Origin of the sequence: Roseobacter weihaiensis (assembly GCF_020622345.1) — a bacterium.
GTDB lineage: Bacteria > Pseudomonadota > Alphaproteobacteria > Rhodobacterales > Rhodobacteraceae > Roseobacter > Roseobacter weihaiensis.
Map to the genome: position 1 here is coordinate 1 of NZ_JACNMO010000026.1, position 54,667 is coordinate 54,667.

62 protein-coding genes and 1 pseudogene (1 of these 63 cut by a window edge) are annotated in these 54,667 nt (G+C 59.4%); 26 read left to right on the top strand and 37 right to left on the bottom strand.

The annotated features are described in order from the left end of the window. The 6 genes from H7847_RS21240 to H7847_RS21265 all read right to left on the bottom strand — a co-directional run. The coding region (locus H7847_RS21240; protein WP_227271499.1) for a DUF2840 domain-containing protein at positions 1 to 374 on the bottom strand (374 nt) is incomplete at its 3' end. Then, positions 371 to 655 (bottom strand): helix-turn-helix transcriptional regulator, encoded by a 285-nt coding sequence (locus tag H7847_RS21245; protein WP_227271500.1) that lies wholly within the window; start codon positions 653 to 655, stop codon positions 371 to 373. The genes H7847_RS21245 and H7847_RS21240, both read right to left, overlap by 4 nt. Before the next feature lie 319 nt (positions 656 to 974). After that, positions 975 to 1,385, bottom strand: a complete 411-nt coding sequence (locus H7847_RS21250) for a nuclear transport factor 2 family protein (RefSeq protein ID WP_227271501.1) — start codon at positions 1,383 to 1,385, stop codon at positions 975 to 977. 50 nt (positions 1,386 to 1,435) lie between these two features. Continuing rightward, a complete protein-coding gene (locus tag H7847_RS21255) occupies positions 1,436 to 2,191 on the bottom strand; it encodes an SDR family NAD(P)-dependent oxidoreductase (protein WP_227271502.1) in 756 nt (251 codons plus the stop codon). A gap of 15 nt (positions 2,192 to 2,206) precedes the next feature. Beyond that, positions 2,207 to 3,100 (bottom strand): NmrA family NAD(P)-binding protein, encoded by an 894-nt coding sequence (locus H7847_RS21260; protein ID WP_319799789.1) that lies wholly within the window; start codon positions 3,098 to 3,100, stop codon positions 2,207 to 2,209. Positions 3,101 to 3,527: 427 nt separating this feature from the next. Then, positions 3,528 to 3,761: an LLM class flavin-dependent oxidoreductase gene (locus H7847_RS21265; protein WP_227271503.1), complete on the bottom strand. Its 234-nt coding sequence runs from the start codon at positions 3,759 to 3,761 to the stop codon at positions 3,528 to 3,530. A gap of 97 nt (positions 3,762 to 3,858) precedes the next feature. Between H7847_RS21265 and H7847_RS21270 the strand changes: the two genes are divergently transcribed. After that, a complete protein-coding gene (locus tag H7847_RS21270; RefSeq protein WP_227271504.1) occupies positions 3,859 to 4,017 on the top strand; it encodes a hypothetical protein in 159 nt (52 codons plus the stop codon). A 489-nt stretch (positions 4,018 to 4,506) separates the two neighbouring features. On the opposite strand, the gene H7847_RS21275 is transcribed toward H7847_RS21270, so the two are convergent. The 5 genes from H7847_RS21275 to H7847_RS21295 all read right to left on the bottom strand — a co-directional run bounded on the left by H7847_RS21275 (position 4,507) and on the right by H7847_RS21295 (position 7,110). After that, positions 4,507 to 5,034 carry a hypothetical protein gene (locus tag H7847_RS21275; protein ID WP_227271505.1) on the bottom strand — a complete coding sequence of 176 codons (528 nt, stop codon included), beginning with the start codon at positions 5,032 to 5,034 and terminating at the stop codon, positions 4,507 to 4,509. Positions 5,035 to 5,564: 530 nt separating this feature from the next. Continuing rightward, entirely contained in the window at positions 5,565 to 5,927 is a 363-nt protein-coding gene (locus H7847_RS21280) for a hypothetical protein (protein ID WP_227271506.1), read from the bottom strand. Beyond that, positions 5,914 to 6,135 (bottom strand): hypothetical protein, encoded by a 222-nt coding sequence (locus tag H7847_RS21285; RefSeq protein ID WP_227271507.1) that lies wholly within the window; start codon positions 6,133 to 6,135, stop codon positions 5,914 to 5,916. The genes H7847_RS21280 and H7847_RS21285 overlap by 14 nt, the downstream gene beginning before the upstream one ends. A 342-nt stretch (positions 6,136 to 6,477) precedes the next feature. Next, complete coding sequence (locus tag H7847_RS21290) at positions 6,478 to 6,741, bottom strand: hypothetical protein (RefSeq protein ID WP_227271508.1); 264 nt, start codon at positions 6,739 to 6,741, stop codon at positions 6,478 to 6,480. Between the two features lie 3 nt (positions 6,742 to 6,744). Beyond that, positions 6,745 to 7,110: a S26 family signal peptidase gene (locus tag H7847_RS21295; RefSeq protein ID WP_227271509.1), complete on the bottom strand. Its 366-nt coding sequence runs from the start codon at positions 7,108 to 7,110 to the stop codon at positions 6,745 to 6,747. 251 nt (positions 7,111 to 7,361) lie between these two features. Here H7847_RS21295 and H7847_RS21300 point away from each other — a divergent pair, with 251 nt between their 5' ends. From H7847_RS21300 to H7847_RS21315, 4 genes are all read left to right on the top strand, one after another. Beyond that, positions 7,362 to 7,790 carry a hypothetical protein gene (locus H7847_RS21300; RefSeq protein ID WP_227271510.1) on the top strand — a complete coding sequence of 143 codons (429 nt, stop codon included), beginning with the start codon at positions 7,362 to 7,364 and terminating at the stop codon, positions 7,788 to 7,790. Between the two features lie 915 nt (positions 7,791 to 8,705). Next, positions 8,706 to 10,148, top strand: a complete 1,443-nt coding sequence (locus H7847_RS21305; protein WP_227271511.1) for a TadE/TadG family type IV pilus assembly protein — start codon at positions 8,706 to 8,708, stop codon at positions 10,146 to 10,148. Next, positions 10,145 to 10,690: a TadE/TadG family type IV pilus assembly protein gene (locus tag H7847_RS21310; protein WP_227271512.1), complete on the top strand. Its 546-nt coding sequence runs from the start codon at positions 10,145 to 10,147 to the stop codon at positions 10,688 to 10,690. The genes H7847_RS21305 and H7847_RS21310 overlap by 4 nt, the downstream gene beginning before the upstream one ends. 62 nt (positions 10,691 to 10,752) lie before the next feature. Further along, positions 10,753 to 11,313, top strand: coding sequence for a TadE/TadG family type IV pilus assembly protein (locus tag H7847_RS21315; RefSeq protein WP_227271513.1), 561 nt, complete (start codon positions 10,753 to 10,755; stop codon positions 11,311 to 11,313). A 30-nt stretch (positions 11,314 to 11,343) separates the two neighbouring features. Here H7847_RS21315 and H7847_RS21320 read toward each other — a convergent pair whose 3' ends face one another. Beyond that, positions 11,344 to 11,913, bottom strand: coding sequence for a YcbK family protein (locus H7847_RS21320; protein ID WP_227271514.1), 570 nt, complete (start codon positions 11,911 to 11,913; stop codon positions 11,344 to 11,346). A gap of 344 nt (positions 11,914 to 12,257) precedes the next feature. Between H7847_RS21320 and H7847_RS21325 the strand changes: the two genes are divergently transcribed. Genes H7847_RS21325 through H7847_RS21340 form a run of 4 tightly spaced genes read left to right on the top strand, consistent with a single transcriptional unit; the run spans position 12,258 to position 16,483 of the window. Continuing rightward, positions 12,258 to 13,838 (top strand): L,D-transpeptidase family protein, encoded by a 1,581-nt coding sequence (locus H7847_RS21325; RefSeq protein ID WP_227271515.1) that lies wholly within the window; start codon positions 12,258 to 12,260, stop codon positions 13,836 to 13,838. Between the two features lie 32 nt (positions 13,839 to 13,870). Further along, a complete protein-coding gene (locus tag H7847_RS21330; protein WP_227271516.1) occupies positions 13,871 to 14,971 on the top strand; it encodes a UDP-3-O-(3-hydroxymyristoyl)glucosamine N-acyltransferase in 1,101 nt (366 codons plus the stop codon). A gap of 37 nt (positions 14,972 to 15,008) precedes the next feature. After that, positions 15,009 to 15,266 carry an acyl carrier protein gene (locus tag H7847_RS21335; protein ID WP_227271517.1) on the top strand — a complete coding sequence of 86 codons (258 nt, stop codon included), beginning with the start codon at positions 15,009 to 15,011 and terminating at the stop codon, positions 15,264 to 15,266. 8 nt (positions 15,267 to 15,274) lie between these two features. Then, positions 15,275 to 16,483 (top strand): beta-ketoacyl-[acyl-carrier-protein] synthase family protein, encoded by a 1,209-nt coding sequence (locus H7847_RS21340; protein ID WP_227271518.1) that lies wholly within the window; start codon positions 15,275 to 15,277, stop codon positions 16,481 to 16,483. A gap of 59 nt (positions 16,484 to 16,542) precedes the next feature. On the opposite strand, the gene H7847_RS21345 is transcribed toward H7847_RS21340, so the two are convergent. Next, the gene (locus tag H7847_RS21345) at positions 16,543 to 17,151 is read right to left on the bottom strand and encodes an invasion associated locus B family protein (protein WP_227271519.1); all 609 of its coding nucleotides are present in this window, start codon (positions 17,149 to 17,151) and stop codon (positions 16,543 to 16,545) included. A gap of 409 nt (positions 17,152 to 17,560) precedes the next feature. On the opposite strand from H7847_RS21345, the gene H7847_RS21350 reads away from it, so the two are divergent. Then, positions 17,561 to 19,108 carry a helicase HerA-like domain-containing protein gene (locus H7847_RS21350; RefSeq protein WP_227271520.1) on the top strand — a complete coding sequence of 516 codons (1,548 nt, stop codon included), beginning with the start codon at positions 17,561 to 17,563 and terminating at the stop codon, positions 19,106 to 19,108. A 79-nt stretch (positions 19,109 to 19,187) separates the two neighbouring features. Here H7847_RS21350 and H7847_RS21355 read toward each other — a convergent pair whose 3' ends face one another. The 6 genes from H7847_RS21355 to H7847_RS21380 form a co-directional block, all read right to left on the bottom strand. Further along, positions 19,188 to 20,504 carry a branched-chain amino acid ABC transporter permease gene (locus H7847_RS21355; RefSeq protein ID WP_227271521.1) on the bottom strand — a complete coding sequence of 439 codons (1,317 nt, stop codon included), beginning with the start codon at positions 20,502 to 20,504 and terminating at the stop codon, positions 19,188 to 19,190. Then, complete coding sequence (locus tag H7847_RS21360; RefSeq protein ID WP_227271522.1) at positions 20,501 to 21,511, bottom strand: branched-chain amino acid ABC transporter permease; 1,011 nt, start codon at positions 21,509 to 21,511, stop codon at positions 20,501 to 20,503. The genes H7847_RS21355 and H7847_RS21360 overlap by 4 nt, the downstream gene beginning before the upstream one ends. Beyond that, positions 21,511 to 21,963, bottom strand: coding sequence for a hypothetical protein (locus tag H7847_RS21365; RefSeq protein WP_227271523.1), 453 nt, complete (start codon positions 21,961 to 21,963; stop codon positions 21,511 to 21,513). Before H7847_RS21365 ends, H7847_RS21360 begins: the two co-directional genes overlap by 1 nt. A gap of 2 nt (positions 21,964 to 21,965) precedes the next feature. Next, positions 21,966 to 22,790 (bottom strand): ABC transporter ATP-binding protein, encoded by an 825-nt coding sequence (locus tag H7847_RS21370; protein ID WP_227271524.1) that lies wholly within the window; start codon positions 22,788 to 22,790, stop codon positions 21,966 to 21,968. Further along, positions 22,787 to 23,569, bottom strand: coding sequence for an ABC transporter ATP-binding protein (locus H7847_RS21375; RefSeq protein WP_227271525.1), 783 nt, complete (start codon positions 23,567 to 23,569; stop codon positions 22,787 to 22,789). Before H7847_RS21375 ends, H7847_RS21370 begins: the two co-directional genes overlap by 4 nt. 107 nt (positions 23,570 to 23,676) lie before the next feature. Then, positions 23,677 to 24,876, bottom strand: coding sequence for an ABC transporter substrate-binding protein (locus H7847_RS21380; protein WP_227271526.1), 1,200 nt, complete (start codon positions 24,874 to 24,876; stop codon positions 23,677 to 23,679). Between the two features lie 235 nt (positions 24,877 to 25,111). Here H7847_RS21380 and H7847_RS21385 point away from each other — a divergent pair, with 235 nt between their 5' ends. Continuing rightward, a complete protein-coding gene (locus H7847_RS21385; RefSeq protein WP_227271580.1) occupies positions 25,112 to 26,134 on the top strand; it encodes a PQQ-dependent sugar dehydrogenase in 1,023 nt (340 codons plus the stop codon). Between the two features lies 1 nt (position 26,135). Here the strand turns inward: H7847_RS21385 and H7847_RS21390 are convergent, their stop codons facing one another. Next, the gene (locus H7847_RS21390) at positions 26,136 to 27,140 is read right to left on the bottom strand and encodes a GlxA family transcriptional regulator (RefSeq protein ID WP_227271527.1); all 1,005 of its coding nucleotides are present in this window, start codon (positions 27,138 to 27,140) and stop codon (positions 26,136 to 26,138) included. A gap of 193 nt (positions 27,141 to 27,333) precedes the next feature. On the opposite strand from H7847_RS21390, the gene H7847_RS21395 reads away from it, so the two are divergent. Continuing rightward, the gene (locus H7847_RS21395; RefSeq protein ID WP_227271528.1) at positions 27,334 to 28,704 is read left to right on the top strand and encodes a class II 3-deoxy-7-phosphoheptulonate synthase; all 1,371 of its coding nucleotides are present in this window, start codon (positions 27,334 to 27,336) and stop codon (positions 28,702 to 28,704) included. A gap of 235 nt (positions 28,705 to 28,939) precedes the next feature. Here H7847_RS21395 and H7847_RS21400 read toward each other — a convergent pair whose 3' ends face one another. Beyond that, positions 28,940 to 29,605, bottom strand: a complete 666-nt coding sequence (locus tag H7847_RS21400) for a PAS domain-containing protein (protein ID WP_227271529.1) — start codon at positions 29,603 to 29,605, stop codon at positions 28,940 to 28,942. Positions 29,606 to 29,902: 297 nt separating this feature from the next. Between H7847_RS21400 and H7847_RS21405 the strand changes: the two genes are divergently transcribed. The 11 genes from H7847_RS21405 (at position 29,903) to phoB (ending at position 40,666) form a co-directional block, all read left to right on the top strand. Next, positions 29,903 to 30,793: a YicC/YloC family endoribonuclease gene (locus H7847_RS21405; protein WP_227271530.1), complete on the top strand. Its 891-nt coding sequence runs from the start codon at positions 29,903 to 29,905 to the stop codon at positions 30,791 to 30,793. Positions 30,794 to 30,796: 3 nt separating this feature from the next. Next, positions 30,797 to 31,441, top strand: a complete 645-nt coding sequence (gene gmk, locus H7847_RS21410; protein WP_227271531.1) for a guanylate kinase — start codon at positions 30,797 to 30,799, stop codon at positions 31,439 to 31,441. After that, positions 31,438 to 31,965 carry a gamma carbonic anhydrase family protein gene (locus H7847_RS21415; protein ID WP_227271532.1) on the top strand — a complete coding sequence of 176 codons (528 nt, stop codon included), beginning with the start codon at positions 31,438 to 31,440 and terminating at the stop codon, positions 31,963 to 31,965. The genes gmk and H7847_RS21415 overlap by 4 nt, the downstream gene beginning before the upstream one ends. A 1-nt stretch (position 31,966) precedes the next feature. Further along, on the top strand, positions 31,967 to 33,154 hold the full coding sequence (locus tag H7847_RS21420) for a trans-sulfuration enzyme family protein (RefSeq protein ID WP_227271533.1): 1,188 nt from the start codon (positions 31,967 to 31,969) through the stop codon (positions 33,152 to 33,154). Positions 33,155 to 33,184: 30 nt separating this feature from the next. After that, entirely contained in the window at positions 33,185 to 34,216 is a 1,032-nt protein-coding gene (locus tag H7847_RS21425; protein WP_227271581.1) for a sensor histidine kinase, read from the top strand. Positions 34,217 to 34,464: 248 nt separating this feature from the next. Continuing rightward, positions 34,465 to 35,505 (top strand): substrate-binding domain-containing protein, encoded by a 1,041-nt coding sequence (locus H7847_RS21430; RefSeq protein ID WP_227271534.1) that lies wholly within the window; start codon positions 34,465 to 34,467, stop codon positions 35,503 to 35,505. 90 nt (positions 35,506 to 35,595) lie between these two features. Then, positions 35,596 to 37,083 (top strand): phosphate ABC transporter permease subunit PstC, encoded by a 1,488-nt coding sequence (gene pstC / locus H7847_RS21435; RefSeq protein ID WP_227271535.1) that lies wholly within the window; start codon positions 35,596 to 35,598, stop codon positions 37,081 to 37,083. After that, positions 37,080 to 38,444 (top strand): phosphate ABC transporter permease PstA, encoded by a 1,365-nt coding sequence (gene pstA / locus H7847_RS21440; RefSeq protein WP_227271536.1) that lies wholly within the window; start codon positions 37,080 to 37,082, stop codon positions 38,442 to 38,444. Before pstC ends, pstA begins: the two co-directional genes overlap by 4 nt. Before the next feature lie 13 nt (positions 38,445 to 38,457). Further along, positions 38,458 to 39,255 carry a phosphate ABC transporter ATP-binding protein PstB gene (gene pstB, locus H7847_RS21445; RefSeq protein WP_227271537.1) on the top strand — a complete coding sequence of 266 codons (798 nt, stop codon included), beginning with the start codon at positions 38,458 to 38,460 and terminating at the stop codon, positions 39,253 to 39,255. A gap of 7 nt (positions 39,256 to 39,262) precedes the next feature. Continuing rightward, a complete protein-coding gene (phoU, locus tag H7847_RS21450) occupies positions 39,263 to 39,970 on the top strand; it encodes a phosphate signaling complex protein PhoU (protein ID WP_406676030.1) in 708 nt (235 codons plus the stop codon). Between the two features lie 6 nt (positions 39,971 to 39,976). Continuing rightward, on the top strand, positions 39,977 to 40,666 hold the full coding sequence (gene phoB / locus H7847_RS21455; RefSeq protein WP_227271539.1) for a phosphate regulon transcriptional regulator PhoB: 690 nt from the start codon (positions 39,977 to 39,979) through the stop codon (positions 40,664 to 40,666). On the opposite strand, the pseudogene H7847_RS21460 reads toward phoB, so the two are convergent. Continuing rightward, positions 40,652 to 41,001: pseudogene (locus tag H7847_RS21460) on the bottom strand (3-keto-5-aminohexanoate cleavage protein); the annotation flags it as partial. The gene phoB and the pseudogene H7847_RS21460 overlap by 15 nt on opposite strands. A 264-nt stretch (positions 41,002 to 41,265) precedes the next feature. On the opposite strand from H7847_RS21460, the gene aroQ reads away from it, so the two are divergent. Continuing rightward, a complete protein-coding gene (aroQ, locus tag H7847_RS21465) occupies positions 41,266 to 41,709 on the top strand; it encodes a type II 3-dehydroquinate dehydratase (protein WP_227271540.1) in 444 nt (147 codons plus the stop codon). A 66-nt stretch (positions 41,710 to 41,775) separates the two neighbouring features. Here aroQ and H7847_RS21470 read toward each other — a convergent pair whose 3' ends face one another. From H7847_RS21470 to rpsB, 3 genes are all read right to left on the bottom strand, one after another. Next, positions 41,776 to 42,618 (bottom strand): hypothetical protein, encoded by an 843-nt coding sequence (locus H7847_RS21470; protein WP_227271541.1) that lies wholly within the window; start codon positions 42,616 to 42,618, stop codon positions 41,776 to 41,778. 208 nt (positions 42,619 to 42,826) lie between these two features. Further along, complete coding sequence (gene tsf / locus H7847_RS21475; RefSeq protein ID WP_227271542.1) at positions 42,827 to 43,702, bottom strand: translation elongation factor Ts; 876 nt, start codon at positions 43,700 to 43,702, stop codon at positions 42,827 to 42,829. 79 nt (positions 43,703 to 43,781) lie between these two features. Beyond that, entirely contained in the window at positions 43,782 to 44,576 is a 795-nt protein-coding gene (rpsB, locus tag H7847_RS21480; protein WP_227271543.1) for a 30S ribosomal protein S2, read from the bottom strand. Between the two features lie 291 nt (positions 44,577 to 44,867). On the opposite strand from rpsB, the gene H7847_RS21485 reads away from it, so the two are divergent. Further along, a complete protein-coding gene (locus H7847_RS21485) occupies positions 44,868 to 45,455 on the top strand; it encodes a PA14 domain-containing protein (protein ID WP_227271544.1) in 588 nt (195 codons plus the stop codon). Between the two features lie 18 nt (positions 45,456 to 45,473). Here H7847_RS21485 and H7847_RS21490 read toward each other — a convergent pair whose 3' ends face one another. From H7847_RS21490 to H7847_RS21500, 3 genes are all read right to left on the bottom strand, one after another. Continuing rightward, entirely contained in the window at positions 45,474 to 46,286 is an 813-nt protein-coding gene (locus H7847_RS21490; protein ID WP_227271545.1) for a lysophospholipid acyltransferase family protein, read from the bottom strand. Further along, complete coding sequence (locus H7847_RS21495) at positions 46,283 to 47,047, bottom strand: GNAT family N-acetyltransferase (RefSeq protein WP_227271546.1); 765 nt, start codon at positions 47,045 to 47,047, stop codon at positions 46,283 to 46,285. Before H7847_RS21495 ends, H7847_RS21490 begins: the two co-directional genes overlap by 4 nt. Positions 47,048 to 47,172: 125 nt before the next feature. Then, positions 47,173 to 47,355, bottom strand: a complete 183-nt coding sequence (locus H7847_RS21500; RefSeq protein WP_227271547.1) for a DUF3553 domain-containing protein — start codon at positions 47,353 to 47,355, stop codon at positions 47,173 to 47,175. Between the two features lie 28 nt (positions 47,356 to 47,383). On the opposite strand from H7847_RS21500, the gene H7847_RS21505 reads away from it, so the two are divergent. Next, entirely contained in the window at positions 47,384 to 47,980 is a 597-nt protein-coding gene (locus tag H7847_RS21505) for a histidine phosphotransferase family protein (protein WP_227271548.1), read from the top strand. On the opposite strand, the gene H7847_RS21510 is transcribed toward H7847_RS21505, so the two are convergent. The 9 genes from H7847_RS21510 to H7847_RS21550 all read right to left on the bottom strand — a co-directional run. Next, positions 47,977 to 49,233, bottom strand: a complete 1,257-nt coding sequence (locus H7847_RS21510; RefSeq protein WP_227271582.1) for a glutamate-5-semialdehyde dehydrogenase — start codon at positions 49,231 to 49,233, stop codon at positions 47,977 to 47,979. The genes H7847_RS21505 and H7847_RS21510 overlap by 4 nt on opposite strands. 51 nt (positions 49,234 to 49,284) lie before the next feature. Next, positions 49,285 to 50,391: a glutamate 5-kinase gene (gene proB, locus H7847_RS21515; protein ID WP_227271549.1), complete on the bottom strand. Its 1,107-nt coding sequence runs from the start codon at positions 50,389 to 50,391 to the stop codon at positions 49,285 to 49,287. Further along, positions 50,379 to 51,413: a GTPase ObgE gene (gene obgE, locus H7847_RS21520; RefSeq protein WP_227271550.1), complete on the bottom strand. Its 1,035-nt coding sequence runs from the start codon at positions 51,411 to 51,413 to the stop codon at positions 50,379 to 50,381. The genes proB and obgE overlap by 13 nt, the downstream gene beginning before the upstream one ends. A gap of 35 nt (positions 51,414 to 51,448) precedes the next feature. Further along, on the bottom strand, positions 51,449 to 51,985 hold the full coding sequence (locus tag H7847_RS21525) for a GNAT family N-acetyltransferase (protein WP_227271583.1): 537 nt from the start codon (positions 51,983 to 51,985) through the stop codon (positions 51,449 to 51,451). A 2-nt stretch (positions 51,986 to 51,987) separates the two neighbouring features. Further along, positions 51,988 to 52,590 carry a LysE family translocator gene (locus H7847_RS21530; RefSeq protein WP_227271551.1) on the bottom strand — a complete coding sequence of 201 codons (603 nt, stop codon included), beginning with the start codon at positions 52,588 to 52,590 and terminating at the stop codon, positions 51,988 to 51,990. Next, entirely contained in the window at positions 52,587 to 53,087 is a 501-nt protein-coding gene (locus H7847_RS21535) for a GNAT family N-acetyltransferase (protein ID WP_227271552.1), read from the bottom strand. The genes H7847_RS21530 and H7847_RS21535 overlap by 4 nt, the downstream gene beginning before the upstream one ends. Before the next feature lie 95 nt (positions 53,088 to 53,182). Beyond that, positions 53,183 to 53,452 (bottom strand): 50S ribosomal protein L27, encoded by a 270-nt coding sequence (gene rpmA / locus H7847_RS21540; RefSeq protein WP_195820307.1) that lies wholly within the window; start codon positions 53,450 to 53,452, stop codon positions 53,183 to 53,185. An 11-nt stretch (positions 53,453 to 53,463) separates the two neighbouring features. Then, positions 53,464 to 54,129 carry a 50S ribosomal protein L21 gene (locus H7847_RS21545; protein WP_227271553.1) on the bottom strand — a complete coding sequence of 222 codons (666 nt, stop codon included), beginning with the start codon at positions 54,127 to 54,129 and terminating at the stop codon, positions 53,464 to 53,466. Positions 54,130 to 54,316: 187 nt separating this feature from the next. Further along, on the bottom strand, positions 54,317 to 54,667 hold the end of the coding sequence (locus H7847_RS21550; RefSeq protein ID WP_227271554.1) for a DUF2059 domain-containing protein. The gene runs 459 nt beyond the window's last position; 351 of the gene's 810 nt are visible here — the last part of the coding sequence; its start codon lies off the right edge, out of view; it ends in the stop codon at positions 54,317 to 54,319.

Genomic DNA, 54,667 nt, shown 5'->3' on the forward strand with positions numbered 1-54,667 from the left:
ACGTGCCGCCAATGGTCCGGGCAGGCATCCTCCGGTGGGATGTTTTCAGCCTCGATCTGATCGATGGCGAGTAGCACCGCTTCGACCTTAGGCCACCCGGAAAGCCGCAACAGAGACACCCCGCCAGGCGTCACAAACGGCACCGTCGAATAGCGCTCGCGGGGGCGGACGGCTTGCAAGATATCGATCCGGCTTTCGACCGTGCCATAGTCGTTTGCGGCCCAGCGGACGAAGGCGAAGACGCTGCCGGGATCGACGCCGACGACGCGGACCGACCGACTCAGAATCCTCTCCTGAACGATCCTGCCGAAGCGCAGCCAGCGCTCGGTGCGGCCTTCGATCCATGTGAGTTCGATGGTCGTGCGCCCGCTCATGAGCGCTTCTCGCCGATATAGGCTGGCGAGATCGCCGCATGGCGTTTGGCCGGAAGGACGGTGTCGCCCGTGTCGTCAGACGTGGAGCTTTTCTCGCCGCGGCTGACCCAGGCTTGCAAATACTCGACCGCGTAAACGACACGGCCGCCGATCTTGGAATACTTCGGGCCGGTGCCGTAGGTGCGGTGCTTCTCCAGCGTTCGGCCGGACAGGCCGAGAAAACGGGCGGCTTCAGGGGTTCTGAGATAGCGCGGCGGCAAGCCGGCATTGGGATCGGGCATCGGGGGCTCCTCTGGTCATCGCGGGTCCGTCGCGGGATGCGAGGGACGGCTCGCGGCCAGAGAAGTGGAGAAGAGCACCCGGGAGGGATGACGAAGATTTTCGCGCGGAATCGTCACCCCTCGAAAGCGGACGACATCTGGTCATTTGATGGGATGTCGAACATCATGTCAGGGTTCCGTGAAAGCAGCTATTCTTGCGACCGGCCTGCCGTCTTTCCGCGCAACAACTGATCGCGGCGCCGATGCCGCCGGTTGAACCGGTCACGAGGGCGCGTTTTCCCTTAAGCTGAAGGTCCATCTCCGGCTTCTTCGCTTTCGCCTACTGATTTTCCGCTTCACGCGGATTGCCGGCGGCGAGGTCGACCAGCGGATTGAAGAACTCCTTGAAGTAAGTGAGCTTCCCATTCCGCGCTTCCGCCTTGGCGATGTAGGTGTTGTTGTAGGGCGCGCCGCTTTGCAGGGTCATGTCGCCCTTGAACTCGACAAAGGCGAGATCGGGGTCTTCCGCCTGATAAGCTGTCACGTCAAAGAAGCGCATCCTGGTACGCTGTATGAAAGCGCTGGCGAGGGTGGTGCGGATGGCGTCTGCGCCTTCAAAACGGCTTGGAGAGCCTTCTGGCACATAAGGGAACTCCATCACGCCATCGTCATTCCAGAGCGGCATGACCTCGTCCACATCGCGTGTCTCAAGGGCGCGCAAAAAGCGCTCGGCAAGTTCTGCTGTTGCCATTTCTATCTCCTAAAACTGGGCTGCGTTGTCGTCTTTGGCGGAGGTACGGCTTAGAAATTCCAGCCCTTCGTGAACCCGCCTTCGACAAGAATGTTCTGTCCGGTGATGAAGCTGGACCGCGGGGACATGAGGTAGAGGACGAGATCGGCGACTTCGTTGACCTCGCCTGGACGCTTCATCGGAATGCGCGATTTGAGCGTTTTCAGAAGTTCCGGCGGAACAGTGTCGAGAATGTCGGTATTGATGACGCCCGGCGCGACGGTGTTGACGCGGATGTTTTTCGCAGCGCCTTCGATCGCGGCCACTCGGGTCAGCGCTTCAACGCCCGCTTTCGCCGCCGCATACGCGCCGTAGCCGGGAGAGGCGTAAGTCGCGGTCTGAGAGCTCATATTGACGATTGAGCCGCCGTTTTCCTGCATAACGGCCATCTGCGCCTTGAGGCCGTAAAACGTGCCGGTGAGATTGACAGCGATGTCGAGGTCCCATTGCGGTGTCGTCATCTCAGTGATCGGCGTGTTCACGCCCGAACCTGCGTTGTTGAACACGAGATCGAGACCGCCGAACCGCTCAATGGTCTTGTCCACCATATCCTTGGCTTCGGCTTCCTTTGTCACATCCGTGCGAACAAAGAGGGCTTGGCCGCCTGCAGCCTCGACTTCGGCGACGGCTTCGCCGCCCTCTTTTTCACGCCGGGCGGCGATGACGACATTGGCGCCGTATCCGCCAAGGGCGACGGCGACGGCGCGGCCCATGCCGCCGGTGGCGCCTGTGAGGAGCGCAGTTTTTCCTTTGAAGTCTTCAAACATGTCTGTTTCCTGTGGTTAGCGTGGTTGAAAGTAGGAAGCGTGATCGAGAGCGAACTTCGCGAAACTCGTCGGTCGGCGCTGAAAGAGCGCTTCGAACTGTTCAGTGTGGATCTTGGAAAAAGCGCCCGCCGCCGCAGCGTCGTAAACACCGCTGATTTCCAGTGGAGAACCTGTCGCTCTTGAATGATCGTCAAAGGCTTGACGGTCCTTGATCCATCGAAATGCCCGCCCCGACGCCCAGCTCAGACGCGCGCGCAGATCTTCGCCGGACAGGGCTTCCGGTCCGGTGAGGTAAACCGGTTCGGAGGGCAGTTCTGATGCGGGGCGTAGAAGGAGATCAGCGGCGGCAAAAGCAATGTCGCGACAGTCCAGCATTGCCATGCGCGCATCGCCCGTCGGCAAGTAGAACGTATCGTCGCCTGGCCCATAAAGACCGGGCACGATCATGAAATGCTGCATAAAGATGGTCGGTCGCAGAATAGTGTGTTCAACATCCATGGCGCGGAGCATTTCCTCGCCCGTCCAGTGAGCCGCCGGCGGCGTTCCCTCAACGGCGCCTTCGGAAACTGGACGCGCCGCATCGTTGCTGATCTTGACGATGCGCGACACGCCTTTGGCGGCGCTAAGAACCGATCCTTGCCAGCCGACCATGTCGTTGCAGAGCGGCGTGATGAGGCACATGCGGTTGACGCCGTCGGCAAAGACCTCGGCAAGATCATCCGGATCGGTAGAAAACTTCACTGGATGGACGAGCGCTGGATCGATTGCCGTCAGCAACTGCGCCGCCGGACCATCCGGATCGCGCGTGGCCACCCGGATCTCGCCGACGCGGGGATCAAGCGACAAAAGATGGACAAGCTCGCGCCCGATATTGCCCGTAGCGCCGGTGACAAGAACGGTCGGCATCATCGCCGTTCCTTTCTTGCCACGCGAGCGGCGGCCTTTTCCTTTCTTGACCTGCCACCCTCAGGTAGAACCACGTCAAAAATACTTGAAGTCATTTCTCGTCCGCTCCGGTTGAAACGCCTTGTTCCAAGACGTTTTTCTTGTGAGCGAGCGTAGAGAACTGTCAGATCGCCGTAATTACATGAAACGGATGATCAATGACGTGATCCGAACGCAATGCGACGATACCTAGAACGGAAAAGCGGGCAGCTCTATTGCCGCTTCATAATCATACCTTGCGGTAGTGGCGCACGACACTCTGTGGCACCAGCGGACAAATGGTTTTGCAAAGAAGGGTCGCCTATCTCCAGATTTTGGGGACCGGGCATTGTTTCTGAAGCATCCAAAAACCGCACGATCCAATTAGCGGGCAGTTTGGGGAGATATCCACTTAGGCAGACTCGGAGTACAAATCCGCTAGTTTCTCAAATGTTGCTTTCGGCGGAACAGCGTATTTGGTCGTGTGCAGCGGGTGTCTCAGGGGCAGCACGACGGCCGCAGTGGCGAGCACGATGTCGGACGTGTCGGCCGCCAGAAATCCGAGATAGACCCAAGGGTTGAAAAGCGTGCCGGCGTCGCCGAAATTCGGATCTGGGCCGATCGCCGACAGGCTTCGCGCTGTCAATGACGCGCCCCTCTACGACGCCGGCAAGATGCGTTCGAGTGTCCTGATACTCCGATCCGGAAATGACTTCTGGTCCCGTCCGGTCGATGTGACGACCATGGCTGAAGACCTGACCGCATCTGCAGATGTGACGGTCCACGAACTGCCAGGCGCCTCCCACTACATCCATCTCGAGCCTGGAAAAGGGCGCGACGCCTTTTTCCGCGTCGTCACCGACTGCCTGGCCGACGGCGCCGAAGCGGCTGGCGAAGGCTGAAGCGACATCCGAACCATCGAAGAGGAGACCGCAAATGTTCCTTAGAACGATCTTCGTCACGCTCTTGGCCATCGTCTCGTCCGTTTGCCCAAAAGCAAAGATTATTGGCGTGTTGGTGAATGTAAAATCCTGCTACGCCAGACAACATGATTAAGTGCCGAGACATACTGGGAGAAGCCAGACCGTTTCAAAATCCGGGTCATGGATTCGCCATGTCGGTTTGCGTTTGCTATGACCGCAAAGAGAGGCGCACCGGCCTGCAGCTCAACTACGCTTTGAAACAGGGATGTGCCGATGCCTTGGTGCCGAGCATCTGGTGTGACCCAAAGCCCGATCTCACGCGATTTACTAAATAGGACGGTAACCGCGCGTAAGCTGTTACTGGAAAAATCGGCCCAGGCAATGACCGGCTGGCAGGCCTTCACCTGACTTTGTGGTCTGAAAAACGTGCGACACACCCCGGAAGCTTCCGCGAAGGAACGCCAGGCCTCACTCGTCGGAAAACTCCGCATCAGAATCGATCTGTCCAAAGTCGGTTTCATACTTCAACAAGAGTGCCTCCATTTCATCGACGGACTTCCCCTCGATGCAGTGCCATCGGATAAAGGCGTCAACATGCTCCGACACACGCTCATCCAAAGACACCAGCAGAACCAACTCGTTCACAGGGGTTTCGCCATCAGGTAGGCGACCTGAATTGAGAAACGCGTACAGCGGATAAAACGCGCCGGGCCCCGTCGCCTCCGGATAGACCGGTTTCGCGTCATCGTTCTCGTTCACGACCAACCGAAGACCTCGCAGAGAACCAGAATGTGTCACGCTCAGAATTGGATTCCCGTCGCGTTCGGCATCGTATAGCGGCGCAAAGCCCGCCATATCCTCGCCCAAAACCGCGCGCACACGTTCAGCCCAGTAGAGTTCGAGCATCAAAAATTCAAAATCTTCGGTCCGCCAGTCCGAGAATGGAAAAGCTGAGTGTCGGCGAATATCGGCAAGCGTGTAGCTAGGGGGTGTCATCTGGACCTATGCGATAAAGTTTGGCGACGGGCCGTAACTGTCAACGTCGTAGCGTTTGCCACCGCTGGGATCTGAGGCAGGAAACGTCTTTTCACCCAGATGGCCAGCAGGGGGACGCGTTGCAACCCAGCGTTCCAACCGCACTTTCGCCTGCGTGCGCACGTTGCGTTGGCGTCGGTTCAGCAATCCCCATGTCATTTGAGACAATCCAATCGCTGCTGCGGCAGTGATAGGTGATCCGTTGTTCACAAGTGGTGGCGAGCCAATTGTGCTGCCAGTGGTTCCGCCACAATCCCGTCCTTGAGCGTGTACACGCACCGAATAGGGACGCGGGCAATTGCCGGAAACACAGGTATCTGTTCTTGGTACGGCCCGCGTTTGGGGAATCGTTTTGGCATCTGGCCTTGTGGCCTCATAAACCTCGTTTGCTAGAATAACTGTGCCAACTGTAATGATGGTCCCACCAACCGCCCAAAGAACCCATCCAGGAGGTCCGCCAGCCGCCGCTGGGGCCATAATCGCATAACCGCTCATTCTGTTGTCTCCCACCTCTGGTGAAACGCCATGGCCATCAGTATGATATGACGGGCCTTGGTATTCCCCCTCAATGCAGGATGTTGAATGATATACGCAAAGTTCTGATCGGTCGCTATATCGATACCGCGTTGCAGACAGAGCGCAAGCAGCCCCCGCTGATATAGCCCATTGTCAGTCAACGTGACGACCCGATGCCACATCTTCCAGTCGCCTGTTTGCCGATAGGCGGTGACCTGCCTGCGCAGGGTGGGGTCTTCGTTCGCGAGATCGACCTCGAATGCACGTAGCCCAGTTTCGAGCGAACGATTCTCTTCAAGCTCTTCAAATGCCGCGAACTGAGATCTAGAAAAACGCATTAAAATCGCCGTTTTGGTATTTCTTCATCATGTGCTGGTCAATAGCGTTTCTGACATCAAAAGGGTTTCGGGGGGTGAAGCAACCGACGCCGGTTTCTGACATGAATTGGCTGACCAACCAGAAGTCTTTCGTCGGCGACGCGCCCCATTCGAGCTCTGACACGGTACGAGCGAAACGCCTTGTAGGCGCTGTGGTCATTCCAGTCATCGATCAAAATCCAAACCTAGCGCGCGACTTAACGTTCGGCGGACCAAGAGGGGCGGCTATGTCGGCTGCTGCACGGGCGATGGATCTGCACACCTATTTGAAATACTGCTGTTCAGGAGTCGTCAATGACGCGCATCAAGACGTTACTTACAGCCTCTTCACCCATTCTAAGCGATCACCAGTTGGTAACTGGCGACTGTCATATATCGTTTGTTGAAGGTACGATTTTGCATGGCACCCGTTTTTGCATGGCATCCGTTGGCGTGCCATCGGGCCCTATCGCCACAAGTCGGTATTCCACCCGCTCGACACCCGGAAAGGGGAGACGTCAAAACCTGGTGGTTAAGCAAAGCGCTTTCCGACATTCAGCCTGTCGTCCGGAGCGGCGGCTTGTGTGACGGCACCGATCCATCGTTCCGGGATCTCGAACCGTTGCGAGGCTTCAGCGATATGAGCGTCGAGACCTTCGCTCTGCGCTGAAGTGGTGGCGAGCGGCTCGGTCGTGTCCAATGCATCTGCGGCAGGTGCATTGGCACAGCCGGAAAGTGCGATCAGGATGACGGAAGCGGCGATGAAACGACGACCGGAAAGGAGAAGGATGGACATCGCTCAGCCTTCCCGTAGCCAGAGCGAGACGGCGCGGCCGAGGATCGTGTCGTGCGGCAGCGGCCCTAAATATCGCCCATCGAGGCTCACTTCGGTGTCTGGGTTGAGGAAGAAGATCTGGTCGCCGGTAAGCTGCTGGCAGCCCTGCCATACCGGCAAAGGGCGCTCGAACCAGTCGCGCAGCTTGGTCGTGGCGACCGTCTCGCCGTCGATCTTGATCTTAACGCCGATCCGGCACACGCGCTGCCGGGGAAGCGCGGCGACGTGTTTGAGAAGCGGGACGCCCGCGCCGAGATAGCCGTGTTCGAGCAGCCAGTCGCCAAGCGGGGACGGTGGTTCGAGGACGAGATCGCCGGGTAGGATCGTCAATCGGTTGCATAGCGTAGAACCCGATTGGCACGCTCGCCGAGGCGCTCCAGACAAGGATCGGATTGGTCTGAATAAGCGCGGAAAACGCGATCAGACCGAATGCGCCAATGCTGGTGACGAGCGTTTTGCGGCACGGTCTTATGCCGCCAACTCTCGCCGCTTGAGCCAAGCTTCATGCCGAAACGGCGTGTAGCCTACGTCACAATGCGAGGCGGTTCTGAATCACCGACAATATACTGGCCCCGAAATTCTTGAAATACGTGTTCGCCAGCATGGCGGAAAATCACCTGGATCTTGAGTTCTTTTTCGAGGTCAAGACAAACCTCCAACGCGAGCAGCTGGCCATGCTGGCAAAAGGTGGATTGACCCGTGTGCAGCCGGGGATTGAGTCGCTCAGCACCGCCTTGTTGACCAAACTGCGGAAGGGATCGCCTGCGATCGAGAACGTCCATTTCATGAAGGGGTGCTTGTATTACGGTATAAAAATATCATGGAATCTTCTCTGCGGCATTCCTGGAGAAACATCCAATGATTTTGACAAGCAGTTGGATTTGTTCAAAGAAATACCACACCTGAAACCCCCTTCCGGGCTCACGCCCATTTGGTTGGAGAGATATTCGCACATGTTCAACAAACCAGGCGAGTTTGACTTACATGATGTCAGGTCTGAAGCCAGCTAAGCATTCGCATTTCCACAAGCGATAAACCTGGAGCACCTTGCATATTTCTTTGACTACGAAAGCACCGATGTCTGCGGGCGGAGATCCTCGCACAGACAGACGAGGTGGTGTTGAACTGGCAGTCGGAATGGGACCGTGAGGCTGCGAGGACGATGCTAACATTCACTCAGATTTTTGATGGGTTGACCAGCGAAGACCGACGCGGGGCCAATCGCGTTGGTCGTGTCCAGCTCTCAGGTGGTCTGGCGTCTATCTACCGAGTTTGTGCTGCGGCACCAGTCTCGGTTGAGGATATGTTGTAGCAACTTTCGGTCGAGGAACAGCAACAGTTGCCCAGTCATGACACCATCTCACTCGAAGATTTCTGCGAAGCTGGGCTTGCATTTGAAGATGATGCGCCGTTTCTGGGTCTTGCGCTGCCCCAAAAACTGTCATTGGTAGTGTTCAGATCGTTAACTTACAAAAGCCAATGCCGACTTTACAACGCCGGCTTCTGTGACGGCGTGTACATTTGATGTAGCGTGGTCAGCCGACTGATGTAGCGTGGTCAGCCGACGGGCAAATACAACCATGAGAAGAATAACCCCAACCCACACGCACTCTTAACCGAGGCATGCGCCGCAATGTGGGTCACGATGCTGAAAAAGTCGATAAACTACGGCTTCTTTGTACTTATTGGGTAAACAGTGCCATATTTGCAGGCCAATTTTTTTTTCCTTTAGTTTCAGCAGGTAACCAAACATATTTTCAAAGTCATATTTGTTTTAAGGGCATTTGCGGGCCGTCTGCCCTTTTTTGCCACAATCATCAGGCACTTATAGCTGCCAAGTCCCGAATCAGGGCCTGTTGGTAGGTATAGGACGGTTGTGTACGATGAGATTTCAAACGACACTGCGCATTTTTAATGAACGCTTGATGTTTCGCCAAAAGGTAGCACGGTTTTCGCGAAATGAAGAAGGTGCCCTGACGATCTTTGCGAGCTTCATGGTGTTGATGATGCTCATGGTCTGTGGCATCGCAGTTGACCTCATGCAGAACGAGATGATGCGGACACGGGTTCAGAACACGCTGGATCGCGCGGTTCTCGCCGCCTCCGATCTCGATCAGGAGCAACCCCCGGAAGTGGTTGTGAGAGACTATTTCGCCAAGGTCGGTATGGCCGATTTTGTAAACGAGATCGAAATCACGCCCGGAGCGGAACTGCCAACGACAAATTATCGCATTGTGCGGGCGGAAGCGCGGACAAGAACACCTTCCATCTACATGGCCATGACGGGTGTCTATTCCTTGCCGGTCTACACCTCCGGGACCGCTGAGGAAACCATCGAGAACTCGGAGATTTCTCTGGTGCTCGATATCTCGGGCTCGATGCGGAACAACGGCAAGATCGGAAACCTGCGCGTCGCGGCGAAAGAATTCATTGATGCCGTTCTGGAAGATGATGTGGCCGATACCACGTCTCTGAACATCGTGCCCTACGCCGGACAGACAAATCCTGGGCCAGTGGTATTTCAACGCGCAGGCGGACGGCCTTTTGCGACATTCCTGCCCGATGAAGTGACCGGCGACCCGGTGGTGTTTGGAGAAAAGTATTTTGATGATGACGGTAACGAAATCGATGTCCCTTATAACACGATGTCGTCTTGTCTTGATTTGCAGGATAGTGATTTCAACAATATCAATCTGCCGAGCGGCGGATATGACCAGACACCATACTTCATGAATTGGTCCATCGACGCACCAACCATGGACTGGGGCTGGTGCCCACAGAACAGATCGTCGATCCGCTATGCTCAGAACGATGCCGAGCAATTGAAGAGCTTCATCGACTCCATGCGCCTGCATGATGGCACCGGAACGCAATACGGTATGAAGTACGGTGTGGCCCTGTTGAACCCGTCTTCGAACAGCACTTTCAGAGCGCTCAACAACGCCGGATTGGTGCCGGATCGTTTCGCGGACCGGCCAGCGAGTTTCGACGACGATGAAACACGAAAATTTATCGTGTTGATGACAGACGGCCAGATTACGGACCAATACCGTCCGAAAGAGGATGCGGCCTGGATAAACGCCGATCAGGCAGACAGCAGAAGCCCCCTAAACAACCGGAAAGCGGATCGATTGAACCCCTACGGGCAGAATGAGAACGTAAATAACTTCTATGCGGTGTGCAACCAGGCTAAGGACGCGGGCATTACCGTCTACACAATCGCTTTTGAAGCGCCGAGCAGTGCGGTTGAGCAGATGAAGCGATGCGCCTCCTCGCCCGCGCTCTTCTATAATGCGCGGGGCGTTGAAATCAGCACGGTCTTTAAGTCAATCGCGCGTCAAATCAACCAGCTTAGGCTGACCCAATGAGACGCCAGTTGTCCTCCTTTCTGCGTCGCTTTCGGTATAGCGAAAAGGGGCAGGTCGCCGTCGAATTCGTCGTTATGACGCCGTTGCTCTTTACGATATTCATGACCGCGATAGAGCTCGGGGTCTATTCCAAGCGCCAGATGTGGTTGGATCGTGGCCTTGATATCGCGGTCAGGCAAGTTCGTCTGAACACCGACAGCATTCCGACCCATGATGCGTTGAAACAGACGATCTGTGCGAATGCCGGGTTCATTCCGGACTGCGTGCAAAGCCTTAAGCTTGAAATGATTCTGGTGGACCCGCGCGCCTTCGCCGGATTGGGGCCGGATGTGGATTGTGTGGACCGTTCGCAACCGATCGCCAGCCAGGAAGACCCGAATTACCAGCAAGGCAGCGACCATGATCTGATGATCATGCGGGCCTGCATCAAGTTTGACCCGGTCTTTCCGACCACAGGTCTGGGTTTCGACTTTCCCAAAGATAGCGCGGGGCAGGCGGCCATGACCGCGATGACCGCATTCGTACAGGAGCCGGGCCTTTGAGACATATCGTATCTGGCATCAAGACGGTCTTCGCACGCTTTCGTGCGGAACAGCGCGGCAGTGTGGCGATCGAGGCGGTGATCCTCGTCCCGGTCATGATCTGGGGTTATCTGGCCATGTTCACCATTTTTGATTCCTACCGTCAGTACACGACGCAACAAAAGGCCGCCTATACGGTATCGGATCTGATCTCGCGCCAGTGGGCGCCGATTGATGCGGGCTTGATCGACGGAACACACACTCTTTTTGAAGGTTTAACCCGCGCGGTTGGTGAAACAGGCATGCGGGTTACTGTCGTGCAGTACAATGATATCCTGGAGGAGTACCAGGTCGTGTGGTCTCGGACCCGCGGCGGCATGGTGGGTCTCTCCAGCGAAGACGTTGCCAGCTGGTCGGACCGTTTGCCCGATCTGGTCGATCAAGAACAGCTCATCCTGGTCGAAACGACAGCTGCGTTTTCGCCTGTGTTTAGTGTCGGGTTGGGTGCGCGAACGATCAACAATTTTGTTTTCACGCGGCCGCGCTACACCGGGCAGGTTTGCTTTGACGACAATGCGCTCGGCGAAGTTTGCGACATGCCGGGGCCCGTCGTGCCGCCGGTATCTGATGATGAACAAGCCTGACCCCGGGGCGCGTCTTTGAGAGCCTGACGGTTACCGCCCCCAGGTTCTGACCACACCACAATCCATATGCACAAAGTTCGACCCGGAGTACTTCCCGACGCCGCCGCCCTTGCACGCTGCTGCTGCACGGGCCATTTGGCTCACCGTGCGTGTCGACAAACGCAGATCGGCAGCCTGTCCCTTGACATGTAATGAATTCTTGGCAACCCCGCGACTGCGAGAACGCAACATCGCGTTGGTCTTTGGGCTTCGATACCCGGACAGCAACATGTAAGGCTCTGTCGCGTCCATCAGGTTGTGGGCTGCCGACATGATATCAATCGCCCTAAGATCAATGGATTTTACACCGTCCGTGCGCCAGTCCCGCATGAAATGATTGATCTCTTTCACCGCTTCCGGCACATAGTCGCCTTCGATCCAGTAGATCGTATCCATGCGCTCGCCCGTGCGGCCCGAATACATCCGGATGCGTCTGATATCGCCACCGCCACGCAAAAAGCCTGCGGCGTCGGCAAAGGTTGGTGCTGCTGTGACCGCCGTGGCGGCAAATGCACCCAAGAGGGCGCGGCGGGTTAAACCCGTTGAAGTATCGATGGTCATATCCTGTCCGTCGCTATTCCTGCCTGGCCCGTGATGTTACACGGACGTTACATCTCTTCCCCAGATGCAATATTTGTATGTCATATGGGCAATTGTTAACCAAGTGCTGAAAAACCGTACGCTTATATTCAAGCAATTTTAGGCAAATTTTCGCGCATAAAGCGCAACCTTGCGCTTTTTTGGCCAACCGGTGCGCGCTTGCATCATTTTCACCCCCCGTTCGCAAAACCCTGAAAAGTTATTGGACAGCTCCAATCGGGTCACGCAAAACTGATTTTGACGTTTTAAGTAACCAAGAGTGAGGTTGAACGATGTATCTGAGCGCAGGCCGGCATTTTTCTGCGATGTTTTTTGTTATCTTGGCGCTGGCTCTGACCAGTGTTCTGACCCCCACAACCGGGAGTGCGCAAACAACCGCATTCAAGCAGGCCATCGCCGAGGACGCCGCACGCGACCGCGACATTGCCGCGTTTTATCAGGAAAACGCCTATGAAGGGATCTGGACCGGCAAAAGTTCGCGCGACCGTCAACGGCGGGTAGCCCTGATGGACGCACTCAAGCAAGCTGGCAATCATGGCCTGCCTGTCGCGCGATATGATGTGGCCGGGCTTGAGCAGCGTCTCAACACGGCCCGGACGGCGCGCGATCTCGGGGAGCTTGAGGTCGAAATGAGCCGCGTGTTTCTGCAGTATGCCCGCGACATCCAGACTGGCGCACTGGTGCCGTCGCGCGTCGACAAACTCATCGTGCGGGAGGTGCCGTATCGGGATCGAAAGTCCTATCTTGTCAACCTCGCGAAGTCTTCTTCCAAGGGCTTTTTCAAGGCCTTGCCGCCAAGAACAAATGAATACAACGCCTTGATGAAGCAAAAGCTGGTGCTCGAACGGCTTCTGTCCAAAGGCGGCTGGGGGCCGATGGTACAGGCCAAGAAACTTGAACCCGGCGACAGTGGTCCGGCGGTCGTGGCGCTCCGGGACCGGTTGGTGCGGATGGGATATCTCAAGCGCAACGCCGGCAAAACATATGACAACGCCATGACCGACGCGGTGATGCAGTTTCAGGCCGATCACGGGCTGGCGCAGGATGGCGTGACCGGTGCCGGCACCCTGAAAGAGGTGAACACCTCCGTCCAGGAGCGCCTGCAATCCGTGATCGTGGCGATGGAGCGTGAACGCTGGGTCAACAAGGATCGCGGCAAACGCCATGTCGAAGTGAACCTGACCGATTTCACCGCAAAGATCATCGACAACGGCAAGGTGACCTTCAGCACGCGGTCGGTGATCGGGGCGCGGGACACGAAACGCCAATCTCCGGAGTTCTCCGACCAGATGGAGTTCATGGTCGTCAATCCCAGCTGGTTCGTACCACGCTCGATTGCCACCGGAGAGTACCTGCCGGAGTTGCAACAAAATCCCAACGCGGTGAACCATCTTATCATCACGGATCGCAGCGGGCGGCGGATCGACCGGGCAAGTGTTGATTTTAGCAAATACACCGTGCGGACATTCCCCTACGCGATGCGTCAGCCGCCCAGCCGCAGCAACGCCCTGGGGCTGGTGAAATTCATGTTCCCCAACAAGTACAACATCTACCTGCACGACACGCCCGCCAAGAACCTTTTTGGCCGCGAAACACGCGCCTATAGCCACGGCTGCATCCGGCTGGCGGATCCCTTCGACTTTGCCTACGCCTTGCTCGCACCTCAGACGAGCGACCCTGAAGGCTTCTTTCAGCGCACATTGGCCACCGGCAAGGAAACACAGGTGAACCTCGAAAAACCGGTGCCGGTGCACATTATTTACCGCACAGCCTTTGCGGATGGCAAAGGTCGGATTCAGTACCGCCGGGATGTCTATGGCCGCGACGCGCGGATCTGGACGGCTCTGTCCGAGGCGGGGGTGGCTTTGCGCGCCGTTCAGGGCTAGAACTGCGGTCCTGACGCAGAAGGGGCCGGAGCATGACGCGCAAGACTTACACCGTTGGGCAGATTGCCGAGGCTCTTGGCGCGGAGGCGTTCGGGGACGCGGCACTGCCCGTCACCAGCGTGGCGGAACCGCAAAGCGCAGGCCCCACCGATCTGGCCATGGCCACGGATAAAACCTATGCCGAGAAACTCGCACAGGGGCAGGCGCAGGCGGCGGTTTTGTGGCAGGGGGCGGACTGGGAAGCGCTGGGGTTGAAAGCCGCGATTGTGCCAGGCCGGCCGCGCTATGCAATGTCGGGCCTGACAAGGCTGCTCGACCCAGGACAGGGGTTTCCGAGCGGCATTCACCCCAGCGCGATCATTGATCCCGCGGCAGAGATTGGCCAAAACGTCAGCATCGGCGCGCTGAGCGTTGTGGCGGCCGGTGCACAGATCGGCGATGACTGCGTGATCGGCCCGCAGTGCTACATCGGCTGGAACGTCACGTTGGGCCCCCGCGCCCTGTTGCGCGAACAGGTCAGCATCGGGGCAAGGGTCACCATCGGCGCGGATTTTTTTGCGCAGCCCGGCGTGCGCCTTGGCGGTGACGGGTTTTCCTTTGTGACCGAGGACAAATCAGGCATCGAAGCCGTGCGCGAAACACTTGGCGACACGCAGGATACGCAAGCGCAGGGTTGGACCCGCATCCATTCCCTCGGGGCGGTTACAATCGGCGACAACGTGGACCTCGGCGCTTGCGTGAACATCGACAACGGCACGATCCGCGACACGCAGGTGGGCGACGGTTGCAAGATGGATAACTTTGTCCATATCGGCCACAACGTTGTGATCGGCAAGGATTGTCTGATCTGTGGTCACTCCGGCGTGGCGGGATCGACCCGCGTCGGCAATAACGTGGTGCTGGGCGGCATGACCGGGGTCAGCGACAATATCTTTATCGGCGACCGTGTCATCACCGGCGGGGGCACCAAGGTGCTCTCCTCCATCCCGGCGGGGCGGGTGGTGCTGGGATATCCCGCGACGAAAATGGACAAGCAGATCGAAATCTTCAAAGCCATTCGACGCCTGCCGCGGATCATCGCTGACGTGGCGGCGTTGCAGAAAGCGGTTTTCAAATCAGATCGTAGTGACTAAATCCTGCTCAGCACATACTAACGCGGGGGAGACAAGGATGAGCACGCAAGATCAAGTCATTGCCATCATCGCCGAACAGGCCGTTCTGGACCCATCCGACGTAAAACCGGACAGCACGCTCGAAGAATTGGGGATCGACAGCCTTGGCCTGGTGGAAAGCCTCTTTGCCATCGAAGAAGCCTTTGATATTTCTGTGCCCTTCAACGCCAACAACCCCGCTGAAAGTGATTTCGATATTTCGACCGTGGCTTCTATCGTGCAGGGGATCGACCGCCTCAAAGCAGAGCAGGGGTGAGCCCCGGCATGCACCGCGTCGTCATCACCGGGGCCGGCACGGTCAATGCACTGGGGATCGATGTGCCGAGCACGCTGCAGGCCATGCAGGACGCGGTCTGCGGGATTGTCCCGCTCGATTTGCGCGACGTGGATCGGCTGTCGATCCAGATCGGCGGTCAGGTGCGAGGGTTTGAGGCAGAAGGGCGCTACAACCGCCAGCAGATGTCGCTCTATGACCGCTTTACCCAGTTCACGCTGGTTGCCGCGAAAGAAGCCATCGACCAGTCGGGGCTCAGCTTTTCCGGTGAGCTTTCGGCCAAATCCGGTGTCGTTCTGGGCACCGCGGGCGGGGGCGTGCGCACCTGGGATGACAACTACCGCTCCGTCTATGAGGCTGGCAAGAACCGGGTGCATCCCTTCGTGGTGCCCAAACTGATGAACAATGCCGCCGCCTCTCATGTAAGCATGGAGTACAACCTCAAGGGGCCGTCCTTTACCGTGTCGACGGCCTGCGCCTCATCGAACCATGCCATGGCGCAGGCGTTTTCCATGGTGCGCTCAGGGCTGGCCCCGGCGATGGTGACCGGCGGGTCTGAGTCCATGCTGTGCTTCGGGGGCGTCAAGGCCTGGGAAGGGCTGCGCGTGATGTCGCGGGACGCCTGTCGCCCGTTTTCGGCCAACCGCAACGGGATGGTGCAGGGCGAGGGGGCAGGGGTCTTCGTGTTTGAAGAATATGAGCATGCAAAGGCACGGGGCGCGGAAATCCTCTGCGAGGTGGCGGGCTTTGCGATGTCGTCGGATGCGGCCGATATCGTCATGCCCTCCAAGAACGGTGCCGCGCGGGCGATGTCCGGCGCTTTGCAGGATGCACGGCTCAACCCCGACGACGTGGGCTACATCAATGCGCATGGCACCGGCACGGCTGCGAATGACAAGACCGAATGCGCCGCTGTTGCGGATGTGTTCGGCCCCCATGCGGACAAGCTGATGATCTCCTCCACCAAGTCGATGCACGGCCACCTGATCGGGGGCACCGGTGCCGTGGAATTGCTGGCCTGCATCATGGCCCTGCGCGACGGGGTGATCGCCCCCACCATCAGCTACGAAGAGCCGGACCCCGAATGCGCGCTGGACGTGGTGCCAAATGAGGCACGCGACGCCAAGGTCACCGTGGCGCTGTCCAACGCCTTTGCCTTTGGCGGCATGAATGCCGTGCTTGCGTTGCGAAAAATCTGACGCGCGCAGAACAAAGGCCGCCTCCCGCGGGATACGGCCTTGCTAAAGGCCGGTGCGTTTTACTGGCTCAGAACGGTCGATGCTTCGAACGCGCGGGTAAAGCCATTGAGCGAAAGCACCACATTCACACGCTGGTCCGGGGCCGCGATGGGCACAATCGACAGCACCGCCTCGGACCCCCGCTTATAGGCATCAAGCTCGTCATCGGTCAGACCGATCCGCGCATAGCACCCGATCGTGTTGCAAAAGGCGTAAGGATACTGCTTGGCCGGTTCCTCATCCACACGGATCGCCAATTGCTGTGTCAGCGCTGTCTCCAGCGGCACCACAATTGTGGCGCCTGCCGCCGCTTCCGCGCTTTCGGGCAGTTGGAACATCGTGAACTCCGCAACCGGCGCGCCTGAACTGTCGGACAGCAGCTGGTACATCTGGCAGGGGTCTTCACCTTCGGCCACAACGATGCATCGCAAAGACCAGTCATTGAAGGTCTCCTTAATGTATGTCTCACCAACCTGCGCGGTCTCGTCTGCCTCTTCGCCAAGCGACAAGCCCTCTGCCGTCAACTGCCGCTCTTCCGAGGCCGTCTGCGCATCTACCGCTCCCGGCGCTATTGTGAAAGCCCCTGCGAGCAAGGCAACTGTCGAAAGGAAAGTCGAGAATCTGAACATGAGCGCTCCGTTTGTCCTGTTTTCGCAAGATGTAACATGTAGGTCCGCCAGTGTCAGGTCACCCGGGCCACTTTTACAGCCCTACACCGACATTTTACGGCATCTCCAAAAAAAAAGGGAACGCAGAAACGCATTCCCTCTTCCTGAATTTTTTCTCCCCGTCGGACTGACCGACTTATTGGCGAAACGTTACGAAACGCTCAGGCGGTCGTCAACAGCTAAAAGCGGTTTTGTTCACATCCTTGTAACCGAAAGGAAAAAAGGCCGTACCACAAGGGCACGGCCAGTCGACAGGGAGGATATCCGACGCGAAAGGACATAAAGAAGCGTCGGATAAATTATTTATGGCCTCCAAAGGTTAAAATCGTATGGTCGGCGCATTGAAAATAACCGGATAGGACCAGACAACGTGACTTCAGACATCTTTATCGGCGGGGGTGGTGCGGACTACACCGCCGCTCAACACCTCAAGCTGGACTACGCCAACCGTCATGGTCTGATCGCAGGCGCCACCGGCACCGGCAAGACAGTCACTTTGCAAATCTTGGCAGAGGGGTTTGCAAATGCCGGCGTGCCGGTGTTCCTATCGGATGTTAAGGGTGACCTCTCAGGCCTTGCGAAATCCGGCACCGACACCCACAAGCTGCATGCACCCTTTACGGAACGCGCTGAAAAAATTGGATTTTCCGACTACCGCTACGAGGCTTTTCCGGTCACGTTCTGGGATATTTTTGGCGATCAGGGGCACCCGGTGCGCACAACCGTGTCTGAGATGGGACCATTGCTGCTGTCGCGTTTGCTGGAACTGACCGAGGCGCAGGAGGGCATCATCAACATCGCCTTCCGTCTGGCCGATGAGGAAGGGCTGCCGCTGCTGGATCTCAAGGACCTGCAGGCACTGCTGGTCTGGATCGGAGAGAACGGCAAGACGTTGTCGCTGCGCTACGGCAACGTCTCGACCAGTTCCATCGGGGCCATTCAGCGCCGGTTGCTGGTGCTGGAAAATCAGGGCGGGGCAGGGCTCTTTGGCGAACCCGCACTGGCCCTTTCGGACCTGATGCGCACCACCGCGCAGGGGCGGGGTCAGATCAATATTCTCGCTGCCGACAAGCTGATGGCAGCCCCCGGCCTTTATGCCACGTTCCTGCTCTGGCTACTGTCCGAACTGTTCGAGGAACTGCCCGAGGTGGGCGACCCGGACAAACCCAAGCTGGTGTTCTTCTTTGACGAGGCGCATCTGCTTTTCGATGATGCCCCCAAGGCGCTTGTGGATAAAGTCGAACAGGTGGCCCGCCTGATCCGTTCCAAGGGGGTGGGGGTCTATTTCATCACACAGAACCCCGCCGACGTGCCCGAAGATATCCTGGGCCAGTTGGGCAATCGCATCCAGCATGCCTTGCGCGCCTTTACCGCCAAGGACCGCAAGGAGTTGCGCCAGGCCGCCGAGACCTACCGCGAGAACCCCAGCTTTGATACCGAAGCGGCGATCAGAGAGGTCGGCGTGGGCGAAGCGGTGACCTCCATGCTGCAGAAAAAGGGCGTGCCGGGTATCGTTGAGCGCACGCTCATTCGCCCTCCTGCGTCGCAGCTGGGTCCGATCTCAGCCACGGAACGGGCAGAAATCATGGCGCAGTCAGAGATGAGCGCGCGGTATACCAAGACAGTGGATCGCGCCTCCGCCTATGAGATTCTGCAAAAGCGTGCTGACGTCGCTGCAAAAGAGGCCGCCAAATCCGAAGAGGCGGCAGAGGAGGCCTCTGCCTTGGAACGGGAGTTCAATGCCGCCCGGCGCTACAGCGGTCAGCGCGTCACCCGCTCCACCGCGCGCGGAACCCGCCGCAGGCAACCCGAGAGCCTTGGGTCTGCGCTGACAAACGCGGTACTCAAGGAACTGAAAGGTACCACCGGGCGGCGCCTTGTGCGGGGCATTCTGGGGGGCCTGTTCAAGGGGCGGTAACTCCTACAGAAAAAACTTTGCAAAACTCAGAAGGCGCTTTGCAAAGAGAGATTGGGGCCAATTTGCAAAGCTCTGACTGCTATTTCTCGGGGATCAAGCCGCGCGGGCTAAAGCGCAAGACCAGCAACAAGACGATGCCCATGGTAAAGAGCCGCATATGCGCTGCACTCTCGATCAGATGGGCCTTGAGGGCAGAGCCGTCGGCCATGCCCGCGGTCACAAGCTGCATGATCCAGAGCCCCATCGGCTCCACCTGGACCCAGAGGAACCAGATCAGAAACCCCCCCAGGATGGCGCCAAAATTGTTACCTGACCCGCCGACAATCACCATGACCCAGACCAGAAAGGTAAAACGCAGCGGCTGATAGGTGCCCGGTGTCAGTTGACCATCAAGCGTGGTCATCATCGCGCCCGCGATGCCGCAGATGGCAGACCCCAGCACGAAGATCTGCAAGTGGCGCGCGGTCACATCTTTGCCCATCGCTTCGGCGGCGACCTCATTGTCGCGGATCGCCCGCATCATGCGACCCCAGGGGCTGTTGAGCGCGCGCTGCGCCAGGATCAGCAGGATCAGCAAAACGACGGTGAAAAGCCCGGCGTAGGCAAGTTTGACATAGAGCGTCGAGGCCGTGACAGCGTCGATGCCAAACCCCGCCGCGCGTTCCACAAAGGCGGGATCATTCTGCAGGTCGATCTCGTAGGGGGTGGGGCGGGGCAGGCCCACGACGTTTTTGACGCCGCGTGCCAGCCAGTCTTCGTTCTTGAGAAGGGCGATGATGATCTCGGCGATGCCCAGCGTTGCAATCGCCAGATAATCCGACCGCAGCCCCAGGGCTGTTTTGCCAATCACCCAGGCCGCCGCCGCCGCAAAGAGCCCGCCCACAGGCCAGGCCAGCACGACCCAGAGCCCCCGGTCAATGCCGAGCCCGCCCAGATTGCCGGTGAGCGCAGGGTTGATCGCCTCCACCGCTTGGACACCGGGGTCAAAGAGCGCCCGGTAGATGAAAAACCCCGCGATCAGCATTGCAGTCACGGTCAGAGCGCGCCCCCAGCCCGGTGCCATCCGCCTGCGCACCACGACAACCACCACGATGGCAGCGATGGCAAAGACAAAGGCGGCAAGGATGTTCCACCCGCCGGCAGACCAGGCCCCCGGTGTTGGCGGCATGCCCATCAGCACGGTCGCCAGCCCGCCAAGGGCCACGAAGCCCATGATGCCGACATTGAACAGCCCCGCGAACCCCCATTGCAGGTTCACGCCAAGCGCCATGATGGCGGAGATCAGCCCCATGTTGACGATCACCAGCGCCGTGTTCCAGCTTTGCGTCATGCCCGTGTAGGCGATCATCAGGCCGACGATGGCAAAGAGGGCGGTGTTTTTCAGGACCGGGTTCATACCGCTTTCCCCTTGAAAAGCCCCGTCGGCTTGAAGAGCAACACGATCAGCAGGATCAGGAAGCTTACCGCCAGTTTGTAGTCGGTGGACAAAAGCTGCACCAAGCCGTCCGGTGCAAGGTTTTCCGGCATCAGATAGGTCAGCACTTTCTTCCACGCGTAGGTGACGGTGACCTCCGAGAATGCGATCACGAAGCCTCCAGCGATGGCCCCCACGGGGTTTCCCAGCCCCCCCACAATGGCGGAGGCAAAGATCGGCAGCAGAAGATGGAAATAGGTAAAGGGTTTAAAGGATTTGTCCAGCCCGTAGAGCACGCCTGCAATGGTGGCGAGCCCCGCCACGATCAGCCATGTGATCATCACCACCCGTTCGGGGTTGATGCCGGACAGCAGTGCGAGATCTTCGTTGTCCGAATAGGCGCGCATGCTCTTGCCCGTCCGCGTGCGATTGAGAAACCAGAACAGCACGATGACCACGACGACCGCGGTGAGGATCGTAATGCCCTGCGTGGTCTTGAAGGCCAGCCCTTCGCGCAGGCCCGTCATCTCGCGAAAGGTGCGCGCCGAGATGATGAACCGCTCCCCATCCAAGAACCGCTGGTCATCCGGCCCGATGATGAAGCGGACGATGCCGTTCATGATGAAGGTCACGCCAAGGCTTACGATCACCAGAATGACCGGCTTGGCCTTTTGCGCGCGGTAAAAGCGGTAGACCATTCGGTCCGTCGCCAGCAGCAGCCCCATGCAGGCGATGATCCCGAAGGGCAGGGCGAGCAGGGCCGTGGGCAAGGGTCCCAGACTGATCCCCCAGCTTTGAAAAAGCCATGTGAACAGAACAGTGACCATCGCGCCGAAGGCCATGGTGTCGCCATGGGCGAAGTTCGAGAACCGCAAGATGCCGTAGATCAGCGTAACCCCCAGCGCCCCAAGGGCAAGCTGCGCACCATAAGCCATGCCGGGGATGATGACGAAGTTGAGAAGTGCGATGAGGGCGTTGAGGAGATCCATTAGTTCACCGTTTCGGCCAGATTTGGGGCCCCGCAAAGCTCCAGCATTTGCTTAACAAGATCGCTGAGAGGACCGTAGACTGGGACCGTTCCCAGATTGCTGCGTTCTCCGTATCGAAGACGATCTGAAACCAGCAAATCAGATATTATCGCCAAAACATTCTCGTCGATTTCGGGCAAATCTTCGCTTAGCTCTTTGGCTTTACCCCATGCGGCGACAAGATCATGACCGATTTTCCTAGTCTCTTTCTCAATCATGCCATTTTCAAGTAGAAAAGCCTTAAGTGATAACTCAATTGCGTGGGCACAAAGCGTCATCACGGGAGGTGGGGCCGCAATTTCATAGCCCGGCAATAGACCGATCTTTTTATCTGCTTCGTCAGCACAAATAAAATTCAAACTGGCTAGATACTTATAGTATTGTGCTCGATTGTCTGGGGAAACCGCAAACACCTTCACCCTCCCAAAAACGATCTGCGGACTTCAGGGTCCGCCAGCAATTCCTTACCCGTCCCTGAATGCGCATTGCGGCCTTGCACCAGAACATAGCCTTTATCTGCAATTTCAAGAGCTTGCCGTGCGTTCTGCTCCACCATCAGGATTGGAATGCCGGTGCGCGCCACTTCGATGATGCGGTCGAACAGCTCGTCCATCACGATGGGCGAAACCCCCGCCGTCGGCTCATCCAGCATCAAGACCTTCGGCTGGGTCATCAGCGCACGCCCCACGGCAACCTGCTGGCGCTGCCCGCCCGACAACTCGCCCGCCGACTGATGACGTTTTTCGCGCAGAATGGGGAACAGGTCGTAAATCTGCTCCATCGTCGGACGGATGTCATCTGTGCGGATGAACGCGCCCATCTCGAGGTTTTCTTCCACGGTCATCGAGGTAAAGATATTCGAGGTCTGCGGCACAAAGCCCATACCCTTGGCCACCCGGTCCTGCGGGCTGAGCGCGGTGATATCCTCGCCATCCAGCCTGACACGGCCCTGCCGCAGGTTCAGCATGCCAAAGACCGCCTTCATCCCCGTGGACTTGCCCGCGCCATTTGGTCCGACGATCACCGCAATCTCGCCGCGGTCCACCGCGATGGTGCAATCATGCAGAATGTCGGGCCCCGCCCCATAGCCGCCGGTCATATTCTCCCCGACCAGAAAGGGCTCGCCGGCGGCCGTATGCGCTGTCACACCTTGCCGGGCGGGCTGTGCCGCACCCACGGCCTGGGGGTTGCCCGACGACAGGTCCCGGCTTTCAGAGTTGGTCTGAAGATCGCTGATCATGCGCCTAGTTTATCCTTGTTTTTCAGGCCAGTACCCAGATAAGCCTCGATCACCTGCTCGTTCGCCTTGATCTCATCGAGGGTGCCTTGGGCCAACACCTTGCCTTCCGCCATGCAGATCACCGGATCGCACAGGCGCCCGATGAACTCCATGTCGTGTTCGATCACCACAAAGGTATATCCACGCTCCTGATTGAGCCGGATGATCGCATCACCGATGGTATTGAGCAGGGTGCGATTGACCCCGGCCCCCACCTCATCGAGAAACACGATCCGCGCATCCACCATCATGGTCCGGCCCAGTTCCAGCAGTTTTTTCTGCCCGCCGGAGATCTGGCCCGCCTTGTGGTCCGCCAGATGCGCCACCGTCAGAAATTCGAGCACTTCGTCAGCCTTGGCCCGCAACGCGCGTTCCTGATCCGCAATGCGCTTGCGCCCGAACCAGGTGTTCCATAGCGTTTCACCGGCCTGATCGCCGGGCACGATCATCAGGTTCTCCCGGCAGGTCATCGAGGAGAACTCATGCGCGATCTGGAAGGTGCGCAACAAACCCTTGTGAAACAACGCATGCGGCGGCAGGCCGGTGATATCCTCGCCTGCCATGGTGACACGGCCGGAAGTTGGTTTAAGAACCCCCGCGATCACATTGAAAAGGGTTGTTTTTCCAGCACCGTTTGGCCCAATCAGCCCGGTGATCGTCCCCTGTGCAATCTCGAGCGAAGCGCCATCGACAGCGTGAAAGCCGCCAAAGTGCTTGTGAAGGTCGTCAACGACGATCATGTGTTATCCCCGGGGGCGGAACGCGTATCAGGTCGCGTTTTCTTATTTCAGTATGAAAACAGCCCGGAAGGGTTTTTCCCGGGCTGTCCTTTCAGCTCAGGCGACCTTCAGCGAAAGCGTGCGGTTTTGTCCTCGCCGCCCTCAAAGTTGATCTCGCGGTAGTTGCCGGCCGCTTCACCGGGCCCCAGCAGCTCTACACCGGTCGCGCCGACATAGTCCACGTCACCGCCATCCTTGATAATCTGCAGGGCCTTGGCCAGTTCCCCGACACCGATGGGTTCCCCCGGGGCGTTCGCAACATCCATGACCTTGGTCTTGTAATCGTTGGAGTCTTTGGAATTTGCCGCCTGCATGGCCAGCATGATCAACGCCGCGGCGTCATAGGATTCCGGCGTAAAAGGCGAGGTGTGATCGAACGCCCCGTCCACCAATGCACCGAAGGCTTCGGCCAGCTCTTCCGAGGGGCTGGGATGAGCCCCTGACGACCCATCAATTTCAGAGCCGAAGTTTTCCAGAAGCTGGGCGGAAATCATGCCATCGGGAAAGTGGAACGTGTCGAAAGCGCCAGAATCCAACGCCGCACGGACAACCCCGGACCCCCCCTGGTCCACATAGCCTGCGACCACAAGGCGCTCCCCGCCGGCAGACGCCAGCGCGCCAACCTCCGCAGAATAGTCCGCCTTGCCGTCTTCGTGGGCTGCGTTGATGGTCACCGTGCCGCCCGCCGCCTCGAACGAGGTCTGGAAGCTATCGGCCAAGCCCTTGCCGTAGTCGTTGTTGGTATAGGTCACGGCCACTTCCTTGATGCCCTGATCCATCAGGATCTCGGTGATCACAACGCCCTGGCGCGCATCAGAGGGTGAGGTGCGGAAAAACAGGCCGTTGTCCTCGTTGTTTGCATGGCTCAGGCCGGGGCTGGTGGCCGAGGGTGAGATCATCACGACGCCATTCGGCACCGCCACGTTTTGCAGGATTGCGCCGGTCACGCCCGAGCAGTCCGCCCCGATAATACCGTCGACACGGTCAGAGGTGACAAGGCGCTCGGCAGCCGCGGTTGCCGCGGCGGAATCAGTGCATGTGCTGTCTGCGCGCACCGGCGTCACGGTGGCCGCATCCAGGAGAAGGCCACTGTCGGTTACTTCCTTCATGGCCATTTCCGCACCGTCTGCCATTTGCGGCGTCAGAGATTCGATCGGCCCGGTAAAGCCCAGAATGACCCCGAGTTTAACCTCGTTTGCGTGACCATCCGCAAGCGCAGTGGTCGCCATCAGTGCTGCGGCGGTTGTCGCCAAAAGCTTTTTTTTCATTGTTGATCTCCCATATTGGAACTGGACGTTCGCCGCTCAGATTATGCGTGCTATTTCCAAAAGAAAAGGAGTTTTGGCGATGCGCGCTGGTGGGCAAAGCAGGATCGCCAAGGAGACGTGCAAGATACACCGGTCTGCCCATACAACCAGCAAAAACAGGAGAATTCACGTGACACGCCGCTTTATCTTGTCTTTTCTACTGGGCCTCACCACTGCCGTATCGGGCGGCATTGCAATGGCGCAAACGACCATTTCGCCGATGATAACCGGGCTGGATGAGCCCTGGGGCATCGACCATCTGCCCGATGGATCGGTGATCATCACCGAAAAAGACGGCCGTGTGCTGCTGTGGGCTGACGGTACAACCGCTGAGGTCGATGGCGCGCCAGACGTAGTGGATCGCGGGCAGGGCGGCCTGTTGGATGTGACGGTTGCGCGCGATTTCGCAACCTCGCGAACGGTCTTTCTGAGCTACAGCAAAGCGCAGCGCAGCGGGGCCGGGACCGCCTTGGCGGCCGCCACGCTTTCCGAGGATGGCAGCCGCCTTGAGGGGCTGCAGGATCTCTTTGTCATGGCGCCGGGGTCCTCCGGCGGGCGGCATTTTGGTTCCCGTATCGTGGAGGCGCCCGACGGCACGCTGTTTCTCACCATCGGAGACCGCGGGGATCGGCCTGCCGCCCAGGACCGCGGCAATCATGTGGGCACCATCGTGCGGATCAACCGCGATGGCTCGGTCCCGGCGGACAATCCCTTTGTCGGCACCGAGGGTATTCTGCCCGAGATCTGGTCCTACGGGCACCGCAACCCGCAAGGCGCGGGGCTGGACGGGCAGGGGCGGCTCTGGACAGCAGAACATGGCGCGCGCGGCGGGGATGAGGTGAACCTGATCCGCAAGGGGGCGAACTACGGCTGGCCGGTGATTTCCTACGGGCGGCACTATACGGGGGGTCGGATTGGCGAGGGGACGGCCAAAGCCGGGATGGAGCAGCCCGCCTCCTACTGGGACCCGTCCATCGCCCCCTCCGGATTGCTGATCTATCAGGGCGATATGTTTCCCGACTGGCGTGGCGATATGTTTGTGGGGTCACTGAAGGACAACTACATCTCGCGCCTTGAAATCTCTGGCGAGACCACCCGCGAGGTTGCCAAGGTCGAAAATGACGCCACCGAACGGGTTCGCGACATCATCGAGGCAGAGGACGGCAGCATCTGGTTCATCTCTGTCGGTAATGGCACGGTCTACCGCATGGCACGCTAGCCTAGAAGGACAGACGCGACGCGTGACTGCCCCGCTCGCGGTAGGGCGTTGTATCGTAATGCGCGCGGTAGCATTTGGAGAAATGTGACGGAGAGGCAAAGCCGCAGGCCAATGCCACGTTGATCACGCTCATATCCGTCTGCATCAGCAGGTTGCGCGCCTTTTGCAGCCGCAGTTCCATGTAATAGCGCTTGGGGCTGCGGTTGAGGTAGCGGCGGAAAAGTCGCTCCAACTGCCGCGTGCTCATGCCCACGTCCCTGGCCAGGGTGGACGGGCTGATCGGCTCTTCGATGTTGCTCTCCATCATCTGGATCACCTGGCTGAGCTTGGGATGCCGCACTCCGATCCGCGTGGGCACCGACAGCCGCTGGGTGTCCTGATCGGTCCGGATTGAGGTATAGATCAGCTGATCAGCCACCAGATTGGCAAGGTCTTCGCCCTGATCGTCGGCAATCAGCTTGAGCATCAGATCAATCGAAGAGGTCCCGCCCGCGGTGGTCAGACGGTTGCCGTCCACCACAAAAACGGATTTCGTCAGCGTCACGTCCTGAAAGTCTTCGGTAAAGCTGTCCTGATTTTCCCAGTGGATCGTCGCCTTTTTGCCATCCAGCAGACCGGCCTTGGCAAGCGTGTAGGCCGCGGTGCAAAGCCCACCGACAACCACGCCTTTGCGCGCCTCGCGGCGCAACCACCCCAGCACGCGTCTGGTGGTGGCGGCCTGCACGTCAATGCCGCCGCAGACCAGCACCGTGTCATCGCGCTGCAGATCTTCGAGGTCACCGTCCAGCTTGAAACCACTGCCCGCCGAGCAGTAGATGATACCGCCCCCTTCGCCGAGGATGCGCCATTCGTACAAGGTCCGGCCCGCCATCCGGTTGGCAATCCGCAGACTTTCGACCGCTGCGGCAAAACACAACAGGGTGAAGTTTTCCAAAAGGACAAAGACGAAGCGTTCCGGTTTCGGGACCGAAGGATCATGTCGGGAAACTGTTCGGGCGTCGGACATTACTGCCTCTTCGTTGTCGTTGCATGGGCCTTTCCCTCGAATGGCACCCAGCTTCGAAATACCTTGCTCACGCTGCGAAACCCGCGTCAAGAGGACGAATTTGTGATATGGTCACTCGGACCTGGCTTTTGTATAGAAGACGCTAATATGTGAGCGCTCGCAGTGCGTGAGCCCGAGACCGGAGACGAAGAACATGAGCGAATGGACAAAATCGAGCTGGAGAAGCAAGCCCCGGATCCAGATGCCCGACTATCCAGATCAGGCAGCCCTCGAAGCGGTCGAAGGACAATTGGCCCGGTTTCCATTGCTCGTGTTCGCCGGGGAGGCGCGTCGCCTGAAAAAACATCTCGCCGCGGCGGCACGGGGCGAGGCATTCCTGCTTCAGGGCGGGGATTGCGCCGAAAGCTTTGACCAGTTCAGCTCCGACGCGATCCGCGATACCTTCAAGGTGATGCTGCAGATGGCCATCGTGCTGACCTATGGGGCCAAAGTCCCGGTCATCAAGGTGGGCCGCATGGCCGGGCAATTCGCCAAACCACGTTCGGCACCCACCGAGACCCTTGATGGTATTGAGCTGCCAAGCTACCGGGGCGACATCATCAACGAGCTTGACTTCAGCCCCGAGGCCCGGATCCCGGATCCCGCCAAGATGATGCGCGCCTACACGCAGGCGGCGGCCACGTTGAACCTGCTGCGCGCGTTCTCCACCGGGGGATACGCGGATGTGCATCAGGTCCATGGCTGGACGCTGGGGTTCACGGAAGGCGAAAAATCAGAGAAGTACCGCGAGATCGCCAATCGCATCTCTGACACGCTCGATTTCATGTCCGCCGCCGGGGTGAACTCGGATACGGCGCACACGCTGCAATCGGTGGAATTCTACACCAGTCACGAGTCGCTGCTGCTGGAATACGAAGAGGCGCTGACCCGCGTCGACAGCACCACCGGCAAGTGGCTGGCCGGATCGGGTCACATGATCTGGATCGGCGACCGCACCCGCCAACCCGATGGCGCCCATGTGGAATTTGCCAGCGGCGTGCAGAACCCCATCGGCCTCAAGGCCGGCCCGTCGATGACGCCCGAGGACCTTAAGGCCCTGATGGCCAAGCTGAACCCTGAAAATGAACCCGGCCGCCTGACGTTGATTGCGCGCTTTGGGGCAGGTTCGGTCGGAGAGCACCTGCCGCGCCTGATCAAGACCGTGCGGGATGAGGGGGCCAATGTCACCTGGGTCTGCGATCCGATGCATGGCAACACGATCAAATCCTCAACCGGATACAAGACCCGGCCGTTTGACTCCGTGCTGCGGGAAGTGCGCGAGTTCTTTGCGGTGCATACCGCAGAAGGCACAACCCCGGGGGGCGTGCATTTCGAGATGACGGGGCAGGACGTGACCGAGTGCACCGGTGGTGTACGGGCCGTCAGCGACGAAGACCTCTCTGATCGCTACCACACCGCCTGTGATCCGCGCCTGAATGCCAGCCAGTCTCTGGAGCTTGCGTTCCTTGTGGCGGAAGAGCTGTCTTCCCGACGCAGCGCCCGTCAGGATCAGGCAACCGGCTAAGCGACCAGATCGGGACCTGCAAGTGCCCGGCACGGCAGGTCCCGTTAAGGCCGACGGACCGGCATATATAAAACCGCCCGCACGTTCTGTGCGGACGGTTTTTATCCCGATCAAAGGAAAAAGGGGCGTTTCGGTCGTCAGGATCGGCAACCCGGTCGTTGTTCCAAACGACCTGGTCATTACACCAACCGACCAGCTCGCCAGGCTCGACGACCCGACGGTCAGGTTCAACGCCTTAATCGTCTGATTTGACGACGCGTAAGTAGGGCGCATCCCGACGTGGTGTCTTGCTGCGGAAACTCGGCTTTGGCTCCGCAAAACCCGGCACCTTAACGGCTGGTTTTGGCATCGCCAACGTGGGCTCCGGCGCAAGCGGTGCCGGCTTGGACTGATCCGTCAGGATCGGCCGCAGCGCAGTGCCCGTCACCTCAAAGCGGCGCGGGCTGCGACCAACATCACCGACCGAGACCAGCGCCCCGAGCAGACGGCTCACATCGCCCAAATCGCTTTTCAGCGGCATCAGCAATATCCGCGCATCCAACGGGGGCATGCCTGCGCCTTTCTCGGAATGCAGCGTCAGGGTGCAGGTCGCCGGGGTCTCGAAAACTTCCTCAAGTGTATCGCTGACCTGACGGCGGGAGCTTGGCGCGATGAACGCGGTTAACGGCATACCGCGCACCTCCATGCCCATCAGATCACTCAGATGGCTGCCAGCGATGCGCAAACGGGCGATACCAGGGGCAATCCGCTCCACGATAAACGAATACTCCAGCGCCTGTTCAATCCCGCGCGGATCAATCTCTGATCGAGCAGGCATCAGGCGTGTGCCTCGTAAGGCCTCCCAATAGGCCTCGACCTGAGCCAGCGGTGCAAATCCATTTTCTGAAACGTGCTGTGTCATATTAATGACATTGTGCGTTTTTTGACCGCCGTTGTCCATTGCTTGCGCCTTTTACTTCTCCCCCGCACCATCCTGCATGGATGGGCGGCGGCGTTCTGCGTGGATTGTCAGGGCAGGCCCGAGCTTTCACACATTGGTTACTGAAACCTTAATACCTACAATTTTCGCGAAATGGACATGTTTCTTTACGATTGGTTAACTCCCCTGTGGACCGGCGCTGCGTGCAGCGGGGGTTGCTCTACAAGGTTAAAATACCATAAGCCACGGGGCAGGATGCGCGTGACGAAAGGACCCTCAATGCTCCGATCAATGACCGGTTTTGCTTCTGCGACCGGCAGCTTGCCCCCCCATGCCTGGAGCTGGGAGCTCAGATCTGTCAACGGCAAGGGGCAGGACCTGCGCCTGCGTGTCCCGGACTGGATCGACGGGTTGGAGATGGGTCTGCGCAAGGCGCTTGCCGCCCGCACCGCGCGCGGAAACATCACCCTGTCGCTGCGCCTGACGCGGGATGAACACAGCGGCACGGTGCAGATCAACCAAACGCAATTGTCGGCAATTCTGACCGCCTTATCGGCGATTGAAACCCAGGCGAAAGAGGCCGGCGTCTCGCTGGCTCCCTCCAGGGCCTCCGACATCATCGGGCTGCGCGGCGTGATGGAAACGACAAGTGCAGAGGATGAAATCGAGCCGCTCTTGCGCCATCTGCTGGCCGAGGCAGACACATTGATTGCTGCTTTCAACGACATGCGTGACGCCGAAGGCACTGCATTGGAAAAGCTGCTGCTCAGCCAGCTCGACGAGGTCGCAGCCCTGACCGCAGAGGCCAAAGAACGCGCTGAGGCGCGCGGTTCCGAGGCGGCCGAGGCTCTGCAGCGCAGTCTCTCCCGTGTGATGGAAAACATCGACGGGGTGGACCCCGACAGGCTGACCCAGGAACTGGCACTGATTGCGGTGAAATCCGATGTCACGGAAGAGATCGACCGCCTGGGGGCCCACGTCAATGCCGCGCGCGCGCTGATCGCAGAGGGCGGCGCGGTCGGGCGCAAGCTCGACTTTCTGATGCAGGAATTCAACCGCGAGGCCAACACGCTCTGCGCCAAGGCTCAGAACAGCGCGCTGACGCGCTGTGGCCTGGCGCTCAAGGCCTTGATCGACCAGATGCGCGAACAAGTACAGAATGTGGAATAGACAATGACTGCCAACCGCCGGGGCCTTTTGATCATTCTCAGCTCTCCCTCAGGGGCAGGTAAATCGACGCTGGCGCGCCGACTGCGGGAGTGGGATGCCGAGATCCAGTTTTCCATCTCGGCCACCACCCGTCCACCGCGTCCCGGTGAGGTCGACGGGCGCGAATACCACTTTACCAATGAGGCCGATTTCAAGGCACGGGTCAATCAGGGCGGCATGCTGGAGCATGCGCATGTCTTTGGCAATTTCTACGGCTCACCGCGGCCGCCCGTGCAGGCCGCGATCGATGCCGGGCGTGACGTGCTTTTCGACATCGACTGGCAGGGGGCGCAGCAGATCACCAACTCGGCGCTCAGTGCCAACACCCTTTCGATCTTTCTTCTGCCACCCTCGATCCGCGAATTGCGCAACCGTCTGGAGGCGCGCGCGCAGGACGACGCCGAGACCATCGCGCGCCGGATGGACAAGAGCTGGGACGAGATCAGCCACTGGGGCAGCTATGATTACGTTCTGGTGAATGACGATCTGGACGCCACCGAGGCGCAGCTCAAAACCATCGTCACAGCCACCCGACTGCGGCGCAGCCAGCAGCCGGGACTGACGGATCATGTGCGCCATCTGCAATCGGAATTCGAGGAGCTGACATGACGCTTTACGCTTTGGGCGATCACGCGCCGGACCTGCATGAAGATACCTGGGTTGCACCCGATGCCAATCTCATCGGCAAGGTGGTGCTGGAGGCGGGCGCCTCGGTCTGGTTCGGCACCACGATCCGGGCCGATCACGAGGAAATCCGGGTCGGGCAAGGCTCCAACGTGCAGGAAAACTGTGTTTTCCATATCGACGCGGGCTATCCGCTGACCATCGGGGCGGGCTGCACCATCGGTCATAAAGTCATGCTGCATGGCTGCACCCTGGGGGACAACACGCTGATCGGCATGGGGGCCACGGTGCTCAATGGCGCCCGCATCGGCAGCAATTGCCTGATCGGGGCCGGGGCACTCATCACCGAGAACAAGGTGATCCCGGATAACTCCCTGGTGATGGGGGTGCCGGGCAGGGTGGTGCGGGAGCTCGACGCCGCCGCCATTCAGAGCCTTCGGGCGTCGGCCTTGCACTACCAGCAGAACATGCGCCGGTTCAAACTTGAGCTTCGCCCCGTAGGAAACTAATATGAAAAACGAAAAAGGGTCTTTGGTTCGTCCGGATGCGTTGCCTTCCTCTGCCTCGCGCCCGGTTGTCACCCCGCTGAGCCCCTCGGTTGTCTATGCCTCCGATACGCCCGACATGCTGGATCAGCAGTACGAGGGTGGGCTGCATGGCTATACCTATTCGCGCGAAGGCCATCCGAACGCGGATGTGGTGGCCAAAAGGCTCGACCGGTTGGAAAACGCACCCTATCCCGGCGTGATGACCGCCTCAGGCATGGGCGCTGTTTCAGCGGCCTTGCTGGGGCTGACACAGGCGGGCGATCACGTGATCGGGGGCAATCAGCTCTATGGCCGGTCGCTGCGCATGATGGCCGAAGATCTGCCGCGCCTCGGCATTGCCACATCGCTGGTCGATCCCGGTGACATCGACGCGATGCGCGCCGCGCTGCGCCCCGAGACGCGCATGATCCTCGTCGAAGTCGTGTCGAACCCGACCCTGCGGGTGGCGGACATCAGCGGGCTGGTCGCTTTGGCACGGGAGCGGGGCGTGCTGCTGGTGGTGGATAACACCTTTACCACCCCGCGCGCCTTCAAAGCCTTTGACGCAGGCGCGGATGTGGTCCTCCACTCGGTCACCAAGCTGCTGGCCGGGCATTCGGATGTGATGCTGGGGTATGTGGCGGCCCGGGATGCCGTGCTCAACGATCGCCTGCGGGTCTTCACCGTGACCACGGGCATGACCGCCAGCCCCTTTGACTGCTGGCTCGCGGAACGGGGCATGCTGTCCTTTGATCTGCGGTTCGAGCGATCGCAGAGCACTGCCGCACGCCTGGCCGCGCATCTGGACGGGTTGGCGGGGGTCAGACGGGTGATCTATCCGGGCCGTACGGATCACCCCGATCATCAAAGGGCCACTGATCTGCTGGGCGCAAATTTCTGCAATATGGTCAGCTTTGAGCTGGACGGCACGCGGGCGGCGGCCAATGCCTTTACCCGCGCGGCCGAGGGTTTGAGCTTCGCACCGACGCTGGGCGATGTGGGGACGACGATCTCGCATCCCGCGTCCTCTTCGCACCGGGCCTTGAGCGCGGATCAACGCGCGGCCCTGGGAATGTCGGAGGGGTTTTTCCGCATCTCCGTCGGCCTTGAAGAGCCCGAGGCGCTCTGCGCGGTATTCACGCAAGCCATTGCCGCAGCGATTACCTGCTGACATGGGGAAAGCGGGCTCGTGACGCGGACCATGGACGAAATGCTGGCAGCCATACCGGTGCCGGCCATGGCCATCGACCGGCAGGAACGGATCGTCGCCAGCAATGGCGAGGCCCGAACGCTGATCGGGCAGGGCCTGGAGGGGCGAAACTACGTCACCATTCTGCGCCAGCCCGGCCTGATCGACACCATCGAAGCGGTCCTGCGCGACCGTCAACCGCGGATGTCGCACTATCTGTCGAACGACGGGGTCGAAGACACCAATTATCAGGTCACCGTGCGCGTTGTGCCCGGCCTGCAGACGATCGTTCTTTGTTTTCTGGACGTCACGCACCTGGAGCAGGCGGGCCAGATGCGGCGCGATTTTGTGGCCAATGTCAGCCACGAATTGCGCACGCCCCTGACCGCGCTGATGGGCTTTATCGAAACGTTGCGGGGCCCTGCACGCGAGGATGCTGCCGCCCGCGACAGGTTTCTCGATATCATGGAGGGCGAGGCCGGGCGGATGAACCGGTTGGTGGGCGATCTGCTGTCGCTCAGCCGGGTCGAGCAGGACCAGCGGGTGCGTCCCAAGGACACTGTGAACCTGACCGACATCCTGTCGTCGGTTCTGCGCACCCTTGGCCCCATGGCCAAGGAGGCCGGCGTTACCGTAGAGCAGGAATTCCCGGAAGCCCCGGTGAAGCTGGTGGGCGATCAGGATCAATTGATGCAGGTCTTTACCAATCTGGTGGAGAATGCGCTGAAATATGGTGCGTCCGGCAAGAAACTCACCGTCAAGATGACGGTGATGGAGCGGGACCCTGCGTTGCGCGCCGCCGGTGTCCGGGTGCAGGTGATCGATTACGGCCCCGGTATTGATGATGTGCACCTGCCGCGCCTGACCGAGCGGTTTTACCGCGCCGACAGCCACCGCAGCCGGGCGCTGGGGGGCACAGGGCTTGGGCTTGCCATCGTCAAACATATTATCAACCGACATCGTGGTCGGTTGCGGGTGGAAAGCGAGTTGGGACAGGGGGCGGAATTTACGGTCACGCTGCCGCTCCGGCAAATTGGCGGATAAACCGATTCTGTGGCCTGGCACCTGACAGGCAGCCGCAGCGATAGGTACCAAAATTCCTGGATACTGATTCGGGTCCGGGCATCACGACCGCGGCTTTTCGTTCCAAATCAAATGGCTAGAAGATAGCTCACCTGGTGTCATAAAACCGTTACACAAGTGTCACAAAACCATAGTGTCGCACCCGTAGCTACGAACCAAGGTCGCCATGGGGGTGGCCGTATTTTATTCGAAAAATGACAGGAGCACTCATGTCGTTCGCAAAACTCTCAACTTCCGCACTGGCGATCGCTGTCGTCTCTGCCTCCGCTGCAGCCGCCCGCGATCAGGTTCAGGTCGCAGGATCGTCGACCGTATTGCCCTACGCGTCCATTGTGGCAGAAGCATTCGGCGAAAACTTTGAATTCCCGACACCGGTGGTTGAATCCGGTGGCTCCTCCGCTGGTCTCAAGCGCTTTTGTGAAGGTGTTGGTGAGAACACGGTGGACATCGCCAACGCCTCCCGCGCGATCCGCGACCGTGAGATCGCCGCCTGCGCCGAAAACGGTGTGACAGACATCATCGAAGTGCGCATCGGGTATGACGGCATCGTCTTTGCCAGCCAGCAGGCCGGACCTGCCTTCACCGAATTCGAGCCCTCCGACTGGTATACCGCTCTGGCTGCGGAAATGCCCGTGGATGGCGCGATGGTCGCCAACCCCAACACCACCTGGGATCAGGTGAACGCCGATCTGCCTGCCGTTGACATCGCAGCCTTCATCCCCGGCACCAAGCATGGCACCCGCGAAGTCTTTGAAGAAAAAGTGCTGCTTCAGGGCTGTGAAGACACCGGCGCGCTGCAGGCGATGCTGGATATGGGCATGGACGAAGATGCGGCCGAAGGGGCCTGCATGGCGGTCCGTACGGATGGCAAATCCGTCGATATCGACGGGGATTACACAGAAACCCTCGCCCGGATTGACAGCAACACCAATGGCATCGGCGTCTTTGGCCTGGCGTTCTACGAGAACAACACGGACAAGCTGAAAGTGGCCACGATGGGCGGTGTCGCCCCCTCCACAGAGACAATTTCGACCGGCGAATACCCGGTGTCGCGCCCGCTCTACTTCTACGTCAAGAAAGCGCATATCGGCGTGATCCCCGGCCTGAAGGAATACGCGGAGTTCTTTGTCAGCGACGAGATCGCAGGTCCTGATGGCCCCCTGGCTGAATACGGTCTGGTCTCCGATCCGGCACTGGCCGAAACACAGGCCAATGTTGCGGACGAAGAAATCCTGGGCGGCAACACCTAGGGCCTCCGACACCTGAAATGCCTCAGGGGCGACAGCTTTGTTGGCCCTGAGGTATTTCGGAAATACCAGACTGAAAAAGAAGGTGAGCACATGGCTTTGGGGGTTACCGGCTACGTCATATTGGCAGTCCTTGCCTTGACGGTAGTGGCCTTTATCGCCGCGAAGGCGCGCGCGAAATCAGCCGCAGGGGGCGATGTGCGCCTGCTTCATTCCTTACCCAATTACTATGGTTACAACGCCGCCATGTTCACCGCCGTCCCGGCCCTGGGGGTGCTGGTGATCTGGTTGATGGCCCAGCCGATGCTGATCGAGAACGCCATCTTTGACAGATTGCCCGATCACCTGATCGAGGACGGCTTTTCGCGCAACCTGATGATGAGCGACGTACGCCGCGTTGCCGAAGGGCTGGATGTCGCGGTCAGCGCCGGGGCGATGACCGAAGAGCGGGCTGATCGCATCCGCACCGAATTCTCAGATGTTCGCAGCATTCTGGGCAGCGTTGGCGTTGCTCTGGGGTCCGATGTCAGACCCGAGGTGCTGAGCGCCGCACAGCAGTACCGCAAAAGCTCCGCCATCGGCATGGGATGGATGACCGGCGTGGTATTGATCCTTGCCGCTCTGGGGGCCTTTGTGAGTGTTTTTGTCTCCGGCGCCGATTTCCGGGCCCGTAATGTGGTCGAACGCTTTGTGCTCTCCATGCTGATCGTGGCGGCCTCACTGGCCATTCTGACGACCGTGGGGATCGTCCTGTCGATGCTCTTTGAGAGCCTGAACTTCTTTCGGATGCATCCCTGGACGGATTTCTTCTTTGGCGGCCAATGGGCCCCCAACTTCCGGGGTAACAGTGACCTGTCGATCCTGCCGCTGCTCTGGGGCACGCTCTATATCTCGATTGTGGCGCTGATGGTCGCGATCCCGATCGGGCTTTTTGCCGCGATCTATCTTTCGGAATACGCCGGGCCGAAGGTGCGCGCTTTCGCCAAACCGCTGCTGGAGATTCTCGCTGGCATTCCGACCATCGTCTACGGCCTCTTTGCGCTGCTGACCGTTGGGCCGTTTCTGGTCAGTATCTTTGGCCGCGGTGAGGCGGGGCTACTTGGCGTGGACTGGATGAGCGGTGCAACCGCTGTGCTGACCGCCGGGCTGGTGATGGGCATCATGCTGATCCCTTTCGTGTCCTCGCTGAGCGACGATATCATCAACGCAGTCCCACAGGCGATGCGCGATGGCTCCCTAGGGCTGGGGTCCACCAAATCCGAGACGATCCGCCAGGTGGTTCTGCCCGCAGCGCTGCCGGGCATTGTCGGCGCAGTGCTGCTGGCAGCGTCGCGGGCGATTGGCGAGACGATGATTGTTGTGCTGGGGGCAGGGGCCATTGCCAAGTTCTCGCTCAACCCGCTCGAGGCCATGACGACGATCACCACACGCATCGTGAGCCAGTTGACCGGCGACACGGATTTCGCCAGCCCCGAAACGCTTGTGGCCTTTGCGCTTGGCCTCACGCTCTTTGTTCTGACCCTGGGGCTGAACGTTCTGGCGCTCTACATCGTGCGCAGATACCGGGAGCAGTACGAATGACCGACGCGACCAATGCCGACCTGCCCTATAGCGAACCCGCAGGGGTCAAAAAAGGCTCCCTGATGACGCAGGATGCCCGCACGCGCAAGCGCAATGCGGCCGAAAAACGCTTCAAGGCTTACGGGGTCATCGCGATCTCCATCGGCATGCTGATGCTGCTGGTGCTTGTTTATAATATCATCTCACGCGGCACCGGTGCCTTTCAGCAAACCTTTGTGACCCTGGATGTGGAACTGAGCGCAGAGCGGCTCGACAAGGTGGGCAACCGGGACATCAACGACCTGCGCAAGGTCTCGACCTTTGGCTACGCGCCGCTGCTGCGCGAAGCGTTCGAGGCGAAGGTTGCCGAACACGGGATCGAGACGGATCTGAGCTCGAAAGATATGGCCGGTATTCTGTCGCCCAGTGCGCCGGCGCTGCTGCGGAACTATGTCCTGAGCACCCCTTCCGTGATTGGCGAGACGATCAAGTTTGAATTTCTCGCCTCCGGGCGGGTGGATGGGTACCTCAAGGACCGGGTGACCCGTGACAGCATCGCAGAGGACAAGAATATCAGCCCGGCGCAGCTCGACTTCGTCGATCAACTGCTCGAGGTCGGGTTTGTCGAAAAGCGGTTCAACATGAACTTCATCACCGGCGCGGACAGCTCGGATGCACGCCCCGAAGCTGCGGGGATGGGGGTGTCGATGCTGGGGTCACTCTTTATGATGCTTGTGGTGCTGGCGCTGGCCTTGCCAATCGGTGTCGCCGCCTCCATCTATCTTGAAGAGTTTGCCCCCAAGAACTGGATCACCGATATCATCGAAGTCAATATCTCAAACCTGGCGGCGGTCCCCTCGATTGTCTTTGGTATTCTGGGTTTGGCGGTTTTTATCAATTACATGCACCTGCCCAATTCCGCGCCGCTGGTGGGCGGGCTTGTGCTGACCCTGATGACCCTGCCCACGATTATCATATCGACCCGCGCCTCGCTCAAGGCCGTGCCACCCTCGATCCGTGATGCGGCCCTTGGGGTAGGGGCCTCCAAGATGCAATCCGTGTTCCACCACGTTCTGCCGCTGGCAGCCCCCGGCATTCTGACAGGCACGATCATCGGGTTGGCGCAGGCCCTTGGGGAGACCGCGCCGCTGCTTCTCATCGGGATGGTCGGCTTTATCGCTTCCAATCCGCCCGACAGCATCGCCAGCGGTCTGCTGGACCCGAACTCCGCCATGCCCGCGCAGATCTACGAATGGGCCAAGCGCTCTGATCCCGCCTTTTACGAGCGCGCCTGGGGCGGTATCATCATCCTGCTTGGGTTCCTCATCACGATGAACACCATTGCCGTCATCCTCCGCCGTCGCTTTGAGCGCCGCTGGTAAAGGAGCACTGACCATGAATGACATGAGAATACTGGAGAGAGACGTGGACGCAAAGGCCATCAAGATCGCGGCGAGAAACGTGCAGGTCTTCTACGGAGACAACCATGCCATCAAGGATGTCGATGTCGATATCGAGGACAAGACCGTGACGGCCTTTATCGGACCTTCCGGGTGCGGCAAATCCACCTTTCTGCGCTGTCTGAACCGGATGAACGACACGATTGATGTGTGCCGCGTCGAAGGCGACATCGCGATCGACGGCGAAGACATCTACGACAAGCGCGTGGACCCGGTGCAACTGCGCGCCAAGGTCGGCATGGTCTTTCAAAAGCCCAATCCGTTCCCCAAATCGATCTATGACAATGTGGCCTACGGCCCGCGCATTCACGGTCTGGCCCAGAACAAGGCCGAGCTTGACGAGATCGTGGAACACTCGCTGCGCAGTGCGGCGATCTGGGATGAGGTCAAGGACCGGTTGAGCGCGCCGGGCACCGGCCTGTCCGGCGGCCAGCAACAACGCTTGTGCATTGCGCGCGCCGTGGCCACGCAGCCCGAGGTTCTGCTGATGGATGAGCCCTGTTCTGCGCTTGACCCCATTGCCACAGCGCAGGTGGAAGAGCTTATCGATGATTTGCGGCAGAACTTCTCGGTTGTGATCGTGACCCATTCCATGCAGCAGGCCGCGCGGGTCAGCCAGAAAACCGCCTTTTTCCACCTCGGCAATCTGGTGGAATACGGCGAAACCGGCACGATCTTTACCAATCCCGTGGACCCGCGCACCGAAAGCTACATCACTGGCCGTATTGGATAAAATGATGATTGAAGATCAACATATCGCCTCCGCCTTTGATCGTGATCTGGAAGCGATCCAGGCTCAGATCATGAAGATGGGCGGCCTCGTGGAAGCCGCGATCCGGCTTGGGGCGGAATCGCTCGATACCCGCGACGAGGATCTGGCGGAGAAGGTGCGCAAGGCGGATAAGGCCATCGATGACCTGGAAGAGATGATCAACGAAGAAGCCGCCCGCGTGATCGCTCTGCGCGCGCCGACGGCCAGCGATCTGCGGCTCATTCTCAGCGTGATCAAGATCAGCGCCAACCTTGAACGCATTGGCGATTATGCCAAGAACATGGCCAAGCGCACCGGTGTGCTCGCGCAGATGGCGCCTGTCAATGACAGCACCAGCGCACTGCGGCGGATGGCGCGCGAGGTCGAACTGATGCTCAAGGATGCGCTTGACGCCTATGTGCAGCGCGACGCGGAACTGGCGCTCGATGTCATCACCCGCGACAGGGACGTGGACCAGATGTACAATGCGTTGTTCCGCGAATTCCTCACCTTCATGATGGAAGATCCGCGCAATATCACTGCCTGCATGCATCTGCATTTCATCGCCAAGAACAATGAACGGATGGGCGATCACGTGACCTCGATTGCCGAGCAGGTGGTCTATCTTGTGACCGGGGAACACCCCGACGAGCCCCGCCCGAAAGCTGATAAAACGTCAATGGTTGCCAAGGGATAATCGCTCATGTCTGCTGATCAACCCCGCGTTCTGGTTGTCGAAGACGAACCGGCGCAACGCGAAGTGCTGGCCTATAACCTCGAAGCTGAGGGCTTTGCCGTCAGCCGGGCAGAAAACGGAGAAGAAGCTCTGGTGCTGGTCGATGAGATGGCCCCGGACGTGATTGTGCTGGATTGGATGATGCCGAACCTGTCGGGTATCGAGGTTTGCCGTCGGCTCAAGATCAAAAGCGAGACCCGCAGCATTCCGGTGATCATGCTCTCGGCCCGCTCCGAAGAAGTGGACCGCGTGCGGGGACTGGAAACCGGGGCGGATGACTATGTCATCAAACCTTATTCGGTGATTGAGCTGATGGCGCGGGTCCGCAGCCAGTTGCGGCGTGTCCGACCGGCGGCCAGCGGCGAGCGGCTGGAGTTCGAAGACATCGTTCTGGACGCCACCAGTCACCGCGTCAACCGCGGCGAGAGCGAATTGAAGCTTGGGCCCACGGAGTTCCGGCTGCTCTCCACTTTCATGGAAAAACCCGGCCGGGTGTTTTCGCGCGAACAGTTGCTGGATCGGGTCTGGGGCCGCGACATCTATGTGGATACCCGCACGGTAGACGTCCACATCGGCCGCCTGCGCAAGGCCCTGACGCAGCACGGCGGCTCGGATCCGCTGCGTACGGTGCGTGGTGCCGGATACGCGCTGGGGTAGGGTTCTCAGACCGCAATTTGCCTCAGAATCCGGTCTCAGCGGCAGCATGCCACCCCGTCGGTGCCTGCGCCGAACCGACGGCCCGTGGAGAACTGGATAATCATCACCGGACAATGCTTTTCCAATCCTGCCTTGAGGGCTGCGAACTTCTCAGGATCGGACGAGGGCGTCTCATCCTCGTTGCGCAGATGCGCATGACAGATCGCGGCACCGGCTTCAAAAGTTTTCTGCGTACTTTCGATCTGTTCAGCAACCGAGATCGCGACCGCCGGATTTGCAGCCTTGGTCGGAACAGACCCGGTGATTGCTACACAGAGAATACAGGGATCTGACATGATTTTTGCTTTCTTTCAGCTGTTTGGCGCGGCATATTCAACCCCGCATCTCAGTCTAAAACACCTCATAGGTGATATCAAAGCAGATCAAGCTCGATTCACTGCCCAATTATTTACATAATCATGATTATAGACCTTATTGTAGTGCCTCCTGTAGCAGCCAAGCCGCAACCCGATGGGATCTCTTGGCCCCTGCTGCGCAACGCTGGACAAGACCCAAAGCACGATGTCTATGCAGGATAAAACAACACGCGGGACGATACCATGCCATCTGTGCTGATCTTGAACGGACCGAACCTCAATCTGCTGGGCACACGGCAGCCTGAGGTCTACGGCACCACGACGCTGGATGACATCGAGGCTCTGTGCGCCCACCATGGCAAAGCGATCGGTCTTGACGTTTCCTGCGCGCAATCCAACCATGAAGGCGCGTTGGTGGACGCAATTCATGCGGCCCGCGGCCTGCACAATGGGATTATTCTGAACGCTGGCGCTTACACACATACGTCCATCGCGCTGATGGATGCCATCGCCTCGGTTGAGTTGCCGACAATTGAACTCCATCTCAGCAACGTACATGCGCGCGAAGAATTTCGGCATAGATCCTATATCGCCCGCGTGGCGATTGGTGTGATTTGTGGGTTCGGCGCTCAGGGCTATGTGCTTGCGATGGACGCGCTCAAAGCGCATCTATCACATGAAGTTTAACCGACATATATCTGATTTTGAATATAAAAATAATGCCTCACTCAAGCGCCCAGCCCTGAGCGACGCTTAAAACTGCTCCATCGCTGTTATCTGGGCTGTCAGATCATCGCTCAAAACAGACAGGCGCAGCTTGGCATCATCGGCGACGTATGCTTGCGATTTCAGATTGTCCAACAGCGTCGAAAAGTCGTTCCAGGTCATCTTGATCGCTTCGAGCTGTGCCCGCTCGGCACCCTGCGCTTGTGACAGCGCGGCATTCAAGGCGGTTGTAAAAGCATCCTCCGTCATTTCGAGGCTTGCAAGGTTGGTCTCGGCTGAGATGCCCCGCAAGACAAGACAGGCCTCTTTCGTCACCTTCTGTACCCGCATTTTCTGCAGGAGAATCTCGCTGGTAGCCTTTTGCACATCGGTTTGAGTTTCTGACCCACCGGCAATGAAAATGCTATGGATGTCTTTCAACAGAAGATGCACTTCGGGCTCCAGCGTCATGACCTGCCGCAGTGGTACCGCATGAAAGTCTCCCGCAGACACCTGCTGCAAAGCGGCGGCCAATGTCCCCCAATGGCTGTCCAGCTCATCGAGTTGACTGGCCACACCCGCGACGGGATTGCCTGCCTGGATCTCCGCCCGCAACGTCTCCAATGCCAGTTTCATCTCTTGCACGGTCTTGGATACCCGCCCGCCAAAATCCTTGCCTTTGATGCCCGCCATCTTGAAGCACGCGTCTCGCTTCATCCCATGGAGCTTGGTTTTCCTTTCGATCATCAGATGTACATGATCGACCGGCGCCTGCTCGGTTGTGACAGGAGTGAACATGGACGTATCGAGTGTCTGCGGCGCCCCTGCACTCAGACTTGTGCCACATGCAAAAACAAACGCCGCGACCACGGATGCACTCAGTTTATTCATCTCTTTACTCCAAAATACCGAAAATTTGTTGAAAGCCGTAAAACATAATGATCGATCATTAACCAACTGTTATTTATATAAAATAGACTTAAAATATACCTTAAAATCTAATGATGGGGCTACCCTCATTGAGGCCCTGGCAGGCGATAAAAAAAGGGCGCATCGCTGCGCCCCCGTTAACAGTTTAAATAGTGTTCGACCGGTTGGGTCAGCCTTTGGCGGCTTTCGCGACCTCTGCGGCAAAGTCTTCCTTGACGACTTCGATGCCTTCCCCGACTTCGAGACGCACAAAACCCGTGATGGTCGCCCCCGCTTCCTTCGCCGCCTCGCCCACGGTGAGGTCCGGGTTCACAACGAAAGACTGATTGACCAGCGTCACTTCGGACATGTATTTCTTCATCCGGCCCACGATCATTTTCTCGATCACCTGCTCCGGCTTGCCGCTTTCGCGCGCAATCTCGATCTGAACCTGCTTTTCCTTTTCCACCACAGCGGGGTCGAGGTCATCCTCTGACAAGGACGCAGGGTTCACCGCCGCAATGTGCATGGCGACCTGCTTACCAAAGGCTTCATCGCCGCCCGACATGGCAACCAGCACACCGATCTTGCCCATGCCGGGGGCAGCCGCATTGTGCACGTAAGACACCACGGTGTCGCCCTCAATTGAGGACATGCGCCGCACAGACATGTTTTCGCCAATTTTGGCGATGCTGTCTGTGACCACGGTTTCCACCGATTTGCCGCCCATGTCCGCGGCCTTGAGCGCGTCCACATCGGATACCGACAGCGCCACCTCGGCAATGCCGGAGACCATGGATTGGAATTCGGCGTTCTTGCCCACAAAATCGGTCTCGGAGTTCACTTCCACCGCGACACCGCGGCTGCCCTGGACCTTGACCGCCACAAGGCCTTCTGCTGCCGTGCGACCGGATTTTTTGGCCGCCTTGGCCAGACCCTTGGTGCGCAGCCAGTCGATCGCCGCTTCCATATCGCCGTCTGTCTCGGTGAGCGCTTTTTTCGCGTCCATCATACCTGCGCCCGTGCTGTCACGCAGCTCTTTGACCATAGATGCTGTGATCGCCATCTCAGGTTCTCCTTTTGGAAACATTAAAGTCTTGGGGCAGGTTATCCCCTGCCCCCTGTGTCATGCGTGTGACAAGCGCTCAGGCTTGTGCTTCCTCGGCCGCAGCTTCGGGGGCTGGGGTTTCGGCAACGGCTTCTTCGACCGGGGCTTCTTCCATTTCGCCCAGATCGACGCCGGCGGCCCCCAGCTGCGCGGACATCCCGTCGAGCGCCGCGCGCGCGGCCAGATCGCAATAAAGTGCTATGGCCCGCGAGGCGTCGTCATTGCCGGGGATGATGTAATCGATCCCGTCGGGAGAGCAGTTGGTGTCCACGACAGCCACAACCGGAATGCCCAGCTTGTTGGCCTCGGCCACGGCAAGCGCCTCTTTTTTGACGTCGATGACAAAGATCAGGTCCGGACGCCCGCCCATTTCGCGGATACCGCCGAGGGAGGCCTGCAATTTGCCTTGGTCACGCTCCATGCCGAGGCGCTCTTTCTTGGTCAGCCCTTCAAAACCGCGCTCGGATTGCTCATCGATGGATTTCAGCCGGTTGATCGACTGCGACACGGTCTGCCAGTTGGTCAGCGTGCCGCCGAGCCAGCGGTGGTTCATGTAGTATTGTGCGCATTTCTCCGCCGCGTCCGCGATCGGCTGGGCCGCCTGACGCTTGGTGCCGACAAACAGAATGCTGCCGCCCTTGGCGACGGTGTCACGGATCACCTGCAGCGCCTGATCCAGCATCGGAACGGTCTGCGTGAGGTCCATGATGTGGATGCCGTTGCGCGCGCCATAGATAAATGGCCCCATGCGCGGGTTCCAACGCTGCGTCTGGTGGCCGAAGTGTACGCCTGCTTCAAGCAATTGGCGCATGGTGAACTCTGGAAGAGCCATGTCAGTATACCTTTCCGGTTTTATCCTCGGCGGGGGCATGACACTGTTTTGTCGTTTCGGTGCCAACCGGCGGACCTTTGAGGATGTCTCCCTCAATAGGCCCAAACCCCGCCTGCGGGTTTCAGTGAGCGCGCTATAAGCCAGAGTGCCCTTTGCCGCAAGAGTGGAATCGCACAAATACCCGCGGATTTTGGGGATGGAACCATAGCCGCTCTTGCCAGTTGGGTTTTCAGACACCTAAACTGTGCACAATGGCTGGAAAAAGCCGAAAACCAACAACTGGGATGTATCATGAAGAGACTTTTGACTGCTGTTGCGCTGTCCTGCGCCGCTTTGACCCCTGACATGATTTTGGCGCAGGCGGTGACCTTGCAGCCGGCCGATCCGCAGCCTTCCGCAGGCGATCTGGCCCCGGGCCTTGCGGTCAGTTACGCCACGATCCCCAGCAGTGTCCGCACGCTTGAGCAGGCAAAACAGGCGCTGGAAAAACGATCAGATCCCGGCGCCCCGATTGCCGGCCTGACATTCGAGGATACCAATGAGGGCGACAGCGTACTGACCTCCGCGCGGTCTGAACGGGTGGCTGCGGATATCTCGGGCTATATCAAATTCGACCGCGCCGGGGCCTATACACTGGATTTTCTCAACAACGACGGCATGCAGATTTTGATCGGCGGACAGGAAGTTGGGTTCTATGACGGTATTCACAGCTGCGGTTATGCCGGAGAGATCGAGGTCACCGTGCCCGAGGCAGGCTACTACCCGCTTGAGGTGAGCTACTTTCAGCGCAAGGGCACAGCCTGCCTGATGATGGAATGGGGGCCTGACAGCGATGGCCTCGAAATCGTGCCCGACAGCATCTTTTTCCACAGGCCCTGAACATCGATCTGCGAGCGTTTAGTGGCCGGATCGAACAGCCCGCTCCGCCGCTGCGGCGAGCGTTTTGCGGCTGTCAAAGGCGGCCACCGCCAGTGGCGGATGGTAGGCCACGTCGACGCTCCCCTGGCGCGGCGCGGCCAGCACGGCCAGCAAATGCGGGCCGAAATCCATGTCGCCCCACCACCCGTAAAACCGTGCATCACGGTCCTCCGGGGCATGATATCTTAGGGAAACCGGCTGCACCTGCATCTGCGCGCGCAAATTCTGCGCAAAGAAAGCGGCAAAAAGTGTTGTTTTAAAAGGCAGAACTTTGGTTCCATCGCTGCTGGTACCCTCCGGGAAGAACAAGAGTCGGTGCCCTGCCCCCAACCGCGTCTCGAAAAGCCGGGCCTGATCGGCAGCCTTGCTACGGGTCCGTTCAATGAAAACCGTCCCGGTGGCGCGCGCCAGCCAGCCGATGCCGGGCCATTCGGCAACATCCGCCTTTGACACGAAATAGACGCGTTTGAACGCGTTGAGCACAAAGATATCCAGCCAGCTTGAATGATTGGCAACCACCGCCCCCGCCTCTGGCGCAAAACGCCCCCGCAGCCGCAGCTTTATCCCAATGACGCGCAGCGCGGTCCGGCAGACAAAGACCGTGATCGCGGGCGTGATCGGACGGCGCGGGTCGAAAAGCGGCCGCTCGATCAGGCGCAGCATCAGCAGCACCAAAAGACCGCCAAAAACCAGAACACCCAGTGCCGTGCCTTTCAGGATCACGCGTGCCCATCCCGCAGCCGTGATCGCATTGCGCGGCGGCGGCTTGTCACCATACCAGGTGGTGCTCACCGCGCCTCCCCCTGATACAGGCGCGCGCGCCGTTCGTTCATCTTGCCGGTGTCGAGCACGAGGCACACGTCTGTGGTGTTGAACGCGTGATCGATAAAGGCCCCCTCGCCCACAAAGCCACCCAGCCGCAGGTAGGCCTTGATGAGCGCGGGGATCTGCAGCATCGCGGCGCGCTTATCCAGCGCGGCATCGGCGATCAGGTCCATCCGCTGAAAGGCGTCGGGCTGGGCCCTGACCCGCAGTGCAGGCGGGGCCAGATGACGATGGTGCAGCAGGGACAAGGGCGCGGCCAGCCGGGCAATGTCGGTGCCATGAAAGCTCGCCACGCCAAAGAGGATCTCGATCTCATGTTCCGCGATATAGGCTGCCAACCCGTTCCAGAGGTGAAACAGCGCCATCCCACCCCGGTAATCCTTGTGCAGGCAGGACCGCCCCAGCTCCAGCACCTTGCGGCCCGAGCGCATCAGCGGTCCAAGGTCGTATTCAGCCGCCGAGTAAAACCCGCCCGCCGCCTCTGCCTGATCGCGGCGCATCATCCGGTAGACCCCGGCCAGTGCGTCTCTTGCTGTATCAGTCACGATAAGATGGTCAAAATACGGGTCGAATCTGTCCCGCTCCAGCTTTCGGTCGTGATCGACCAGATGACCGCCACCGCCCAGTTCCTTGACGAACACGTCGTACCGCAGACGTTGGGCGGCCTCCAGTTCTTCGGGTGAGGTGGCGAGCTTGACGGCGAATGAAGGCGCAGAAGAAACAGTCATTTAACGGCCCTTACTGTCCAAAAACCCGACGCAGGCGCCGGTTTTGCAAAGACGCCAGGAAAATCACGGGAAAGAGAAGCAGCTTTACAATCGCCACGTGCGCGTTAACCATTTGGAAAGGATGTTCATTCATCAAAGACAGCAAGCAAGGAAACCCGGGCGCTTTCAATGACGATTTTCCCCTCATCCCGAAAGTTCACGGTCAACTTGCCACCGACGTTACTCTGGACTTGTCCGATGCCCCATTCGGGGTGGTCCGGATGCCGGACCAACATACCCGGAGAAAATATGGCGTTTAAATCTTCCATCTTACCCTTTTCGCGCAGGAGACCATGAATGGGCCAGAGCAACATAAACCTTGGTGCTCTGATCGGCAGCCGCATCTGCCATGATCTGATATCCCCTATTGGCGCAATCAACAATGGGCTGGAGCTTTTGGATATGTCCGGCGGGGCCCCTGGCCCCGAGATGGACCTTATCCAGGAGAGTGTCGGCAACGCCAGTGCGCGCATCAGGTACTTTCGCGTGGCCTTTGGCGCGGCCGGCGAGCAGATGATGGGCCGGGCCGAGATCATCTCGATCCTCAAGGATGTGATGCAGGGCGCGCGCCTGGATGTGGCCTGGGGTCCGATGGATGCACAGCCCCGCTCCAGCGTCCGGATGGCGTTTCTCGCGCTCTTGTGTGTCGAGACCGCGATGCCTTACGGCGGGCGGATCGAGATCAGCCAAAGCGACGGGCATTGGCTGTTGCACGGTCAGGCGGACAAGCTCAATATCGACCAGTCGCTCTGGGATATCCTCGCCACCAAGGAGGCCCCCTCCGATCTGCGCCCCGCACAGGTTCAGTTCGCCCTGCTACCCCTGATCGCTGGGGACGCAAGACGCCGGGTCATTACGGAGATCACCGAGAGTGAGGTGAAACTGCGCTTTTAAGGGCGCAGTGTCCCGTCACCGGTCACGAGGTATTTGAAGCTTGTCAGCTGCGCCGCGCCGACCGGCCCGCGCGCATGCATCTTTCCCGTAGCAATGCCGATCTCGGCCCCCATCCCGAACTCACCGCCATCGGCAAATTGCGTCGAGGCGTTGTGCATGATGATTGCGGAATCAAGCTCCGCCATGAACCGGCGCGCCGCGGCGAGGTCTTCGGTTAAAATGCAGTCGGTGTGATTTGAGCCATAGCGCCGCACGTGATCCAGAGCCGTGTCCAGATCAGGCACGACGCGGGCGGCGATGATCATGTCCAGATACTCCCGGCCCCAGTCGTCCTCGGTCGCGGGCAGCACCCCTTCGATGCCGGTCAAAGCCGAGTCGCCCCGTACCTCGACACCCGCCGCCAGAAGCTGGCGCACGACGGTCTGTCCGATGGTATCGGCCACATCCTGATGGATCAGCAGACATTCCGCCGCGCCACAAATGCCCGTGCGCCGGGTCTTGGCGTTCATCACAACGCGCGCGGCCTTTTCAGGGTCCGCCGCCGCGTCAATGTAGATGTGCACAATACCTTCCAGATGCGCAAAGACCGGCACGCGGGCTTCCCGCTGGACCAGCCCGACAAGCCCCTTCCCCCCCCGCGGCACGATCACGTCGATGCTGTCGGTCATGGTCAACATCTCGCTCACGGCCGCCCGGTCGCGTGTGGGAACAAGCTGGATCGAGGCTTCCGGCAGGCCCGCATCCCGCAGACCGCGCAGCAGACAGCCGTGTAACGCCTTGGAGGAGTGAAAACTCTCGGACCCGCCGCGCAGGATCACCGCGTTCCCGGCCTTGAGGCACAGGGCCCCGGCATCGACCGTCACATTCGGGCGGCTTTCGTAAATGACACCCACCACCCCTAGCGGCGTGCGGACCCGCTGAATGTGTAACCCGCTGGGCTGGTCCCATGCGGCCATCACCTCGCCGACCGGGTCCGGCTGCTCCGCAACAGAGCGCAACCCGTCAATGATACTGCGCAAACGGTCTTCATCCAGCATCAGCCGATCCAGCATCGCAGCACTGAGGCCCTTGGACCGGCCATACTCCAGATCCTGCGCATTCGCCGCCAGAATTTCGGGGCGCTCGGACCAGATGGACTCTGCAGCGGAGATCAAAGCGGCGTGCTTGCGCTCTGCCGTGGCCACGCTCAACTGCTGGGCCGCCGCTTTGGCCGCCGCACCAGCCCCTGCCATCATCTGCGGAATATTATTCATATCTTTCAACGCCCTACCCTCCGCATTTAAAGTTTTCCAACCCTGTTGTGCCTACAATGCCATATCGTCCCGGTGGATCAAAGCCGCCCGCGCCGGATAGCCCAGCACAGCTTCGATCTCATGCGATTTCCGACCCAGAATGCGCGTGGCCTCTTCCGCGGTATAGCGCGCCAGACCATGCCCCAGCGTATGTCCGTCGCTGTCGGTGATCGCAACCGCGTCCCCCCGCTGAAAACCGCCGGAAATAGCCGCAACACCCGCCGGCAGCAGGCTTTTACCCGCCTTTAACGCCGCAATTGCCCCGGCATCGAGGCTGACCGTCCCTTTCGGTTTCATCGCCGCGATCCAGCGTTTGCGCGCGGCCTGAGGATCGGTATCCGCCGTGAACCAGGTGGCAGCGGCCCCGTTCCCCAAAGCCCGCAGCGGATGCAGCACGGAGCCTTCGGTGATGGCCATCGTACAGCCAGCCGCTATGGCGATCTTGGCGGCCATCAGCTTGGTCTTCATCCCGCCCTTGGAGAGACCGGACCCGGCGTCCCCCGCCATCGCCTCGATCTCGGGGGTGATCCTATCGATCAAGTCAAACCGTCTTGCCGCCGGATCCAACGCAGGGTTGGCCGAATAAAACCCATCCACATCCGACAGCAGCACCAGCTGATCCGCCCCGACGGTCGCGGCGATCTGGGCCGCCAGCCGGTCGTTGTCTCCAAAACGGATCTCATCGGTGGCAATCGTGTCGTTTTCATTCACAATGGGCACAACACCCATGCCCAGTAACTGCTCCAACGTGGCGCGGCTGTTGAGATAGCGGCGTCGGTTCGCGCTGTCGTCCAGCGTCACCAGGACCTGCGCGGTGGTGATCCCATGCGGAGCGAGACCTTCCTCATAGGCGCGGGCCAGCCGGATCTGCCCCACGGCGGCGGCAGCCTGCGACTGCTCCAGCGGAAGATCGGCGGCGGAGAGGTTCAACACCCCCCGCCCCAGCGCAATCGACCCCGAGGAGACAATCACCACATCAATGCCGAATGACTTGAGCCAGGCGACATCCTCCGCCAGAGAGACCAACCACTTTTGCCGTAAATCGCCCGCATTCCGATCCACCAACAGGGCGGAGCCGATCTTGATAACGACCCGGCGGGCCTGCGTCAGGGACGCCACGGTTCGTCCTCCTCGACAGGTTTCTGGCGCAGGCGATCCTCGGTGATCTGCCGCCGCAAGGCCCGGAGCACATCGGTGACACCATCACCGGCGACCCCGGACATCATCATCACATGCTGGCCACTCAGCTTTTCTAAATATTTACAAGCGCTTTCGCGTGCTTCTTCATCTATAGCATCAATTTTGTTCAACACCGTGATGCGTGGTTTATCGGCCAATCCGCCGCCATAGGCTTCCAGTTCCGCGAGAATGGTGGTGTAATCCTCCGCCACCGTTTCGGACGTGCCATCCACGAGATGCAGCAGAACGGCGCATCGCTCTACATGACCCAGAAACAGATCCCCAAGACCGCGGCCCTCGGACGCGCCCTCGATCAGCCCCGGAATATCGGCCACGACGAATTCCGCGTTATCGACCCCCACGACGCCCAGGTTTGGATGCAGGGTGGTAAAGGGATAATCCGCGATCTTGGGGCGCGCATTGGAAGTCGCGGCCAGAAAGGTCGACTTGCCGGCATTGGGCAACCCGAGCAATCCGACATCCGCGATCAGCTTGAGGCGCAGCCACAAGGTGCGTTCGACCCCGTCCTGCCCCGGATTGCTGCGCCGCGGTGCCTGGTTGGTGGCGGACTTGAAATGCAGGTTGCCAAAGCCCCCGTTGCCCCCGCGCGCCAGTTGCACCCGCTGGCCAACCTCGGTCAGGTCACAAATCACGGTTTCCTGATCTTCGTCCAGGATTTCCGTGCCCACGGGGACGCGCAACACGATATCATCGCCGTCCTTGCCGGTGCGTTGCCGTCCCATGCCCGGCTGGCCGTTCTTGGCAAAAAAGTGCTGCTGGTAGCGGAAATCGATAAGGGTGTTCAGCCCGTCCACCGCCTCCGCCCAGACCGAGCCGCCGGTGCCACCGTCGCCGCCGTCCGGCCCGCCATATTCGATGTATTTTTCACGCCGAAAACTGACGCAGCCGCCGCCGCCCGCGCCGGAGCGGATGTAGACTTTGCACAGATCAAGAAACTTCATCGGGGCTTCCTAGCGTAAGCGGCGCTGCGGCTCAATCACAGTTTTTTCAGATAGGTCCAGGTGGGCACGGTTGTATCCCGCGCCACGCTGAAGCTTTCGGCATCCCCGAGATATTCAAAGCCGCAATGGGTCAGCACCCGCGCGGAAGCCGGGTTGTCCTGAAAGACACTGGCGAAAATGGTGTTGTTTTGCAACGGGTTCGCCTCGATCAACGCCTGGACCGCGTCAGAGGCCAGACCGGTATTCCAATACGCTGGCGCCACCCAATAGCCGATTTCTGACTGTGCACGGTCCATCCGCTCCAGAGAAATCAGCCCCATCAACTCGCAGGCGTCCGATTTTGTGCCGTCAATGGCCCAGACGTCTTCGTCGCGGGTATCCTGCAGGGCGCGGTTGATAAAAGCTTCGGTCCTGCCGGGCGGCAAAGGATGCGGGATCGAGGTCGTCATCCGTGCCACGCGTTCGTCACCGCCATAGAGCTCGATCAGCCCCATGTCCGAGCGCCGCAAGGGCCGCAGATCAAAGCGCTCCGTTTCTATCACCGCCTGAACGGGTATTTTCTTCATTTCCATCGTCATGTCCCTCCTCCGAACAGTACGAATAGGACCGAAGCGACGGTCAACGCCGCAAGGGTCCACATAAGATATGGTTCCAGTGCCGTCCCAACCACGGTTCTGGCGATTGCCTCACCTGTAAGTGTCCACAGCGGATGCAGCAGAATCTGGCAGCCGAGCAATACCGCCGCAATGGTTGCCGTTGCCTCAACAACCGGTGTGCCGGGGGCGACAAAAGCGGTGAACCCTCCAACGATCATCGCCCAGGCCTTTGGATTGAGCGGATGCACGATCAGCCCCGCCACAAAGCCCGGCGCCTCACCCGCATCGCGCGTCTCGCCCAGACGCAGGTTGGCGACCTTCCAGGCGAGCCAGATGATATAGGCCGCCGATACGTACTTGAGCGCTTCAAAGACCCATGGGGCCCGTGCGGCCAATTCCATCAAGCCAAATCCCACGGGCCAGATCACCAATTGCTTGCCGAGCGCCACACCGGCCACGAAAGGCAGTGCGGCGCGAAACCCAAAGCGCGCGCCCGTGGCCATCAGGGCCATGTTCGCAGGACCCGGTGTGCCCACCTGCGAGGCCGCAAAGATCGCAAAGCTGGTGACGGCGACGCTCATGATGCCGCCCGCCATGTGCTTTGTGACAGTGTCATCTTTTGCAACGTGACCACAGAATTCAACGCGAGACACACCGCCTGCTCGCGTCGGGTTGGGCGAAACCCGAGCTTTGACAAAACACCGGCGGAGGCACTGTTGCCCAGCATATAGCCTGACTGAATGGGGTCACTGGTCGCTTCAAAATAGCGATCCACCAGCGCTGTTGCCGCCTCAGAGGCATAACCTTGACCCCAGAACGGCTCCCCCAGCCAATAGCCCAACTCCTCGCCAATCGAACAGCATCCGATCAGATCACCGACGTGGGTCACGGCGAAAACCATATCATCCGCGGCATGCCGGGCAAAGAAGCTGCGGGCATCTTGCGCTGAATAAGGATGCGGTACCCGCGTCAACCATCGGGACACGGCCAGGTTGCCGATCAGCTCCGCCACGCACGCGGCATCTGCGTCCTGAAAGGGACGCAGTACAAGCCGGTCGGTATGGATGCAGTTCGACATCGTTCTGGGCCTAACACTTCGGTATGGCAAAAATGAGAAAGGGGACCGGCGGTGTCGCCGATCCCCCTGAATGTGTCATTTCCTTGGGAAAGGGCTTATTCAGCGGCCTCCGCCACCGGCAGGACCGAAATAAACGTACGGTTTTTCAGACCCTTGTGGAAGGTCACGGCACCGTCAACGGTCGCAAAGATCGTGTGATCCTTGCCCATGCCCACGCCTTCGCCCGGCCAGAATTTGGTGCCGCGCTGACGCACGATGATGTTGCCGGGGATGGCCGCCTGGCCGCCATAAAGTTTCACGCCAAGACGACGGCCCGCCGAGTCGCGACCGTTGCGGGATGAACCACCTGCTTTTTTATGTGCCATTTGGTCTCTCCTTAGCCTTTGGCCAGTTCTTTGGCCTGTTCGATCCAGCCTTCACGCTCGATCCGGCCTTTGAACGACAGTTTCTCGTCCATAGCAGCTACGTCCGCGTCGGTCCATGCTGCAATCTGCGCAAAGGAGGTCACACCGCCTTCGATCAGCTTTTTCTCAAGCGCCGGGCCGACCCCTGACAGCTTTTTCAGATCATCCGCGCCAGCGTCTGCCTTCGGGGCCGCTTTGGCTTTCGGGGTCTCTGCCTTGGCCTCGGTTTTCTTGGGCGCCGTTTTCTTGGGGGTTGCCGCCTCGACCGCTTTCGCGGAGACAGAGCCCGCGCCCATCGCCGCCTTGACACCGGATTTACCCGCGCCCGACGCAAGAATGTCGGTGACCTTGATCAGCGTCAGCTTTTGACGGTGACCCTTGGTGCGCTTGGAGGAATGCTTCCGGCGGCGTTTGACGAAGTTGATGACCTTCTCGCCCTTGATCTGATCGACGACTTCGGCCTGCACACCGGCGTCTTTCACAAAAGGTGCGCCCACAACGGGGGCCTCCCCGCCGAGCATCAGAACTTCGTTGAATTGTACTGTCTCACCTGCGTCTGCAGCAAGTTTCTCGACGCGCAGCATATCGCCCGCCTGAACCTTGTACTGCTTGCCGCCGGTTTTGAGGACCGCAAACATGGTATTTCCCTTTTTCAACCGCGTTCTGTGGTCCCCAGATGCATGGGCGTTTCGGCCGCGCGGCCACCTCGAACAGCGCACCCCGCCAAGGGTGTGTATGAATTAAAAAGAGGCCCGACGATCCGGACCCTTCTTGATGAAGCCGCCAGATGCACCAAAGCAACCGGCTTGTCAAGCATCTACCCCCCTAGATTTCATCGCCCGCCGCATTCAGCGCAACCGCGCGGCCCAAGGCATAGGAGAGGTCGCGGTACACGGTCTCAAACCCTTCAAAAAGCGCGGCGTTCAGCGCCTGCCCCTCGGGGCTGGCAGAATAGTCGACATAGGCTTGCATGTCTTCCAGCGGCAGGGGCTGGTAGGCCATCAGTAAAAAGCCATGCAGCCAGCTTTCGGTGTCCGTCCGAATGTCGTCCTGCTGGGCCCATACCTCGTCCAGAATATCCGCGTCAGAGCGGCGCATGAAACGACCGTCTGACAGCCCTTTGTAGAACTGGTAGTTGGCGCTCATCGCGCCGCTGACGTTCCGCTCCAACAGATC

Bases quoted from the DNA above. Each gene is read 5' to 3' on its own strand.
- H7847_RS21245 (WP_227271500.1), bottom strand. From the start codon at position 655: ATGCCCGATCCCAATGCCGGCTTGCCGCCGCGCTATCTCAGAACCCCT.
- H7847_RS21250 (WP_227271501.1), bottom strand. From the start codon at position 1,385: ATGGCAACAGCAGAACTTGCCGAGCGCTTTTTGCGCGCCCTTGAGACA.
- H7847_RS21255 (WP_227271502.1), bottom strand. From the start codon at position 2,191: ATGTTTGAAGACTTCAAAGGAAAAACTGCGCTCCTCACAGGCGCCACC.
- H7847_RS21260 (WP_319799789.1), bottom strand. From the start codon at position 3,100: ATGATGCCGACCGTTCTTGTCACCGGCGCTACGGGCAATATCGGGCGC.
- H7847_RS21270 (WP_227271504.1), top strand. From the start codon at position 3,859: ATGGCTGAAGACCTGACCGCATCTGCAGATGTGACGGTCCACGAACTG.
- H7847_RS21275 (WP_227271505.1), bottom strand. From the start codon at position 5,034: ATGACACCCCCTAGCTACACGCTTGCCGATATTCGCCGACACTCAGCT.
- H7847_RS21280 (WP_227271506.1), bottom strand. From the start codon at position 5,927: ATGCGTTTTTCTAGATCTCAGTTCGCGGCATTTGAAGAGCTTGAAGAG.
- H7847_RS21285 (WP_227271507.1), bottom strand. From the start codon at position 6,135: ATGACTGGAATGACCACAGCGCCTACAAGGCGTTTCGCTCGTACCGTG.
- H7847_RS21290 (WP_227271508.1), bottom strand. From the start codon at position 6,741: ATGTCCATCCTTCTCCTTTCCGGTCGTCGTTTCATCGCCGCTTCCGTC.
- H7847_RS21305 (WP_227271511.1), top strand. From the start codon at position 8,706: ATGTTTCGCCAAAAGGTAGCACGGTTTTCGCGAAATGAAGAAGGTGCC.
- H7847_RS21310 (WP_227271512.1), top strand. From the start codon at position 10,145: ATGAGACGCCAGTTGTCCTCCTTTCTGCGTCGCTTTCGGTATAGCGAA.
- H7847_RS21320 (WP_227271514.1), bottom strand. From the start codon at position 11,913: ATGACCATCGATACTTCAACGGGTTTAACCCGCCGCGCCCTCTTGGGT.
- H7847_RS21325 (WP_227271515.1), top strand. From the start codon at position 12,258: ATGTTTTTTGTTATCTTGGCGCTGGCTCTGACCAGTGTTCTGACCCCC.
- H7847_RS21330 (WP_227271516.1), top strand. From the start codon at position 13,871: ATGACGCGCAAGACTTACACCGTTGGGCAGATTGCCGAGGCTCTTGGC.
- H7847_RS21335 (WP_227271517.1), top strand. From the start codon at position 15,009: ATGAGCACGCAAGATCAAGTCATTGCCATCATCGCCGAACAGGCCGTT.
- H7847_RS21340 (WP_227271518.1), top strand. From the start codon at position 15,275: ATGCACCGCGTCGTCATCACCGGGGCCGGCACGGTCAATGCACTGGGG.
- H7847_RS21345 (WP_227271519.1), bottom strand. From the start codon at position 17,151: ATGTTCAGATTCTCGACTTTCCTTTCGACAGTTGCCTTGCTCGCAGGG.
- H7847_RS21355 (WP_227271521.1), bottom strand. From the start codon at position 20,504: ATGAACCCGGTCCTGAAAAACACCGCCCTCTTTGCCATCGTCGGCCTG.
- H7847_RS21360 (WP_227271522.1), bottom strand. From the start codon at position 21,511: ATGGATCTCCTCAACGCCCTCATCGCACTTCTCAACTTCGTCATCATC.
- H7847_RS21370 (WP_227271524.1), bottom strand. From the start codon at position 22,790: ATGATCAGCGATCTTCAGACCAACTCTGAAAGCCGGGACCTGTCGTCG.
- H7847_RS21375 (WP_227271525.1), bottom strand. From the start codon at position 23,569: ATGATCGTCGTTGACGACCTTCACAAGCACTTTGGCGGCTTTCACGCT.
- H7847_RS21380 (WP_227271526.1), bottom strand. From the start codon at position 24,876: ATGAAAAAAAAGCTTTTGGCGACAACCGCCGCAGCACTGATGGCGACC.
- H7847_RS21385 (WP_227271580.1), top strand. From the start codon at position 25,112: ATGGCGCAAACGACCATTTCGCCGATGATAACCGGGCTGGATGAGCCC.
- H7847_RS21390 (WP_227271527.1), bottom strand. From the start codon at position 27,140: ATGTCCGACGCCCGAACAGTTTCCCGACATGATCCTTCGGTCCCGAAA.
- H7847_RS21395 (WP_227271528.1), top strand. From the start codon at position 27,334: ATGAGCGAATGGACAAAATCGAGCTGGAGAAGCAAGCCCCGGATCCAG.
- H7847_RS21400 (WP_227271529.1), bottom strand. From the start codon at position 29,605: ATGACACAGCACGTTTCAGAAAATGGATTTGCACCGCTGGCTCAGGTC.
- H7847_RS21405 (WP_227271530.1), top strand. From the start codon at position 29,903: ATGCTCCGATCAATGACCGGTTTTGCTTCTGCGACCGGCAGCTTGCCC.
- gmk (WP_227271531.1), top strand. From the start codon at position 30,797: ATGACTGCCAACCGCCGGGGCCTTTTGATCATTCTCAGCTCTCCCTCA.
- H7847_RS21415 (WP_227271532.1), top strand. From the start codon at position 31,438: ATGACGCTTTACGCTTTGGGCGATCACGCGCCGGACCTGCATGAAGAT.
- H7847_RS21420 (WP_227271533.1), top strand. From the start codon at position 31,967: ATGAAAAACGAAAAAGGGTCTTTGGTTCGTCCGGATGCGTTGCCTTCC.
- H7847_RS21425 (WP_227271581.1), top strand. From the start codon at position 33,185: ATGGACGAAATGCTGGCAGCCATACCGGTGCCGGCCATGGCCATCGAC.
- H7847_RS21430 (WP_227271534.1), top strand. From the start codon at position 34,465: ATGTCGTTCGCAAAACTCTCAACTTCCGCACTGGCGATCGCTGTCGTC.
- pstC (WP_227271535.1), top strand. From the start codon at position 35,596: ATGGCTTTGGGGGTTACCGGCTACGTCATATTGGCAGTCCTTGCCTTG.
- pstA (WP_227271536.1), top strand. From the start codon at position 37,080: ATGACCGACGCGACCAATGCCGACCTGCCCTATAGCGAACCCGCAGGG.
- pstB (WP_227271537.1), top strand. From the start codon at position 38,458: ATGAATGACATGAGAATACTGGAGAGAGACGTGGACGCAAAGGCCATC.
- phoB (WP_227271539.1), top strand. From the start codon at position 39,977: ATGTCTGCTGATCAACCCCGCGTTCTGGTTGTCGAAGACGAACCGGCG.
- aroQ (WP_227271540.1), top strand. From the start codon at position 41,266: ATGCCATCTGTGCTGATCTTGAACGGACCGAACCTCAATCTGCTGGGC.
- H7847_RS21470 (WP_227271541.1), bottom strand. From the start codon at position 42,618: ATGAATAAACTGAGTGCATCCGTGGTCGCGGCGTTTGTTTTTGCATGT.
- tsf (WP_227271542.1), bottom strand. From the start codon at position 43,702: ATGGCGATCACAGCATCTATGGTCAAAGAGCTGCGTGACAGCACGGGC.
- rpsB (WP_227271543.1), bottom strand. From the start codon at position 44,576: ATGGCTCTTCCAGAGTTCACCATGCGCCAATTGCTTGAAGCAGGCGTA.
- H7847_RS21485 (WP_227271544.1), top strand. From the start codon at position 44,868: ATGAAGAGACTTTTGACTGCTGTTGCGCTGTCCTGCGCCGCTTTGACC.
- H7847_RS21495 (WP_227271546.1), bottom strand. From the start codon at position 47,047: ATGACTGTTTCTTCTGCGCCTTCATTCGCCGTCAAGCTCGCCACCTCA.
- H7847_RS21500 (WP_227271547.1), bottom strand. From the start codon at position 47,355: ATGGAAGATTTAAACGCCATATTTTCTCCGGGTATGTTGGTCCGGCAT.
- H7847_RS21505 (WP_227271548.1), top strand. From the start codon at position 47,384: ATGGGCCAGAGCAACATAAACCTTGGTGCTCTGATCGGCAGCCGCATC.
- H7847_RS21510 (WP_227271582.1), bottom strand. From the start codon at position 49,233: ATGAATAATATTCCGCAGATGATGGCAGGGGCTGGTGCGGCGGCCAAA.
- obgE (WP_227271550.1), bottom strand. From the start codon at position 51,413: ATGAAGTTTCTTGATCTGTGCAAAGTCTACATCCGCTCCGGCGCGGGC.
- H7847_RS21525 (WP_227271583.1), bottom strand. From the start codon at position 51,985: ATGGAAATGAAGAAAATACCCGTTCAGGCGGTGATAGAAACGGAGCGC.
- H7847_RS21530 (WP_227271551.1), bottom strand. From the start codon at position 52,590: ATGAGCGTCGCCGTCACCAGCTTTGCGATCTTTGCGGCCTCGCAGGTG.
- H7847_RS21535 (WP_227271552.1), bottom strand. From the start codon at position 53,087: ATGTCGAACTGCATCCATACCGACCGGCTTGTACTGCGTCCCTTTCAG.
- rpmA (WP_195820307.1), bottom strand. From the start codon at position 53,452: ATGGCACATAAAAAAGCAGGTGGTTCATCCCGCAACGGTCGCGACTCG.
- H7847_RS21545 (WP_227271553.1), bottom strand. From the start codon at position 54,129: ATGTTTGCGGTCCTCAAAACCGGCGGCAAGCAGTACAAGGTTCAGGCG.